The organism is Mesorhizobium sp. M0037, from assembly GCF_040323635.1.
Lineage (GTDB): Bacteria > Pseudomonadota > Alphaproteobacteria > Rhizobiales > Rhizobiaceae > Mesorhizobium.
Map to the genome: position 1 here is coordinate 1 of NZ_JAMYVB010000007.1, position 57,671 is coordinate 57,671.

The 57,671-nt window shown below is 61.7% G+C and carries 50 protein-coding genes (1 of these 50 running past the window's edge); 26 read left to right on the top strand and 24 right to left on the bottom strand.

Annotated elements, in window-relative coordinates; genetic code table 11:
• Positions 1-6,409 (bottom strand): beta strand repeat-containing protein (locus NKJ78_RS12875; protein WP_352562470.1); only part of this gene is annotated, 6,409 nt, incomplete at its 3' end.
• A 322-nt stretch (positions 6,410-6,731) separates the two neighbouring features.
• Between NKJ78_RS12875 and NKJ78_RS12880 the strand changes: the two genes are divergently transcribed.
• A complete protein-coding gene (locus tag NKJ78_RS12880) occupies positions 6,732-7,676 on the top strand; it encodes a transglutaminase-like cysteine peptidase (protein ID WP_352460198.1) in 945 nt (314 codons plus the stop codon).
• Positions 7,677-7,761: 85 nt separating this feature from the next.
• Here NKJ78_RS12880 and NKJ78_RS12885 read toward each other — a convergent pair whose 3' ends face one another.
• From NKJ78_RS12885 to NKJ78_RS12900, 4 genes are read right to left on the bottom strand one after another with little or no spacing between them, the layout of a single operon-like run.
• Positions 7,762-8,403 carry a ribbon-helix-helix domain-containing protein gene (locus NKJ78_RS12885; protein WP_023712249.1) on the bottom strand — a complete coding sequence of 214 codons (642 nt, stop codon included), beginning with the start codon at positions 8,401-8,403 and terminating at the stop codon, positions 7,762-7,764.
• On the bottom strand, positions 8,393-9,682 hold the full coding sequence (locus NKJ78_RS12890; protein WP_023738302.1) for an HlyD family type I secretion periplasmic adaptor subunit: 1,290 nt from the start codon (positions 9,680-9,682) through the stop codon (positions 8,393-8,395). The genes NKJ78_RS12885 and NKJ78_RS12890 overlap by 11 nt, the downstream gene beginning before the upstream one ends.
• A 43-nt stretch (positions 9,683-9,725) precedes the next feature.
• The gene (locus NKJ78_RS12895; RefSeq protein ID WP_023738303.1) at positions 9,726-11,858 is read right to left on the bottom strand and encodes a type I secretion system permease/ATPase; all 2,133 of its coding nucleotides are present in this window, start codon (positions 11,856-11,858) and stop codon (positions 9,726-9,728) included.
• A 37-nt stretch (positions 11,859-11,895) separates the two neighbouring features.
• Positions 11,896-13,344 (bottom strand): TolC family protein, encoded by a 1,449-nt coding sequence (locus tag NKJ78_RS12900; RefSeq protein ID WP_023738304.1) that lies wholly within the window; start codon positions 13,342-13,344, stop codon positions 11,896-11,898.
• A gap of 1,695 nt (positions 13,345-15,039) precedes the next feature.
• Here NKJ78_RS12900 and NKJ78_RS12905 point away from each other — a divergent pair.
• The 8 genes from NKJ78_RS12905 (at position 15,040) to NKJ78_RS12940 (ending at position 23,579) form a co-directional block, all read left to right on the top strand.
• Positions 15,040-16,062 carry a LacI family DNA-binding transcriptional regulator gene (locus NKJ78_RS12905; protein ID WP_023686868.1) on the top strand — a complete coding sequence of 341 codons (1,023 nt, stop codon included), beginning with the start codon at positions 15,040-15,042 and terminating at the stop codon, positions 16,060-16,062.
• A gap of 173 nt (positions 16,063-16,235) precedes the next feature.
• Positions 16,236-17,249, top strand: a complete 1,014-nt coding sequence (locus tag NKJ78_RS12910; RefSeq protein WP_023738306.1) for an SIS domain-containing protein — start codon at positions 16,236-16,238, stop codon at positions 17,247-17,249.
• A gap of 28 nt (positions 17,250-17,277) precedes the next feature.
• Positions 17,278-18,600 carry an ABC transporter substrate-binding protein gene (locus NKJ78_RS12915; protein WP_023738307.1) on the top strand — a complete coding sequence of 441 codons (1,323 nt, stop codon included), beginning with the start codon at positions 17,278-17,280 and terminating at the stop codon, positions 18,598-18,600.
• Between the two features lie 11 nt (positions 18,601-18,611).
• The gene (locus tag NKJ78_RS12920) at positions 18,612-19,571 is read left to right on the top strand and encodes a carbohydrate ABC transporter permease (protein WP_023738308.1); all 960 of its coding nucleotides are present in this window, start codon (positions 18,612-18,614) and stop codon (positions 19,569-19,571) included.
• Entirely contained in the window at positions 19,568-20,428 is an 861-nt protein-coding gene (locus tag NKJ78_RS12925) for a carbohydrate ABC transporter permease (RefSeq protein ID WP_023667749.1), read from the top strand. Before NKJ78_RS12920 ends, NKJ78_RS12925 begins: the two co-directional genes overlap by 4 nt.
• Before the next feature lie 21 nt (positions 20,429-20,449).
• Complete coding sequence (locus NKJ78_RS12930) at positions 20,450-21,304, top strand: sugar phosphate isomerase/epimerase family protein (protein WP_352460197.1); 855 nt, start codon at positions 20,450-20,452, stop codon at positions 21,302-21,304.
• Positions 21,301-22,164, top strand: coding sequence for a PfkB family carbohydrate kinase (locus tag NKJ78_RS12935; protein ID WP_023738310.1), 864 nt, complete (start codon positions 21,301-21,303; stop codon positions 22,162-22,164). The genes NKJ78_RS12930 and NKJ78_RS12935 overlap by 4 nt, the downstream gene beginning before the upstream one ends.
• Positions 22,161-23,579, top strand: a complete 1,419-nt coding sequence (locus NKJ78_RS12940) for an NAD(P)/FAD-dependent oxidoreductase (protein WP_023738311.1) — start codon at positions 22,161-22,163, stop codon at positions 23,577-23,579. Before NKJ78_RS12935 ends, NKJ78_RS12940 begins: the two co-directional genes overlap by 4 nt.
• Positions 23,580-23,756: 177 nt before the next feature.
• Here NKJ78_RS12940 and NKJ78_RS12945 read toward each other — a convergent pair whose 3' ends face one another.
• A complete protein-coding gene (locus NKJ78_RS12945; RefSeq protein ID WP_023667753.1) occupies positions 23,757-24,851 on the bottom strand; it encodes a LacI family DNA-binding transcriptional regulator in 1,095 nt (364 codons plus the stop codon).
• A gap of 213 nt (positions 24,852-25,064) precedes the next feature.
• Here NKJ78_RS12945 and NKJ78_RS12950 point away from each other — a divergent pair, with 213 nt between their 5' ends.
• The 10 genes from NKJ78_RS12950 to NKJ78_RS12995 all read left to right on the top strand — a co-directional run bounded on the left by NKJ78_RS12950 (position 25,065) and on the right by NKJ78_RS12995 (position 32,867).
• Positions 25,065-25,907, top strand: coding sequence for an ABC transporter substrate-binding protein (locus NKJ78_RS12950; protein ID WP_023738312.1), 843 nt, complete (start codon positions 25,065-25,067; stop codon positions 25,905-25,907).
• 94 nt (positions 25,908-26,001) lie between these two features.
• Entirely contained in the window at positions 26,002-27,543 is a 1,542-nt protein-coding gene (locus NKJ78_RS12955; RefSeq protein ID WP_023695154.1) for an amino acid ABC transporter permease/ATP-binding protein, read from the top strand.
• Between the two features lie 60 nt (positions 27,544-27,603).
• The gene (locus NKJ78_RS12960) at positions 27,604-28,731 is read left to right on the top strand and encodes an NAD(P)/FAD-dependent oxidoreductase (protein WP_023695155.1); all 1,128 of its coding nucleotides are present in this window, start codon (positions 27,604-27,606) and stop codon (positions 28,729-28,731) included.
• 187 nt (positions 28,732-28,918) lie between these two features.
• The gene (locus tag NKJ78_RS12965; RefSeq protein ID WP_023667757.1) at positions 28,919-29,134 is read left to right on the top strand and encodes a hypothetical protein; all 216 of its coding nucleotides are present in this window, start codon (positions 28,919-28,921) and stop codon (positions 29,132-29,134) included.
• A 13-nt stretch (positions 29,135-29,147) separates the two neighbouring features.
• A complete protein-coding gene (locus tag NKJ78_RS12970) occupies positions 29,148-29,393 on the top strand; it encodes a hypothetical protein (RefSeq protein WP_023738313.1) in 246 nt (81 codons plus the stop codon).
• 174 nt (positions 29,394-29,567) lie between these two features.
• Positions 29,568-29,756, top strand: coding sequence for a hypothetical protein (locus NKJ78_RS12975; RefSeq protein ID WP_023707234.1), 189 nt, complete (start codon positions 29,568-29,570; stop codon positions 29,754-29,756).
• Between the two features lie 114 nt (positions 29,757-29,870).
• On the top strand, positions 29,871-30,032 hold the full coding sequence (locus NKJ78_RS12980; protein ID WP_023751093.1) for a hypothetical protein: 162 nt from the start codon (positions 29,871-29,873) through the stop codon (positions 30,030-30,032).
• Between the two features lie 9 nt (positions 30,033-30,041).
• Positions 30,042-31,808: a thiamine pyrophosphate-dependent enzyme gene (locus tag NKJ78_RS12985; protein WP_023738315.1), complete on the top strand. Its 1,767-nt coding sequence runs from the start codon at positions 30,042-30,044 to the stop codon at positions 31,806-31,808.
• A 23-nt stretch (positions 31,809-31,831) separates the two neighbouring features.
• Positions 31,832-31,996: a hypothetical protein gene (locus NKJ78_RS12990; RefSeq protein WP_023695159.1), complete on the top strand. Its 165-nt coding sequence runs from the start codon at positions 31,832-31,834 to the stop codon at positions 31,994-31,996.
• A gap of 1 nt (position 31,997) precedes the next feature.
• Positions 31,998-32,867, top strand: coding sequence for an SDR family oxidoreductase (locus tag NKJ78_RS12995; protein ID WP_023726223.1), 870 nt, complete (start codon positions 31,998-32,000; stop codon positions 32,865-32,867).
• Positions 32,868-33,172: 305 nt separating this feature from the next.
• On the opposite strand, the gene NKJ78_RS13000 is transcribed toward NKJ78_RS12995, so the two are convergent.
• Both NKJ78_RS13000 and NKJ78_RS13005 read right to left on the bottom strand, forming a co-directional pair.
• Positions 33,173-33,685: an OmpA family protein gene (locus tag NKJ78_RS13000; protein WP_023667764.1), complete on the bottom strand. Its 513-nt coding sequence runs from the start codon at positions 33,683-33,685 to the stop codon at positions 33,173-33,175.
• Between the two features lie 10 nt (positions 33,686-33,695).
• On the bottom strand, positions 33,696-34,355 hold the full coding sequence (locus NKJ78_RS13005) for a L,D-transpeptidase (protein WP_023682764.1): 660 nt from the start codon (positions 34,353-34,355) through the stop codon (positions 33,696-33,698).
• 995 nt (positions 34,356-35,350) lie between these two features.
• Between NKJ78_RS13005 and NKJ78_RS13010 the strand changes: the two genes are divergently transcribed.
• A complete protein-coding gene (locus NKJ78_RS13010; RefSeq protein ID WP_348524243.1) occupies positions 35,351-35,515 on the top strand; it encodes a hypothetical protein in 165 nt (54 codons plus the stop codon).
• 213 nt (positions 35,516-35,728) lie between these two features.
• Here NKJ78_RS13010 and NKJ78_RS13015 read toward each other — a convergent pair whose 3' ends face one another.
• Entirely contained in the window at positions 35,729-36,328 is a 600-nt protein-coding gene (locus NKJ78_RS13015; RefSeq protein WP_023738317.1) for an EF-hand domain-containing protein, read from the bottom strand.
• A 463-nt stretch (positions 36,329-36,791) separates the two neighbouring features.
• Between NKJ78_RS13015 and NKJ78_RS13020 the strand changes: the two genes are divergently transcribed.
• Complete coding sequence (locus NKJ78_RS13020) at positions 36,792-37,211, top strand: hypothetical protein (RefSeq protein WP_245260389.1); 420 nt, start codon at positions 36,792-36,794, stop codon at positions 37,209-37,211.
• A gap of 272 nt (positions 37,212-37,483) precedes the next feature.
• On the opposite strand, the gene NKJ78_RS13025 is transcribed toward NKJ78_RS13020, so the two are convergent.
• Positions 37,484-37,741: a hypothetical protein gene (locus NKJ78_RS13025; RefSeq protein ID WP_245260390.1), complete on the bottom strand. Its 258-nt coding sequence runs from the start codon at positions 37,739-37,741 to the stop codon at positions 37,484-37,486.
• 973 nt (positions 37,742-38,714) lie between these two features.
• Here NKJ78_RS13025 and NKJ78_RS13030 point away from each other — a divergent pair.
• A complete protein-coding gene (locus tag NKJ78_RS13030; RefSeq protein WP_156929751.1) occupies positions 38,715-38,939 on the top strand; it encodes a hypothetical protein in 225 nt (74 codons plus the stop codon).
• A gap of 253 nt (positions 38,940-39,192) precedes the next feature.
• On the opposite strand, the gene NKJ78_RS13035 is transcribed toward NKJ78_RS13030, so the two are convergent.
• The 3 genes from NKJ78_RS13035 to NKJ78_RS13045 all read right to left on the bottom strand — a co-directional run bounded on the left by NKJ78_RS13035 (position 39,193) and on the right by NKJ78_RS13045 (position 42,077).
• Positions 39,193-39,741: a hypothetical protein gene (locus NKJ78_RS13035; RefSeq protein ID WP_023710080.1), complete on the bottom strand. Its 549-nt coding sequence runs from the start codon at positions 39,739-39,741 to the stop codon at positions 39,193-39,195.
• Positions 39,742-39,751: 10 nt separating this feature from the next.
• Positions 39,752-40,927 (bottom strand): zinc-dependent alcohol dehydrogenase, encoded by a 1,176-nt coding sequence (locus NKJ78_RS13040; protein WP_023738322.1) that lies wholly within the window; start codon positions 40,925-40,927, stop codon positions 39,752-39,754.
• 520 nt (positions 40,928-41,447) lie between these two features.
• On the bottom strand, positions 41,448-42,077 hold the full coding sequence (locus NKJ78_RS13045; protein ID WP_023738323.1) for a TetR/AcrR family transcriptional regulator: 630 nt from the start codon (positions 42,075-42,077) through the stop codon (positions 41,448-41,450).
• 129 nt (positions 42,078-42,206) lie between these two features.
• On the opposite strand from NKJ78_RS13045, the gene NKJ78_RS13050 reads away from it, so the two are divergent.
• Complete coding sequence (locus NKJ78_RS13050; RefSeq protein WP_352460195.1) at positions 42,207-43,103, top strand: NAD(P)/FAD-dependent oxidoreductase; 897 nt, start codon at positions 42,207-42,209, stop codon at positions 43,101-43,103.
• A 323-nt stretch (positions 43,104-43,426) separates the two neighbouring features.
• Here NKJ78_RS13050 and NKJ78_RS13055 read toward each other — a convergent pair whose 3' ends face one another.
• Genes NKJ78_RS13055 through NKJ78_RS13065 form a run of 3 tightly spaced genes read right to left on the bottom strand, consistent with a single transcriptional unit; the run spans position 43,427 to position 46,984 of the window.
• The gene (locus NKJ78_RS13055; RefSeq protein WP_023738325.1) at positions 43,427-44,254 is read right to left on the bottom strand and encodes an alpha/beta hydrolase; all 828 of its coding nucleotides are present in this window, start codon (positions 44,252-44,254) and stop codon (positions 43,427-43,429) included.
• Positions 44,251-45,699, bottom strand: a complete 1,449-nt coding sequence (locus tag NKJ78_RS13060) for an NAD-dependent succinate-semialdehyde dehydrogenase (protein WP_245260408.1) — start codon at positions 45,697-45,699, stop codon at positions 44,251-44,253. The genes NKJ78_RS13055 and NKJ78_RS13060 overlap by 4 nt, the downstream gene beginning before the upstream one ends.
• Positions 45,700-45,757: 58 nt before the next feature.
• Positions 45,758-46,984, bottom strand: coding sequence for an iron-containing alcohol dehydrogenase (locus NKJ78_RS13065; RefSeq protein WP_023738327.1), 1,227 nt, complete (start codon positions 46,982-46,984; stop codon positions 45,758-45,760).
• 172 nt (positions 46,985-47,156) lie between these two features.
• Between NKJ78_RS13065 and NKJ78_RS13070 the strand changes: the two genes are divergently transcribed.
• Together NKJ78_RS13070 and NKJ78_RS13075 are read left to right on the top strand one after the other, a co-directional pair.
• Complete coding sequence (locus NKJ78_RS13070) at positions 47,157-47,855, top strand: GntR family transcriptional regulator (protein WP_023667782.1); 699 nt, start codon at positions 47,157-47,159, stop codon at positions 47,853-47,855.
• 161 nt (positions 47,856-48,016) lie between these two features.
• Entirely contained in the window at positions 48,017-48,610 is a 594-nt protein-coding gene (locus tag NKJ78_RS13075; RefSeq protein WP_023667783.1) for a DJ-1/PfpI family protein, read from the top strand.
• Between the two features lie 268 nt (positions 48,611-48,878).
• On the opposite strand, the gene NKJ78_RS13080 is transcribed toward NKJ78_RS13075, so the two are convergent.
• From NKJ78_RS13080 to NKJ78_RS13095, 4 genes are all read right to left on the bottom strand, one after another.
• The gene (locus tag NKJ78_RS13080) at positions 48,879-49,511 is read right to left on the bottom strand and encodes a class I SAM-dependent methyltransferase (RefSeq protein WP_352460194.1); all 633 of its coding nucleotides are present in this window, start codon (positions 49,509-49,511) and stop codon (positions 48,879-48,881) included.
• 136 nt (positions 49,512-49,647) lie between these two features.
• A complete protein-coding gene (locus tag NKJ78_RS13085) occupies positions 49,648-50,247 on the bottom strand; it encodes an NADPH-dependent F420 reductase (RefSeq protein WP_023738329.1) in 600 nt (199 codons plus the stop codon).
• Positions 50,248-50,279: 32 nt separating this feature from the next.
• Complete coding sequence (locus NKJ78_RS13090) at positions 50,280-51,032, bottom strand: SDR family NAD(P)-dependent oxidoreductase (protein ID WP_352460193.1); 753 nt, start codon at positions 51,030-51,032, stop codon at positions 50,280-50,282.
• A gap of 50 nt (positions 51,033-51,082) precedes the next feature.
• Complete coding sequence (locus NKJ78_RS13095) at positions 51,083-51,817, bottom strand: SDR family NAD(P)-dependent oxidoreductase (RefSeq protein WP_023699875.1); 735 nt, start codon at positions 51,815-51,817, stop codon at positions 51,083-51,085.
• 229 nt (positions 51,818-52,046) lie between these two features.
• Here NKJ78_RS13095 and NKJ78_RS13100 point away from each other — a divergent pair, with 229 nt between their 5' ends.
• On the top strand, positions 52,047-52,943 hold the full coding sequence (locus NKJ78_RS13100; protein ID WP_023699874.1) for a LysR family transcriptional regulator: 897 nt from the start codon (positions 52,047-52,049) through the stop codon (positions 52,941-52,943).
• 133 nt (positions 52,944-53,076) lie between these two features.
• Here NKJ78_RS13100 and NKJ78_RS13105 read toward each other — a convergent pair whose 3' ends face one another.
• The 4 genes in view from NKJ78_RS13105 to NKJ78_RS13120 are tightly spaced (at most 44 nt apart) and all read right to left on the bottom strand, a layout consistent with a single transcriptional unit that may run on beyond the window.
• On the bottom strand, positions 53,077-54,669 hold the full coding sequence (locus NKJ78_RS13105; protein ID WP_023699873.1) for an indolepyruvate oxidoreductase subunit beta family protein: 1,593 nt from the start codon (positions 54,667-54,669) through the stop codon (positions 53,077-53,079).
• A complete protein-coding gene (locus tag NKJ78_RS13110; protein ID WP_023699872.1) occupies positions 54,662-56,815 on the bottom strand; it encodes a thiamine pyrophosphate-dependent enzyme in 2,154 nt (717 codons plus the stop codon). The genes NKJ78_RS13105 and NKJ78_RS13110 overlap by 8 nt, the downstream gene beginning before the upstream one ends.
• 44 nt (positions 56,816-56,859) lie before the next feature.
• Positions 56,860-57,342 carry a MarR family winged helix-turn-helix transcriptional regulator gene (locus tag NKJ78_RS13115; protein ID WP_023667791.1) on the bottom strand — a complete coding sequence of 161 codons (483 nt, stop codon included), beginning with the start codon at positions 57,340-57,342 and terminating at the stop codon, positions 56,860-56,862.
• Positions 57,342-57,671, bottom strand: the 3' portion of a protein-coding gene (locus NKJ78_RS13120) for a phytoene desaturase family protein (RefSeq protein WP_023699870.1). It continues 1,242 nt past the right edge of the window; only the last 330 of its 1,572 coding nucleotides appear in the window; its start codon lies off the right edge, out of view; it ends in the stop codon at positions 57,342-57,344. The genes NKJ78_RS13115 and NKJ78_RS13120 overlap by 1 nt, the downstream gene beginning before the upstream one ends.

Genomic DNA, 57,671 nt, shown 5'->3' on the forward strand with positions numbered 1-57,671 from the left:
GCGAGGTGGTGCCAACCGCGCTCAGCACATTGCCGGTCTCGGCGGTGAACTGGTTGGACGCAACACTGTCGGTATCGGCGTGTGCGGTCGGCACGTCGTCGACGATGGTGATGACGAGATTGCCGGCTGGAGCGCTGTCGCCGTCGGCGTCGGTGACGACGACCGCGAAGCTGGTGCTCGACGGATCGGTCAGCGTGTTGTCGATCAGCGTATAGGCGTAGCTGATGGTGCCGATGCCGGTGGTTGCATTGTAGACATAGCTGGCCGTCAGCGATCCTGTGGTGCCGTCGGCAAAAGTCTGGGCCGAGCCGGTCAGCACATGGCCACCCAGCGAGACGGTGGTCAGGCCGTCGGGCGAGGTGAAGCCGATGGTGCCCGAAGTGGTCTCGGTGGTTGCAGGCTCGTTGGAGCCGGCCGGTTCGCCGGCGCGTGCCGGCAGGCTGGCTTCATAGACGGTGGTGGTGGCGCCGCCGGCAGCCGGAATGGCGTCGGTCGGGGTTGAATCGCCGATGGCGATGGTCAGCGTGGTGTGCGAGGTGTCGCCGTCGCCGTCCTTGATGGTGTAGGTGAAGACATCGCTGACGCCGCCCTGCGTGCCGGCATCGCGAACATAGGAGTAGGAGCCGTCGGCGTTGAGCGTCAGCTTGCCGTAGCTGCCCTGGACCTGGGTGCCGAGCGTTGCGGCATTGTCGACATCGAGATTGGTGTTGCCGGCGGCAACGCCGACCACGGCAGCGCCATCGGCGCCCTTGACGTCGATGCCGGTGACCGGCGAGGTGGTGCCAACCGCGCTCAGCACATTGCCGGTCTCGGCGGTGAACTGGTTGGACGCAACACTGTCGGTATCGGCGTGTGCAACGGGACCATCATCATTGATGGCAATCGATAGTGTGCTGCTCGAAGAACTCGTATCCTCATCGGTGACGACAACAGCATAGTTCGCAAACAGCTGATCGGCCGCTCCGACCACTCCCGTGCCCGGATGATCGACATTATCGGTGAGCGTGAAGCTGTAGCTCACTGTGCCACCGGCGTTTGTTCCGCTGAAGCCGGTGATCGTCAGCGTGCCGTAGACCGGGCCGCCCGCAATGACGATGGGAACCGCGCCCGAGTTCGAGAGCTGGGCATAGCTGATGCTGGTGGTGCCCACCTGCAGCGACCCCAGGCCGTCCGGAGAGGTGAAAGCGAACGTGCCGCCATTCGTCTCCGAATGATCGGAGTTGTTGGTTGGATTGGCGTCCTGGAGTTCGCCGGAGCCAGCCGGCTCGGATCCGCGAGGTGGAAGCCCTTTTTCGTCAACGACTGTATCGCCGCCGTCCGTTTGTGGCGTTAGCCCCGAAATGGTGACGATATCATCGGCGCCATTGACCGTTATGGTTAGCGAAGCCGGCGCGGTGTCGCCGTCACCATCCGTGAGCGTATAGTCGAAGGTTTCAGACAGGCTCTCGCCGACCGAAAGCGCCTGCACTGCGGCATATGCGGTCGGATTCTGTGCCTGCGTATAGAGCGCATAGCTATAGCTGCCGTCAGCGCCCACCGTCAGCTCGCCGTAGGTTCCTGCTACATGATGATCGGCATCGGCGCCGTCCCAGGTGATCGAGCCCAAGCCGTCGGTGCCGAGGTGATCCGCGTGGCCGTCGGTTGCGTTTGCGTCGGCGCCGCCTACGCCCGTGATCACATTGCCATCTGCCGTGAGCGGCCCTTCTTCTGTGACCGAGTCCTGATCATCTACCGCGACCGGACCGTCATCCTGGAATTCGATGCTCAAGGCGACATGGGATACGGCGGTGCTGGTATCGCCGTCGAAATCGGTGATGGTGGCTTTGACGTGCAGGTCGGCGGCGACGGTCGCGATGTCGTCAAATGCTGCGGTGCTTGAACCGTCGACATTGTGAGCGATCGGTTGATACTGCCCGATCCAGACCGCGCCGGTCGGATCGACATAAACCTTGAACACGTCGATGCCGTTGGCAGAACCGACGAGAACGCCGTCCGCATTTGTCGAGAGCATGATTGCCAGGCCGTCGAGTGTCTTCAGGCCCGAATCGATGTTTGCCAGCGGGTTGCCGTTCGCATCCGTCACCGCAAAGGAGAACGTCGCGTCGTCGTCCGCGCCAACCGACGCATTGAACAGGCCGAGTGCACTGGCTGAAGATTTTGCGTAACCTAGTGCGTCTGGTTCGGTGACCAGGGCAGGCGGGGGAAGCGCGGTGTCGTTGGCCGGATTGGGATCCGCGGCATTGTTGACGCCGGCGGATTCGTCGTGGCTGACCCGGAAGACTTCGGTCTGTGTGGTGACGGTCGTGATCTTGGCTTCGATGCCGAAGATCTTGAACGGGTTGCCGCCAGTCAAGGTCGCATCGGTCCCGCCAGCGTTGGAATCGAAGGTAAAATCGTTGTAGTTGCCCACCTTGAGCTGGTCGAACGGGGTGCTGCCAATGACCTCGACCGTCGCACCATCCGGCACGTCGGCGAAGGCATAGCCCACCTGCACGCCGCCTTCGAAGACAGCCGTGCCGGCGGTCAGCACACCGTTGATGCTCACGGTGAACGGTTCGAATGTGCCACCGTCCTTGGCGCCGATGAACATCACGGCGGCTTCGACACCCTGGGCTTCCGCAACATCGATCGTGAACTTGACCGAGGCGACATCGTACGAGCCGCTGTCGCTGACGCTTGGCGGATTCGGACCGTTGGGTGTGATCACAAGATCATTGACGAAGTCCATCGTCACGATTTCGGGGCCGGTCAAATGCGGATGGGTTTCGTATCCGTCGATGATCTGGCCGTCGCCGACGCCGATCTTGGTACCCGTGGTGTTGACGGAATTGTCGCCTTCGTTGATGTCGATGCCGGTGAGCTTGATGTCGTGATTGCCGGCGCCATCCATGCCGCGAACATCGGTGTTGCCGGCCTGCAGCGTATAGACGATCGTTTCGGTGGTGGTTGTGGTTGTCGTGCCGGCGTCCCGGGCGAGGATCTGCGGAACGTCGTCGAGCACCTGGACCTTGAACGTACCAGCCGCCAGTCCGATGGTGTCGCCGTCGCCATCCTTGGCGACGACGAATGCCGAGAGATCGATCCCGCCATTGGCAAGCGTGTTTTCGGTGCTGTCGCCCGGCAGCGTCGGATGATCGATCTGGTCGATCAGGGTGAAGACATAGGAGCCGTCCGCACCGACGGTCAGGGTGAAAACGGGACGATCCGTGCCCGCCTGATAGCCGGCACCGGCGCCTACATCGACATAGCCGGTCAGGGTCGTGCCGTCGGAGACGATGAGGACGTTGCCGCCTTTCGAATCAAACCCCGAATCCGATGGGGTGGTTTGGGTGACAAGGCCGAAAGCGGAGGTCGCATTAGGGCCGTCAGAGCCGAAGTCGACGATTGCATTCAATGCGCCGGCAGCACCGATGGCAACCGCGGAGTTTGTTCCGGTCACTTCGCCGTCGAGCTGAGGATTGTCGGCATTTCCGGTGGACTGGCTGTTGTGCAGACCATCTTCGTCGACATTCGCGGTGACCTGGGCGGCGCCAATAACCTTCGGCCCGTCATCGTCGAAGGAGAATGCGGAGCCTTGGCCGTTGATCAGGTCGACGGTCGCATTCTCTGTGATGGTGTCGCCGTCGCCGTCCTGGCGCGTCACCTCATACTGCAGCTGAACCTGGCCGCCATTGGTCAGCGCAAGGTTGAGCTCGGAATCGAACTTGTTGCCGTCAGCGCCATGGTTGAGCGCTTCGTAGAGCGTGGTCTGCAGCTGCTCGGCGCCGGGCGCGCCGGTGATCGCGATGGTCAGAACCTGATTGTTCTGCGTGTCGCGGCCGACAATGACGCTGCCTTCGAGGAAGAGCGTAATGGCCCCGCCGTCCGTGGCAATGAGATTCGTGGCAAGGCCACCGGCCGGAATGCCGGTGAAGCTCAAAGCGCCGGTGACGGTTCCAGGACCGTCCGAACCATAGCTGCCGCCGATCGCGAACAGATTGGTCAGTCCGCCCGATACTGCCGTGTTGACCTGTGCCAGGCCGACGCCATCATCGGTGTTGGCGTTGCCGCCAGCGTCTTCAGTCTCGCCGCCATTGTAGCGGTCCGTGCCAACCGTCTCGTCGAGCTCGACGGAAAGCAGCCCAGCGGCTCCATCGTGGGCGCCGACCGTTAGGCTTGGTCCATCGTCGTCGAAGGAGAATGCCGAGCCTTGGCCGTCGATCAGGTCGACGGTCGCCTTCTCTGTGATGGTGTCGCCGTCGCCGTCCTGGCGCGTCACCTCATATTGCAGCTGAACCTGGCCACCATCGGTCAGCGCAAGGTCAAGCTCGGAATCGAACTTGTTGCCGTCGGCGCCATGGTTGAGCGCTTCATAGAGCGTGGTCTGCAGCTGCTCGGCGCCCGGCGCGCCGGTGATCGCAATGGTCAGAACCTGATTGTTCTGCGTGTCGCGGCCGACGATAACGCCGCCCTCGAGGAACAGTGTGATGGCGCCGCCATCGGTGGCAGTGAGATTCGTGGCAAGGCCACCGGCCGGAATGCCGGTGAAGCTCAAAGTTCCGGTGACGGTTCCAGGACCGTCCGAACCATAGCTGCCGCCGATCGTGAACAGATTGGTCAGTCCGCCCGATACTGCCGTGTTGACCTGTGCCAGGCCCGGACCAGCATCATCCGTGTTGGCGTTGCCGTCGGCGTCTTCGGTCTCGCCGATAGCGCCATTGTAGCGGTCCGCGCCAACCGTCTCGTCGAGCTCGACCGAAAGCAGGCCAGCGGCTCCATCGTGGGCGCCAACCGTAAGGCTTGGCCCGTCATCGTCGAAGGAGAATGCCGAGCCGTTGCCGTCGATCAGATCGACGGTAGCCTTCTCGATGACGGTGTCGCCGTCGCCGTCCTGGCGCGTCACCTCATATTGCAGCTGAACCTGGCCGCCATTGGTCAGCGCAAGGTTGAGCTCGGAATCGAACTTGTTGCCGTCGGCGCCATGGTTGAGAGCTTCATAGAGCGTGGTCTGCAGCTGCTCGGCGCCCGGCGCACCGGTGATCGCAATGGTCAGAACCTGATTGTTCTGCGTGTCGCGGCCGACAATCACTCCTCCTTCGAGGAAGAGCGTAACGGCGCCGCCGTCGGTGGCAGTGAGATTCGTGGCAAGGCCACCGACTGGAATGCCGGTGAATGCCAACTGCCCGGTCGTGCTGCCCGGTCCGTCTGCACCGTAGACGCCGCCAACGGCGAACAGCGAAGAAAGGCCACCCGCCAGGCCGGTCGTCACCTGGGCCAGGCCAACGCCGTCATCGGTGTTGGCGTTGCCGCCGGCATCTTCAGTCTCGCCGCTATTGTAGCGGTCGCCGCCGACCGTCTCGTCGAGCTCGACTGAAAGCAACTGTCCCGCTTGCACAGTTGCCTGGACGGAAAGCGTTGGGCCGTCATCCAGCACACCGATATTGAGGGTCGCGGTGGCCGGCTCATTGTCTGTGTCTGTAACCACGACGGCAAAGCTGTCGGAAACCCCCTCGGTCGTTCCGGTCGATAACTTGTCGTGATGATCAAGAGTGTTGTCGGCAAGGGTATAAACCCAGCTATAGCCGTTCGTCGGATTGCCGGTGACCACGAGCGTGCCGTATTGCCCGGCAACGCTGCCGCCGTTGGTCACGTCCACACCGTCAATGACAAGCGTCCCGATGCCATCACCCGAGACGATGTTGAAGGTCCCTGAAACCTGCTCGGCGGTGCTGGCCGGATCCGTCCCGTCGGAAAGCGCGGCCTCGTTGACGACAAATCCGGAGCCAATGTCGATTGTCGGCGTCGTATCTTCTTCCCTGACCCCGATCGTCAGCTCACGCGGCTCCAGCCGTCCAAATTGCAGGTCCGTCGGCGGCAACAATGCGGAAATATCGAAGCCGTCGCCGATACCACCTGGGGGAATGGTGAAGTCGCCGCCGGCACTGCCTGGGGCGCCTCCGGGGCCGGCCGATATCGAACCATCAGCACCGAAGGCGACATCGACGTGGCTCGCTTCAAGAGCGGCCAGCAAGGCCACGCGCGGAACTTCGACATCACCGATGATGAAGGTCGGCACGTTGAGCGCGCCATCCTTGATGAGGATGACTGAACCGTCGGCCTGTTCCAGCAACAGATTGTGGCCGTCGACCTTGATGTTGTCGATGGAGACGTCCGCCGGAAGTTTCACGATGTTGCTGGCGTCGGCCACGTATTCATGCGGCGCGGCTGCCGCCGGCGCTTTCGCCTCCGCGGGTGCTGCCGGCTGAACGGGTGCGCCACTGCCGACATCGACCGGTACCGGCTCGGCAGGCGCCGCCTGAGCGGCCTGCGCTACCTGGATGCCTGCCTGCGATGGCGGGCCGCCATGTTCATGTGAAGAGTGCTCGTCCCAAGAATTCGAGACGGTATCCAAATCGTTACTCGTCGTCATCGCCAAACCCCTCCGGCATTTCCCGGATAGAGACAGTGACGACTTCTGCTTTGCAACTGTCCCGCACTCAATTTCATATATCCTGTTATGCAAGTCTCGGCATTTTTCACGTAAGGTAAACCCGGAAGATATAATCTGATATGCATTGGGCGCGCCGCGCCTCGTTTGATATCCGCCGGCTGAGCTGGATTGGTGAAAGAAGTATAAAATTGAATAAAGTTTTACGCAAAATAGATCTTCCCGATTGAAGGAAACTTATCCACCTTCCTTTCCAGTAATTTGAGACAAGATTGGTACCGTCCACAGTCAAGAGGTGGGCGTTATGAAAAAAGAAAAATCTGCCCTGGGAATAACCGGGCTCAGGCTCCTCCTGCTGGCAATGGCGATCACAAGCCTGCCGCAGCCATCATCCGCGAAAGCAATTACCGTGAATGCCGGCGCTGCCGCTGGAGTTCTGGCGGCGGTCGAAACCCCTTCCAGTCTCGGCGGCGTTTCGCTGGCTCGGCCGCAGCCATGGCAGCCGGTTTCAGCCTACCGGATCGGCATGATTTTCAGCAGCTATGGTCCTGTTGCCGTTGATGAAAAGCGTGGTTCTTCGATCGCGCCGCCCGCCGCCGGGATCGACCTGATCCAGACGGCGGCGATCATTCCCGGCGTGTTCGGTTCTGTTGCCCTGTCGATGCGCAATTTCCCGGTTTCGGCGCGCTGGGCGCCGGTCTACAAGGCAATTGTCGACTGTACCGCGAGCAGCGCGTGCGAACGCAATAACAGCGCCTTTGCCGAGATAGTCAAGGCAGCCGGGAACAAGCGCTTCATCGATAAGTTGTTCTTCGTCAACTCAAGTATAAATCGCGCCATCGCCTACAAGAAGGACAGCGTGGTTTACGGCAAGCTCGACTACTGGGCCAAGCCCCGGGAAATCCTTGAGCGGCGGGCAGGGGACTGCGAGGATTTCGCCATCCTCAAGATGGCTGCGCTGCTGCATGCAGGCATCCCGGCGCAGAGCATGTCGCTGGTCGTCTTGCAGGATCGCAAGCGCGGTTTCTTTCATGCCGTGCTGTCGGTCAGCACCGGCAGCGGCGTCTTCATTCTCGACAGTTTGAGCAATGTAGTTTCCCGCGATACAGACCTGCCGACCTACGTGCCGCTGTATTCGTTCAGCACCGATCGCGCGTGGATCCATGGCGCGAAGACCGGTTCTGCTCAAATAGCCGATATCAAGGGCGGCCTTTCGACGGTCGCGCCTGGTGAAGGTGTGCAGCCGTAAGCTCTCATCAGAGAGTCTTGAGCGCTCTATCTCTTGTTTGACGCAATTTTCCACGGAAACCGCTCACACTTTTCCCGGAATTGCTCTAGCCGCCGAAGACGAACGCCATCAGCAGTTCCGGCTCGACCACCGGCGCCCGCACCGCGCTCAGTTGACCGCGGTAGCGGCGGTCGCCGGCGCCTATGACGAAACCGGTCGCGACCGGCGTCTCGCCATTGGCGTCCAGCCTGGCGAATATGTCGGCGACATTGAGGTCCAGCGCCAGCTTGAGATCCTGGCGCGCGTCCTCGTTCGGCGCCACCGGCAATTGCCGCCGCACCAGCTGCTGGAACGGCGCATTGAAGGTCAGGATCTTCTTCGACGATGCCAGGGCAAAGGCCGGCGAGGGACAGGCGACGAGAATGGCGTTGATGGTCTTGATCGACGCGAGCCTCTGCAAGGTGACGTTCTGGTCGGCCAGTCCACGCATGCAGGCTACGCGGATTGCCGATGTCAGGTTTCCGGCGTTGGCGTGGCTCTCTGCAATTTCCTCGATCAGTGTGCCGATCGTGCATTTGCGGCTTTCCGCCATCTGCTTCAGCGAAGTCCAGAACGCCCTCTCCAGACGAATGCCGCGGCGCGTGCCGCCACGCGCCACAACCCGGAACTCGAGACCGAAATCCTCACTCGCCAGCGGTGGCAGCAGCCGGTCGCGATCGACCGGGCGGGAGATCGCACTATCGCTCACTCATTGCCTCCTCCCGCGCCTTGTTGATTGGTTTCAGAAGGTAGGTGAGAATCGTCTTGCGTCCGGTCTTGATGTCGACCGAACAGATCATGCCGGGGATGATCGAATAGGTCTTGCCGTCGCGTGTCAGGGTCGATTTGTCGGTGGCGACACGCACCTGATAGTACGGTTCGCCGGTCTTCTGGTCGACAAGGCTGTCGGCAGTGATGTTCGACACCTTGCCTTCGATGCCGCCGAAGATCGAGAAGTCATAGGCGGTCACCTTGATCAGGGCATCCTGGCCCGGCCGGATGAAGGCGACGTCCCGCGGTGAGACCCGGGCTTCGACCAGCAGGGTCTCGGACGTCGGCACGATACCCGCGACGACCGCGCCGGGCTGGACGAAGGCGCCGACCGTGTTGATGTCAAGCGTGTTGACGATACCATCGACAGGCGAACGGATATCGGTACGCGCCACCTTGTCGGTGGCACCGCGTATCGTCTCGTCCACCACCGAGAGATCGGCCAGCGCCTGCGTCAGATCGCTGAGCGCTTCCTGTTGCAGCTGGAGGCCAAGTTCGTCGACCTGAAGCTTGGCTTCCGTGATGGCAGACCTGGCTTTCTTGATGGTCTCTCCGGCAAGCGTCAGCTGACCATTGAGCTCGGTCTGCTCGCGCTCGACGCGGAGCTGCTCGGTTCGCGCCATCAGGCCTTTCTTGACCATCGCTTCGACCAGCTTCGCCTCCTGGTCGCTGACAGCCAGGTTCTTGGTGAGGCGATCGGCATTGGCGTTGGCTTCGTCGAGTTCCTTCTCACGCTGATCGAGGCGCGACTTGAGAACCGACAGTTTGACTTCGAAGTTGTCGCGCCGCGCGATTAGCAGCTTCTGCTCGTTGTCGCAGATTTCCGGCGCCACCTTCTGAATCTCGGGCGGGCACGGAAACGCGCCCTCTAGACTTCCGGTCTGTTCGAATTTGAGCCGTGCAATGCGCGTCTGCAATGCCCGCGCCTTGGCCTGCTGCTCGCCAAGGCTGGAAGTGTTGAAGGTGTTGTCGAGACGAATGATGAGGTCATTCTTCTTGACGACCTGACCGATCGTCACGGCGATTTCCTGAACCACGCCCGGCTCGCTGGCCTGGATGATCTGGGTCTTCGACGCCGGTATGATCTTGCCGTCGCCGCGTGCGATTTCATCGACCTCGGCAAAGGACGCCCAGGCTACCGAACTCGCAAAGAGCGCTCCGATAATGAATATCGAAGCCGATGCAAAAAGCGGCGGACGGTCTTCCCTGGCTAGCATTTACCACGTCCCGACGTGCTGTATTCACGCATAATTCTGTTCGTCAGGCGCTTGTTTTCTGCAGCGCCTGTATCACTTGGTCTTTCGGTCCATCGGCAACGATCTTGCCCTGCTCGATGACAATCAGGCGGTCGGCCAGCTCGAGCATGCTGAAGCGGTGCGTCGAAACGATCAGCGTCGTGTTGCGATCGAAAGCCACTTTGAGCTGCTTGATCAGCTGGCGTTCGGAAGCCAGATCCATCGAGCCGGACGGCTCGTCCAGGAACACGATCTTCGGTTTGGTCAGCAACAGGCGGGCAATTGCCATTGTCTGCCTCTGACCGCCCGAGAGATTGGTGCCGCGCTCGCCGACATTCATGTCGTAGCCTCGCGGATGGCGGGAGACGAAGTCGTCGACGCCGGCAGCCTTGGCCGCGTCGACGATCTGCTCATCGGTCGCCTCCGGGCACGCCATCAGGAGATTTTCCTTGATGGTGCCGGAAAACAGATCGTTGGCTTGCGCGACGATCCCGACCGCGGCGCGAACCTCCGATGGGTGATATTGACGGATGTCGATCCCGTCCAGCAGCAGCTCGCCGGAGGTCGGCAGGAAAAGCCTGCCGATCAGCCGCCCCATGGTCGTCTTTCCCGAGCCTATGCGGCCGATGATGCCGATCCGCTCACCGGGCTTCACCGAGAAATTCAGGCCGGTCAGCACTTCGTTTTCGGAACCCGGGTAGACAAAGCCGACATTCCTGAATGCCATTGCACCGTTGCGAATGGGGCGGTTGACGAAACCAACCGTGTCCGGCCGATCCTCAGGCTGCGCCATGATCGAATTCACCATTCGCAGGGACAGCATCGCCTGGCGAAGTCTGGACAAGGTGATCGCAATCTGCCCAAGCGGGGCGACCGCCCGGCCTGCCAGCATGACGGTGCCGATGATGGCGCCGGTCGAGACATGCCCTTCCGAAAAGGCATAGGCGCCGGCCACGATCAAAGCGACGGTGACCATCTGCTGGATGGCTTGGGTTATGTTGCCGGCGGCAGCCGAAAGCTGTTTGATCCTCTCGGACGTGTTGGATGCGTTCTTGGAATGCTCCGCCCATTTTCGCAGAAGGTACGCCTCTGCCCGGAGCGATTTGATCGTTTCCAGCGTGGAGATGGATTCCACCAGCAGGGCCTGGCGCTGCGAAGCCTCGTTCATGGAAGCGGCAACGCGTTTGCCGATGCGCCGTTGCGTGATCAGCCCGACGATCACCGAGGCGACAAAGGCAATGGCCGGTATGACCACCAGCCAACCGCCTATCGCATAGATGACAACAAGAAAGACGAAGACGAAGGCCGTGTCGATGAAGATGCTGATGGTGTTCGACGTGAAAAACTCGCGCACGAACTCGTACTGCGTCACCCGATTTGCATATTCGCCGGTTGAGCCGGGCCGTGCCGACAAGGACGAGTTCAGAACCTTCTCGAACAGCATATAGGAGATGCGAAGATCGGCCTTGCGGCCGGCATAGTCGATCAGCGACGCTCTGGCGGTCTTCAAGAGCAGGTCGAACAGAATGACCGCGCCGATCCCGATCGACAGCACCCAGAGCGTCGATATCGCCTTGTTCGGCAAGATCCTGTCGTAGACATTCATGGTGAAGATCGGTGAGGCAAGAGCCAACAAATTGATGAATACCGCTGACAGGATGACCTTGGAATAGGTGCGCCAGAACGGCCCCATTGTGCCGGTCAGCCAATGTCGCCGCTCGATCTTGGCCGCAGAACCGACGCTCATCGCCTCGACCGCGTTGGCATAGGTTATCGAGAACGAAACGCCGCCACTGATATAACTTCCGGAAAACTCGGATTTGCTGATTGTCGTGCGGCCGTCTTCCTGGGGAGCGGTCGTAAATCCACCGTCCTCGGTCTGGGCAAGCAGCGCTACAGGCAACTGGCTGACGCGAAACAGAATGGCGGGAAGGTCGATGCGTCCGCGAAGAAAGTCGCGATGGCTGAATTCCGTGATTTCAAGACCGATGCGTTCGGCAAGATGCCGGATGGCGTCGATATCGATGCGGGTGTCTGACAGCGGCACGCCGGCAAACAGCACGGTCTCGGAACTCGGCCTGCCGAGGTACCCAGCAACAGCGGAGAAGCAGGCCTTGAACGCCTCTTTTGGGGAGAGGATTTTGGGTTGTGGGTTCACGATTGGCCCGCAGGACTATCGTTCGTCCTTGACCTTCCTACTTCTTTCTTACCGGTGCGAGGATGTCGAAAGGCAGATCGTTCGTCTGCTCCGACGGCGTGCGCGCATAGGTTTCGGTGTCGGCCGTTTCAGGCGCATTGAACTCGGCCTTGGCATAGGCGGTGGCCTGTTTTGCCGGCTGAAGATTCATGGTCTTCAGCAACTGCCCGGTTGCCGCCAGCAGCCGGTACTGCGCGAAAAGCGACGCGTAGGATGCGGTGTCGGCAAGCGTAGCTGTGTTGAATCGCGTGTTCTGCGCGTCGAGCACGTCGAGCAGCGAGCGCTGTCCGACCTTGAACTGCTCGCGATAGGACGCCACCAGCCTTTCGTTGGCGGCAGCCTGAAGCTTCAATGTCTTTGCCAGATCGGCCTGCCGGAAGCGGCGATCCCATGATGTACGGACGGCTTCCTCGATCTCGCGCAGGACCTGGTGCAGCACAAGGCGCTGCTCGCTGGTGCGGCGGACCTGCTCTTGCTCGTTGGCTTTGTCGATGCCGCCGCGATAGAGGTTCCAGCGCAGCACCAGCCGCGCCTGCAGGTCGCTGGCGTCGCCATCGTCGCCGTCGATGTCATAGCCGCCGCGGGCGCGGCCTTCGGCGATGACGGAGGGCCCGAATTTCGCCCGCGCCGCATCCACCAGGGAGGCGGCGGCGTCGATATCGCTGTTGGCCATGTGGACGCGCGGATTGTTCTGTCGCGCCAGCCCTAGCGCGTCGTCGAGCGACCTTGGCAGCGCGCTCGAGACATCGCTTGGCCTTGACGCGTTGGTCAGCGGCTTACCGACCGTCTTGAAGAACCGTATCTTGGAAGCCTCCAGTTCTTCGGTCGCCTCCTGCATACGTGCCTTGGCAGCGAACAGCCGCTCCTCGGCCTGCTGGCGATCAGCCTCGTTCAACGCGCCGCCTGCAATACCTTGCCGGATGTCGCCGAGGATTGCCTGGTGAAAGCCCAGATTCTTCTTCGCTTCTGAAACGATCGAAGCCTGCAGCATGTATTCGAGATAGTCCTGGACGACAGACAGTCCAATGAATTCAGACCGTTCCAGCACCCGGAACGATGCGCCGTCGACCCGCGACGCCTGACGATTCAGTTCCGCCCGCCTTGCGCCGCTGTCATAAAGCGTCTGCGTGACAACGACATCGGCTTCCGCCGGATAGAGCGCGTCATCCTCTATGGACAGCGAACGCCGGGAGGAATTGTCGAGACGACGAACCCCCGCCGACGCCTCGACATCGACGCTGGGAAGATAAAGTCCCTTCGCTTGGCGTAGCTCGAATTCGATTGCTTCGCGGTTTTCGATCGCTTGGCCAATTTCGGGGTTGGACTCCACCGCAACCGCCATCGCCTCCTGGAGAGTGAGCGCGTGAGCATTCCCACAGCTCAATATGGCGACCGTCGTCAGCAGGCCAAGGCGCTTGCCAATGGCCGGCATAACTATTGTTTTCATTTTGCCCATCCCAACGTTTCCCCGCGCCCTTATCCCCGGGCGCTACAACTCAAGCGTGATTGTTCACAAATTTACAAAATATGTGAGCGCTTATTGATTTAGTGACCGGTAAAACGCTGAGTTCAAGCCATAAATCTAAAGAATGTAGCAAAAATAGCACATAAAGATACTCAGGTGCGGTTTCTGGCAACAGCCATCCGGGTTCGCGCAGGCAAAGGAGAATGCTCCCCGGGGAAGGGACCGCAGTGGCAACTTACAACCAATCTGCTCAGATAGCCTGACTATTTCTGGGGCGCATATTCATCTGCGAGCCCACATGGCAATTGGTTGGCAACAGGATGAACTTCGAGGCAAGTGAGCCCGTCCTAATCCGGCGCGTCGACTCGTAAATCCGTTCCACGGATTACAACTGCCTGCAAGCTGCCGCATGTTCGTACTTCCCAAGTCTCATCGGCCATATCGAGACGCTAGACCGTCAGCTGGTCGCGCGGCTGTTGCCACAGCTGCCGATCTGCAACCGGCCCCAATTTCCGACGTTCTGGACCTGGTCTCCCAAGGTTTGGAAAACGAGGTCAGCTATGGTCGGCAGTTCGGGGTCGCGGGAGCATACGGGAAGCTTTCAGATTTTGGCCCACGAAGAACTCAACAAAATCAACGATTTTCATTCGCCCTCCGGGCCCACCATAGCCATTGATTTTGAAACGCGCAAATGCACCTGGAGCAGTGACGGTAATTTCGAAAAGTGTTGGGCGCGGCTGTCGAACGCCACAAACTGCAAAAAATCGTCCGATTGATCCCGATAGTTGGTGAAACCTCAAAATATTTTTTGCGCCGATTTTTCCTTTAAATCAAAAGGGTAATTTTTTGACGGTTCTGGTGGCGGACTTTTTTGCTGTGATGGAAAATACTGACAGTCGTTCAATGGGTTATAGGCTGTATAAACAATCGAGTGGGAATGATTCAGGCCCACTCAAACGCCGCCGAAAATACGCCAATCTGACGTAACGCGCTGAAATAAAAACAAATCCTTTCAGGATGATCAGCGACAATCGGTGCTTAGAGATTGCCTTTGACGGACCGCCTGACGGACCTTCCGCATATTCCGCGGCTATCGCAAGAGTGCCGGGCGTTTTTGCGTACTGGCCGAGGTCCCTTGCTTGGCAAGTTCCTCCGCGACAAGGATCTGCTCGACAGCATTTTCGTCGCTATTGCCCATGCGGAGCCCCGGAGGATCAAAACCGGTTAGCAGCATGATGCCGACGGTTCAGAGCAAGCGACTCAGATTCCCGATTTGCTCAGAGTCTCCCAGCCTATGGCTCTCCGTGCAGCGGGCCTTGAGCGTCTGGCTCGACCTTTTTGAAAGCTCGCCTCCAATCGCTGGACGAGTTTGGCGGCAAGGCTAGTCGTCTCCATCGGTGTTATGATCGATGCCAGGGAGGCCGCCTGGACCATGGCGTGAACTCATTGCCGTATGCTGGCAGTGCAAGGCAATGAACTGACTGCACAACATGTAGGTGCATTCGTGGATCAAATTTCCAGATAGCCAAACAGCGCGCGTATCTCGATTAGGTGGCAAGGAGTTGCGAAAGCTATGTTCGCAGTTTGAGAATCGTCCGATATGCCGCACAACGATGCCGGCAAGACGAGCCGAGGATGATCTGACGCAATGTTCAGATCCAAGAAGGACGGTTACCTGTGGCCCAGAAAGGAATCACACTAAAGGACGTTGCCGCAGCGGCTAAGGTGTCGCGCGCCACGGCCGCCCGGGCGCTCAACAGCTATGGTTACGTTGGCGACGAGACGGCGCTCCGCGTGGTTGAGGCAGCCGAAAGGCTGGGCTATCGGGCCAACCTCGTCGCGCAGGCGCTGCGCAGCGGACAATTGCCGATCATAGGCTTCGTGCCCGGCGATATCCAGAATCCGTTCTTCGCCCGAATCGCGCACGACATAGAGGTGGAACTGCGCAAGCACCGCCACAATCTTCTGATTGCCAGCAGCGAGGAGAATGTAGAACAGGAGAAAGAACTGCTTGAGAGCCTTCGCTCGCTCAGCATTCGCGGCTTCATCCTTGCCCCAACGTCTGCAACCGACAGCCAGCATATCGTGCAACTGGCTCGCGAAGGCGCACCGATCGTGCTCATCGACCGCGTGGTAAAGGACCTGCAATGCGACAGCGTCGTCGTCGACAACGAGGGCGGGGCACGCGAGGCAGTGGACTATCTGGTTGGCAACGGTCACCACCGGATCGGTCTTTTGCGCGACGAGTCACGCATCTTTACGGCACAGGAACGCTTGGCTGGCTACCAAAACTCGCTCCACTCGCATGGGATCGCAATCGATGAAGCGCTCATCGGCGTATCGCGCTCGACCGTCGAGCACGCCATCGAAGCCACGATCCGCCTGTTCAGCCGGCGCAATCGCCCGACCGCACTGTTCACGGTGGACAGCCTCATGACGCAAGGCGCGCTTCTTGGCCTGCGTTCAATGGGGCTCTCGATTCCGCATGATGTGTCGGTGGTTGGCTTCGATGACTTCAACCTCGCCACGTTCACCGATCCGCAGATAACGGTCGTGGCGCAACCCATCTCCGAGATCGGACCGCTCGCCGCCAGATACCTGCTGGAGCGGCTTGCCGGCAAAAAGGTTGCACCGCGCCGTACCCGATTTCAGACCCGCTTGATCGTACGCGGATCGGTTGCCCGGCGCGCTGTGCGCTAAAGAGCAAACCCCTCGATTTCGGAGAATTTCGTCTAAAGGACTTGCCATTGGCGAAATTGCGTGCCCATTATTGCTTGTGAGATCGATCTCACATCGGGAAAACGAGCTAGACGGCCCACCGACGCCTAAGGCGGGCTAGACGCCTGTAACATGCGAAATACAAGGAAAACGTCATGCTGAACTTCGATAGGGACCGCTTCGTGAAGATCCAAAGCGGGGCCGTCGCCGTCGCAGGTGAGGTTCGCTCACTGATGCGCACACTGCTGGCAGATGGCGTCGAGCGGCTGTTTTTCATGGGCACCGGCGGCGTGCAGCTTCTAACCTTGCCCGCGATCGAGTTGGCGCAGCGCTGTTCCACCTTCCCGGTGAGCGGTGCCTATCCGGCGCAGGTCGTGATCGATCCGCCCGCCGGTCTCGACAGCAAGGCCGTGGTGGTCATCCCGTCCTTGTCGGGCACGACCAAGGAAGGCGTCGAGCTCATGGTCTTTCTGAAAAAACGTGGTGTGCGCACGATTTCGCTCACCGGCCATTCGGATACGCCAATCGCACGGGAGGCTGACCACAATTTCACGAACTTCGCCGAAGACGACACCTCGTCGGAATCCTTCTACCTGCAGACGCTGCTGATCGTCCTGGCCCTGCTGGAAGAGCGCGGCGAATATGATGATTTTGATGGCACTGTCGCCGAACTCAAACTGCTGCCGGATCTGCTTGCCGACGCCAAGGCTGCCTTTGAGGACAGGGCGGCCGAACTGGCCCAGACAATCAAGGACGATACCTATCACATCTTCACCGGCGCCGGCTCGGTGTGGCCGGAGGCACACTATTACGGCATGTGCATCCTCGAAGAGATGCAGTGGATTCGCACCCGCCCGGTGCACGCCGCCGACTTCTTCCACGGTACGCTCGAGTTGGTCGAGCCGGGCGTCAGCGTTTTCGTGTTCAAGGGCGAAGATGCCCTTCGGCCCCTGGCCGACCGGGTCGAGAACTTCGCCAAGCGCTACACGGACCGCGTTCGCACGCTGGACGCGGCCTCGGTCAAGTTGCCGGGCATCTCCGCAAAGGTCCGCGGCATGATCTCGCCGGTTCTGCTCGCCACCTTGCTCGAGCGGCTGAGCGCCCATCTCGAGGTGCTGCGCAACCACCCGCTGACCACCCGTCGCTACTACAAACGCGTGGAATATTGATCCCCTCTCACCTCTGAAGGAGCTATCCATGAAACGTTCGCTGCAAATCGTGGCGGTCACGGTGGCCGCGGTATCATCATTGGGGTTGTCGATAAGCGGCAGTTCCGCCGCTTCGCCGGCTGTCACGGCCGACCCAAACGCCAAGGTGGAATACACCGGCACGCTTTCGGTCCTGACGAAGTTCGGGCTGCAACAGCTGTCGCCCTATTTCGTCAACCTGGCACAGGCCTATGAGAAGCTCCATCCGGATGTGAAGGTCGAACTTATCCAGGAGAGCGACGACAGCGTGAAGGGCAAGACCAAGACGCTGGTCGCTTCCAACTCGCTGCCCGATATCTATTTCTCCTGGACAGGCAGCTGGGGTGGCAATTTCGTGCGCGGCAATCGCGCCGTTGATCTCACGCCCGTCATTGCTGCCGATACCGAGTGGGGCAAGTCGCTGTCTCCAGCCGCCGTCAAGGCGTTCCAGTACAACGGCAAGTTCTATGGCATTCCGCTTTACCAGGATGCCAAGTTCATGGGCTACAACAAGCAGATCTTCGCCAAGCTCAGCCTCAAGGCACCCGGCACTTTCGAGGAATTGCTGACCAGCTGCGACGCCATCCGCAAATCCGGCGTGACACCGATCTCCTTCGGCAACAAGGAGGCCTGGCCGGCAATCCACTTTGCAGGCCAGCTGCTCGCCTACAACGTGCCGCAGGCAACGCTGGAACGCGACTTCGATCCGGCCACCGCCCAATACACCGACCCAGGCTATATCGCAGCACTCAAGCAGTTCAGCCAGCTTGTCGAGCGCTGCACCGATGGCGCCGGCGTCAACGGCACATCCTATGCCTCGGCTCTCCAGGCCTTCACCAACGCCCAGTCGGCCATGTACTACCAGGAGATCATCGAGTTCGATCAGGCCGCCACGCCGGAGTCGGCGTTAAAGCCCGCCGATTTCGGATTCTTCCGGCTGCCGGTGCCCGCCGGCGCCAAGGGTGACGCCAAGTCGATCGAGGGCGCGCCGGAGGGCTACATGATCAATGCGGCATCGAAGAACATCCCGCTGGCGATCGATTTCATGAAGTTCGTGACTTCGAAGGAAAATGCGCAGGTGCTGTCTGCGCCACCCTATGGCCAGCCGAGCGCCACCATCGGCGGCGCCTCGGAATCGAACATGAGCGCGGCTGTGGTCGATGGCCTCAAGGATATCAACGCCGCCTCATACCTCATGCCCTGGCTGGATACGGCCAACCCACCGCGCGTCGCCGCCGTCTGGCTGTCCAGCCTGCAGGCGCTGGCGGGCGGCTCGATGACGCCCGAGCAAGTGATGGACGAGGTGCGCAAAGCCGCATCCGCGGCCAAATAAAGCAGGCGAGCATGGCAAGGGCCTCGGACACAGTGGACAGCGGCGCCGACATCGGCGTCGCCAGGCCGCAACGGCCAAAGAGCCGGCGGGCCTGCTTCGCCAACCTGTTGTCGTTGCGATGGGCGGCGATCGCGCTCATCCTCATCGGCTGGTTCGTCTATTATCCGATCGTCGACAATTTCATCGTCAGCACCACCGACCAGGACATCTACACCGGCGAGGTCACCAATGTCGGCCTCGCCAACTACGACCGGCTGCTGCATGACCCGGTCGTGCTGCTGGCGCTGTGGAACAACTGCCTCTACGCTCTCATCTCCGTCATCTTCCAGGTCTTCGGCGCGTTCCTGCTGGCGGCCATTATCGAGGACCTGAAAAGCGAAAGCTGGCGCCGGCTGTGGCGCGCCGTCTATTTCGTGCCGTCGGCAATCTCGATCACAGTGACCGGCCTGCTGTTTTATTTCATCTACCAGCCGCAGATCGGCTTGCTGGATGCCGCGCTCAGCCGTGTTGGACTGAGCCAGCTCGTCATGCCTTGGCTCGGCAATGAGCACACCGCCATCTATGCCATCATCGCCATGAGCCAATGGCAGGGTTTTGGCTATTCGACGCTGCTGTTCGCCATTGCCATCCAGAAGATCCCGCGCGACCTCTACGATGCCGCAACGATCGACGGCGCGGATCCGCTTCGCCGCCTGTGGAGCATCACCTTTCCGCTCACCCGGGAAATGACGGGGTTGATGATCATCGTCACCATCACGGGCGCGTTCCAAGTGTTCAACGAGGTTATGGTGATGACCGCGGGCGGGCCCAACAACAGCAGCCAGGTGCTGGGCACGTGGCTCTACCAGAAGGCCTTCATCGAGGACAATTTCGGCTATGGCGCGGCGATTGCCGCCGTCATCTTCATGTTGACCATGCTCACAGGCGCGGCACAGCTCTGGTACACCAAGCGCCGCCGGGTGCAGCTATGAGTGCGATGGTCGCAGCCGGTCGCAGCCGGCACGTCAATGTGTGGTCGGTCATAGCCAGGACATTGCTCTATTCGTTCCTGGTCTGCCTCGGTGTCGTCGTCATCTATCCGCTGATCTGGATGGCGCTGAGCGGCTTCAAGGACAATGCACAGATCTTCGGCGATCCCTTCGCCCTGCCCACCCGTTGGTCGTGGAACAATTACCTGCAAGCGTGGAACCAGGGCGTGCGTGGCTACGTGACAGTCTCGGTGCTGGTGACCGTCGCTTCGGCTATATGCACCGTGCTGATCAGCGCCTGGACGGCCTTCGGCCTGACCCGCACCAAGATGCCGGCAAAGCCGCTGGTTGTTGCCATCGTTCTGGGCGGCTTGATGCTGAGCCCCACCGTGGCGATCATTCCACTGGTGAAGATGTTGCAGGCGCTCGGTCTCTACAACACCTACTGGGCACTGATCATTCTCTACACGGCGTTCCGTGTGCCGTTCACCACCTTCCTCATCCGCGCCTACATGCTGGATCTGCCTGAAGACATCGACGAGGCGGCGACGATGGATGGCGCCAGCGAGGGTCAGATATTCTGGCGCATCACCTTGCCGCTGTGCCGGCCGATCATCATTTCCTGCGTCATCCTGCACGTCCTGTTCGCCTGGAACGAATATCTCTTCGCCATGATCTTCACGAGCGGCTCGGATGTGCAGACGCTGCCGGTCGGACTGACGTCGATCATGGCAACCCACGGGACCAACTATGCCGTGGTGTTCGCGGCCATGACGATCTCGGCGCTGCCTATCGTGATCGTGTTCTTTGCCGCACAACGCTACTTCATCCGTGGCTTGGCCGAAGGCATCGGCAAATAACAATTCCCGAAAGGAGCCTTCATGCCGCAGCTCGCTGCTCATCAGCTGATCGGAGCCAATTTCAGCTTCCAGCACTTCCCCTTCGATGAGGTCGCCAGGACGATCCGAGGCTTTGGCCTGCGCGAGATCGAACTGTGGGGGATTGCCCAGCATCTGGACCTGTTCCACGCCACGGACGCGCGTGTCGAATCCGTTCGCCGGGTACTCGCCGGCAACGAGCTGTCGGCCTGGTGCTTTACGCCTGAGCAGGTGTTGTATCCAATCAACATTGCCTCCGGCGACGCCGCACTGCGCCAGGACAGCATCGAGCGGTTTTGCCGTGCAGCCGACATCTGCGCGGCGCTTGGCGCCCGCTATCTCTTCCTGACGCCCGGCCGGGGCTACGAGAGCGAACCCCGGCAACCGGCATGGGACCGCGCGGTCGGTTCGATCGGCGAGATCGCCCGGCGCGCCGCCGCAAACGGGGTGCGCTGCCTGCTCGAGCCGTTGCAGCGGTTCGAGAGCAACCTCGTCAATGATGCGGCAGGCCTGCGCCAAATGCTGGACGAGGTGGGCGCTGAAAACATCGACGTCGTGCTGGACACTGTCGCCATGGCCACGGCCGGCGACACCGTGGCCGGCTATGTCGACCTGTTCGGCTCGCGGCTGGCGCATGTCCATCTGGTCGACGGCACACCAGGCGGGCATCTGGTGTGGGGGGATGGTACGCTGCCGCTCGGCCACTATGTCAGCGAGCTCGCGCGCCTGGGCTATGCCGGAAAGTTCACCTTCGAGCCGTTCGGCAACGGCTCCTACGCGCTCGATCCGGTAAAAGCCTGGACACGCTGCCTTGGCGCCATCGCGCCATACCTCAATTGCGCAACGGTGCCGGCATGACGTCGAAGAAGCTTATCGCGGTCGGGGACAATTGCCTTGATGCCTATTTGACCAACAACTTGATGACGGTGGGCGGCAACGCCTTGAATGTCGCGGCGCAATGGCGGCGCAACGGCTGGTCCGCGCGCTATTTCGGCGCCGTCGGGAACGATCCCGAAGGCGACGTGGTGCTTGCTGAGCTGGCAGGTGCCGGCCTATCCCCCGACGACGTCGAACGGCGTCGCGGCGATACGGCCGTCACCTTGCTGCGCGATGAATCCGGCGACCGGAAGTTCCTGCACGAATCCTTCGGTGTGGGCGAAAACTACATGCCGGCGCCCGCGCATTATGCGGTCATCGCCGCGGCCGACTGGGTGCATCTCGGCACCAACGCCAACAAGCACCTTGTCCAACGATTGGTGGCGGACCATGTGCCTTTCAGCATCGATCTATCGACCGCCCATATGGCGCTGGCGCTCGACGGTGTCCCGCTTTTGTTTGCGTCCGGACCGGACGATGTCGATGTTCCCATCGAGCCGTCGCTGGGCGCGCTCAGGAAGGCCGGCGCAAGGCAGGTGGTTTTGACCTGTGGTCGACGCGGCTCCTACTTCGACGATGGCACGAATGTCGTGCATGCGCCGGCGACGCTTGTCGATGTCGTGGATACGTGTGGCGCCGGCGACAGTTTTATTGCCACCTTCCTCGCCGGCTTCCATTTCGGCGGCCTTGGCGCCCTGGAGGCATTGCACAGGGCGTCGATCGCGGCGGCACAGACCTGCACCCATCTCGGCGGGTTTCCCCAGAGACCGCGTCCGATACCCGATTGGCTGCGAGCCAAATATGCCAGCTTCATTGTCGATGCGCAGGGAGCCCAAGCGTGAGTACACTTCGTTTGCGGCAGCCTGCGGTCGCGCTTGCATCTGACCGGTCGTTTTGGCTGCAGGACATTACCGCCGCCCCTGCGACCGAGCCATTGCGAGGCGACGAGCGCGCCGACGTGGTGATCGTCGGTGGCGGCTATACCGGTCTGTGGACCGCGCTGCGGATCCTTGAACTGGCGCCGCAAACGCGGGTGGTCATCCTTGAAGCCGATCTGTGCGGATCGGGGGCCTCGGGGCGCAACGGCGGTCAGGTCCATTCATGGTTCGCCGAAATCGACCAGATCAGTGCGGTCGTCGGTCTCGAGGAAGCGCGCCTGCTGTGCGCCGACACGGTGGCATCGATCGCGGAGCTGAAGGCGCTGCAGCAAAACGGCACCATAGACATGGACCTGAGGCTGGACGGATGGTTGTGGACCGCAAGCTCCATTGCGCAGGAAGGCGCCTGGGAGACCGCCGTGGCCTTGACGGCGGCTGTTGGAGAAAACCGTTTCAGCCCGCTGACGGCCGAGGACATTCAACGCCGCACCGGTTCATCGGCCTCCTATGTCGGCGTCGTCGAGACCACCGCCGGCACGGTCCATCCCGCCAAACTTGCCATCGGATTGCGCAAGCTGGCACTGGCACGCGGCGTCATCATCCACGAGCGCAGCCCGGTCCTCGCCATCGAACCCGGCATGACATGCACGGTGCGCACGGGGCATGGCGCGGTACGGGCTGACAAAATCGTGCTTGCCGCCAACGCCTGGCTTTCGGCGCTGCCGGAACTGCGGCGGCATCTTTATGTGGTCGGCAGCGAGGTGATTGCCACTGCCGCCATTCCCGAACTGCTCGACAGCATCGGCTGGCGCGACGGTGCCTCGATCTGCGATTCCCAGGCCCAGGTGCTCTACTACCAGCGCACCATCGGGGGCAGGGTGGTCTTCGGTCGTGGCAGCGGCAACGTCGCCTTCAGTGGAAATTTCGGCGCCAGCTTCAACCGCAGCCCGGAGCACGGCCGCGACAATATGCGAGAGCTGCATCGGGTCTACCCGTCGCTGCGCGGTGTGGCGATCGAATATGACTGGTCGGGGCCGATCGACTGCGTGCCTGAACACGTTCCTGTCTTCGACCACCTGCGCGATCATCCCAATATCTTCTACGGCATGGGATTTAACGGCACCGGCATCGCGCAGACGCCGATAGCCGGACGCATTCTGGCGAGCCTGGTGCTCGAGCGAAAGGATCGCTGGAGCGAAAGCGGTCTGGTCGGCATCGAGCGGCGCATGTCGCTGCCGCCCGAGCCGTTGCGTTATCTCGGCGCCAGGCTTGTCCGCGCCGCGGTGCGCCGCAAGAACGAGGCCGAGATCCGCAACCGAAACGCCGGCAGGATCACCAGTCTTCTGGCGGCCCTGAAGCCAGGCAGGCGCAAGAAGTAGCCGGGCATCTCGCTCATCGTCACGCTCTTCAAACCATGAGCCGGCACGTGCCGTCCCGATGACGGTGGACGCGGCATTGCGATCAGGGTGCTTGCTGGGTTGATCGACGTACATTCTTAAAGCGGAGTGCGTCGACCTTGTTCTAACGTATTCATGTGGGCCGTACCGCCGTCAGGCCTATGCTTGGCGCACTTGCGGCTTTCCATCCGAGGGCGGGCCAACGGATCCGCGTGCAATGATGGCGGTCGGCAAAACGAGCCTTTCCGCCGGGCGGGAATCTCCCTTCAATCGCCGGATGAGCAATTCCGCGACGCTCTTGCCAAGCGCGTAGACGGGCTGGTCGATAACGGTGATGGGCGGCGTGGTGACGCTCGTCCAGTCCGCATCATGGAAAGTGATGAGCGAAATGTCGTCGGGAACCCGCAGGCCGCGCTCGCGGGTCACCTTGAAGATCTCCAGCGCAATGACGCTGTCGGAGGCGAGGATCGCCGTCGGCCGATCCGGCGCCGACAGCATCTCGCCGGCAACCCTGCGCGTTTCGGTGGGGCTTGTCGCGCCAAGGCGAACAAAGCGTTCTGGCCGATCAAGTCCGGCCTCTCGGCACACGGTGAGGAAACCGTCGATGCGCTCACGGACCGACGAGGTGTAGATCTGCCCGAGATCGCGGTACTCGTGCCCTTCGGCGTCGACCGCGGTCACATAGGCGATGTTGCGGTGGCCGGCATCGGCTAGAAAGCGGGTCGCCAGCATGGCGATGCCGCGATCGTCGGTCGTGACCGTATCGACATCCAGATCTGCCAGCGCCCTATCCAGCAGGGCAAGCGGTCGGCCCGAGCGGTGGATATCGCGCAGGTGCGCGATGTCGCGCGATTCCGACGGCGTGACGATCAGCCCGTCGACGCGCTTGCCGATGAGCAGTTTCACGGCCGCCTTTTCCGCCTCGATCTTCTCGCCGGAATTGGCCAGGATGACGTTGAACCCGGCTGCCTTTGCCGCGTCGCTGATGCCGCGTACCGCGAGGCTGAAGAACGGGTTCTCGATGTCGCCGACAACCACGCCGATGATGCCGGAGCGGCCGGTCGTCATGCTGCGGGCGAGCTCGTTCGCACGATAGTCCAAGGCCTTGGCCGCGGCCATGACTTCCGCGCGGATCATGTCGCTGACGACGCCGTATCCGCCGAGCACGCGCGCGGCTGTCGCTTTCGAAACGTTGGCCGCGCGGGCGACGTCGCTGACCGTTATCGACGGGGTCTTGGGGGCGGTTCTTTTCATCGGATGACGACTACAAGAGTTGTTGACGGGAGGTCAACGTGGCGATAACGATTAACAAAGAGACCGGTCTCACGCAATATGAGACCGGTCTCTTTAAAAGGAGTGGAGCCGAGAGGCGTGACGGACCGTGATTTCGGCAAGGGCATGTCGGCGCGCCAGATGGCGGCTCGACGGAAATACCAAGAAGAACAGACCTTCAGAGTGGAGAAAGACATGAGCAGGAAAGAAATTCTCAAGTCGTTGATGTGCCCGGTCAGAACCGGCGCAATGGCTCTTATGGCGATGTGCGTCGGCGCTGGGCTGGTTTCAGGAGCGGCCGCCGCGGATGACAATCCCTATGGCCTCATTGATGCGAAGGTCATCAGCGTCGGAACCATGGGCGATGCCAAACCCTACGCTTTCACCCAGGCCGATGGGTCGTTCACCGGCTTCGACATCGAATTGTTCCGCAACGTCGCGAGCCGCCTTGGCTTCAAGCCCGACCAGGTGATCTTCACCGGCCAGGAATTCTCGGCGCTGATGCCTTCCGTTGCAAACGAGCGCTTCGATGTCGCGGTCGCGGCAATCGGCACGACGGAAGCACGCAAAAAGACCGTCGACTTTTCCGACGGGTATATCGCAGGCTATCTCTCCGTGCTTACCGCCGACAAGGCGATCACGGCGGCGGACGGGCTCAAGGGCAAACGTCTCGGCGTCGTACAAGGCACGCTCCAGGAAATCTACGCGGCGAAGAATTTTGTCGGAACCGATCTCGTCAAATTCCCCGACAACAACTCCGCCGTTTCGGCGCTTAACAACGGAACCGTGGATGCCCACTTCCTCGATTACGAGGCCGCCAAGGACTATGGCCTTCGCTACCCGAACCTGAAGATCGCGGTCAATATTCCTTCCTTTGACGCGCCGGCCGGCTTTGTCCTGCGCAAGGGCAACGACAAGCTCCGCAATGCGCTGAACACCGCCCTTCACGCGGCCATGCAGGACGGCACCTGGAAGACGCTTTATGAAAAGTGGTTCCCCGGCTCGCCGATGCCCGACCAGTATCTTCCCAAGAAGTAGACCGTACCCGGCCGCTGGCTTTCATGCCGGCGGCCGGATTACGCCGCCGTCCTTGATGCGGACGATGTAAATAGCGCAACCAAAAGGGGGGCGAATGAACTGGCTCGAAAACCTGCGGCGCAGTTTCCTCGACTGGCAGGCAATGGCGGACGTGCTGCCCAGCATGATCACCATCGGATTGAAGAACACCTTGATCCTCGCCGCCGCGTCGACGGTACTGGGAGTCATCCTCGGCATGATCCTGGCGGTCATGGGCATCTCGCAATCGCGCTGGCTGCGCATTCCGGCGCGGGTCTACACGGATATTTTCCGTGGCCTGCCGGCGATCGTCACCATCCTGCTGATCGGCCAGGGCTTTGCCCGCATCGGCCGTGAAATCTTCGGGCCTTCGCCCTTTCCGCTCGGCATTCTTGCGCTGAGCCTGATCGCCGGCGCCTATATCGGCGAAATCTTCCGCTCGGGCATCCAGAGCGTCGAGCGCGGGCAGATGGAGGCCTGCAGGGCGCTCAGCATGAGCTACGGCCAAGGCATGCGCCTGATCGTGATCCCGCAAGGCATCCGCCGCGTCTTGCCGGCCCTCGTCAACCAGTTCATCGGCAACGTCAAGGATTCAAGCCTTGTCTACTTCCTCGGTCTGCTCGCCTCGGAGCGCGAGATCTTCCGTGTCGGTCAGGACCAGGCAGTGGTCACCGGAAATCTCTCGCCATTGCTTCTGGCCGGCGTGTTCTATCTCGTCATCACCGTGCCGTTGACCCATGTGGTCAACTACATCGACAACTCGCTGCGGGTCGGAAAGCAAAAGGCAGGCCTCGTCATCAGCGGCCTGGCCGAAGTGAGCGAACTGGAGGGCGCCACCGGCAGTGCACTTTCGGAGGCCGGCTCTGATGCCCGCTCAGCGCTGCCCCGCTTCAAGGGCGGCAGTCTCGCCATTACCGATCTCGACATGGCCTATGGCGACCTCGATGTTCTCAAAGGCGTCAGCCTGGCAGTCAAGCCTGGCACGGTCACATGCGTGATCGGCCCATCAGGTTCGGGCAAGTCGACCCTGCTGCGCTGCCTCAACCGCCTGGTCGAGCCCAAGGGCGGTGAGGTGTTGCTCGATGGTGCGAGCATCCTGGCGATGAAGCCTGAAAAACTGCGCCGGCGTGTCGGCATGGTTTTCCAGCAGTTCAATCTGTTTCCCGACCACACCGCGCTCGAAAACGTCATGCTGTCGCTGACCAAGGTAAAGGGCCTCCCTGTACAGGAAGCTGAGCGCATCGCCGAGGCGCGCCTTGCCGACGTCGGGCTTGCGACCCGCAAACACCATCGTCCAGGGAGCCTTTCCGGTGGCCAGCAGCAGCGTGTGGCAATCGCTCGTGCATTGGCGATGGACCCGGAGGTCATCTTGTTCGATGAGGTAACGAGCGCACTCGATCCAGAACTGGTGAAGGGTGTGCTCAACCTCATGGCGGATCTCGGCCGGCGCGGCATGACAATGGTCGTGGTGACGCATGAAATGGGCTTCGCCCGCAAGGTCGCCGATCAGGTCGTCTTCATGGATGAAGGCCGCATCATCGAGGCCGGCACGCCTGCCGCGATTTTCGACACGCCGAAAAGCCCGCGTCTGAAGCACTTCCTTGCCGAAGTGCTTTGATCACGCATGAGCCCTTCAAGACGGCCGCCCAAACCAACCTCCACCAGTGAAAGATATCTCATGGCTGCATCACATCAGGTTTCCAAGGTCGTTGTTGTCGGCGGCGGCATTTTTGGCGTCTCCTCGGCCGTTCATCTTGCAAGGCTCGGCATCGAGACCGTGCTGGTCAATGATGGACCGCTCGCCAAGGGAGCTTCCGGCCGCTCGCTCGCCTGGATCAATTCGGCGCGCAGGCGCTCGGCTGAATATCATCGCCTGCGCATGATCGGTATCGACCGCTACCGCAGTTTGTCGGCGCGATGCCCGGATGCCGCCTGGCTGCGTTTCGACGGTGGCCTGACGTGGGATGCGGACGATGCCTCAAACGAGATCGCCGATGTCTTCGCTCACGAAAAACGTCTCGGCTATGATGCGCAGCATCTGTCCGCGGACGCCATAAGGTTGGTCACGCCGGGTGTCTGCGCAAGCGCTGTCACGCCTCAAGGCGCGATCTTCAACGCGGGCGAGGGCTGGGTCGACCTGCCGTCGCTGATCGAAATATTGATCGCGGAATTCGTGGAGCGGGGCGGCCAGGTGGTCACCGAGGCCGGAAGCGCTACCGTCACCGTCGCCAACGGCCGCGCCACCGGCGTCACCACCACCAGCGGGATCAGCTTCGCCGCCAACGCGGTGCTTCTGGCGACCGGTGCGGATGTGCCGCGAATGGTCGCCGTGGCCGGTCAGCGTATTGCCGATGGGACACCAATCGCGCTGCTGGTCAGGACCAAGCCAGTCGACTTGCCTCTACGCGCCGTGCTCAACACGCCGCGCGTCGCCATCCGGCCGACGCCTGATGGCGCCCTCGCGCTCGATTCTGCCTGGTCGGAAGAAGAGGTGGTAGTCAATCCGGACGGGACTTATCGCGTAAAAGCATCGACCATCCAGGGGCTTCTCGACGAAGCGTCGAATGTTCTCGACGGTCATCCGAAATTGGAATTGGAGAGCTACGGTGTCGGGCCCAAGCCGATCCCCGGAGACGGCGAGCCGGTCTTCGGCCAGTTGCGGGAGATCGAGGGGTATTACGTCGCCTTCAGCCACAGCGGCGCAACACTTGGCTTGATTGCCGGCGAACTGCTTGCAACCGAGATCGCCACCGGAACAGAGCACCCACTCCTTGCAAGCTTTCGACCGTCTCGATTTTCACTTTAGCCTGCCAATTCGCCTCGGAATGGGATGTAATGTGGCATGCTTGGAGTTTCGCTAGCCGAGACGGCGGCCGCATGGCCGCTTACGCGCACCTGACAAGCGAATATGTTCCGGAACATTTTCTCCACGTTGAAGTTGGACAGCGCCAAGACCGTCGTTCGTCCAAGCTCAACCAGCGCTGAGAAATTCCATGACCAACCAACACCCCAAGACTAAACAGCCCACGGACAAGGATCTGCGAGACAACCCGGGAATCGGCACCTCGAAGGGCGCGGTCAAGGGCGGCGATATGCTCGACGAGAACGATGCTCTCGATGGGGACAATACGTTCGAAGGCGATGTCGAGAACGACGTCACGCCTCAGGGCGGCATCAATCCTGACCAGACCGGACGCACGAACAAGTAGGAGGCGCCTTGCCATGGCCGGCCGGAAGACCCACGAGCAGCAGCTGCGCATCATCGAAAAGCGCGAGAACACCAGAAATGCCGGCGACGATTTCAATGCCGAGGATGAGCTGAAGAGAACCAAGCAGGAGCGCGAGGCGCGGCAAGACGGCGCCAATCTGCGCGACGAGGGCGTGGAATTGACCGACAAGGACGATCGCCAGATGATCCGCGGCGAAAACCAGGAGAGCGAGCACCACAAGCGCAGGCAGGACGACTAAGCCTGCCGTCTTTTTAAGGCTATCGAGGAGCCATCCCAGACTACCGGCACGCCAGGCACCGCATGGTCGAGGCGCACATCGCCCGCCGCGGTGTGCGCGACGAACGAGTCCTTTCGCCACTGAGGCGGAATCCCGCGCGAGAAATCGTCGACGAGGGGTGCGAGGAGTTCGCCTATGGGGACGGTCCGGGCGGCGTTGCGCTCTGGCTATAGGGACCTGCGAAGACGCGACCTGAACATCGGCCAGCTCTGCCGCGAGAGCTTTTGGCGATCAGACAGCCTCGGCCACTACATGCAATCCTCGGCCTCGCAGCAGTTCGATGCCTTCGTCTGTTCGATCGCACCTCGCCTGTTCAGCCGCTGACTGCCGAACAGCGCCTCATCGGGTGGTACTGACACCTTTGCCTTCGGCACCTGAATAGGCGGCCTTGCCTTCGGGCACGGAACATCTCACCGACTTTCTGGTTAGGCAGGCCGGATGAAGGGAGCTTTGCGCATGGCCACTAATTTGGAAGACGGCAAGACCGCTCAATCTTCCGACGACTTGCATGGCGGCAATCGCGGCGGCGACAAAGACCAGCGTAAGACTGACAAGACCGCGAACAAGAGCAGCCAGGCGGCGGGATCCGCATCGCGGTAGGACTGAGACATGCCGACCGCCGCGGACATCCTCATCGAGACGCTGATCGACTGGAACGTCGATATCATCTTTGGCCTGCCGGGCGACGGCATCAATGGCATCATGGAGGCGCTGCGCAGACGGCAGGACCGTATCCGCTTCATTCAGGTGCGACACGAGGAATCCGCAGCGTTCATGGCGTGCGCCTACTCAAAATGGACAGGCAAGCTCGGTGTCTGCCTCGCAACTTCCGGCCCTGGCGGCACACACCTCCTGACGGGACTCTACGATGCCAAGCTCGACCAAGCGCCGGTGCTCGCCATTACCGGCATGCAGTTCCACGACCTCATCGAGACCTTCACCCAGCAGGATGTCGACTTGACGCGCGTCTTCAGCGATGTCGCCGTCTTCAACGCGCAGGTCTCCGACGCGGCGCATATGGAAAGCCTGGCCGGTCTCGCCTGCAGGTCGGCGCTGGCACGTCGCGGCGTTGCGCATCTGTCGATCGCCAGCGATGTGCAGGAGCACACGCTCGACCAGGCCAAGCGCTCGAAGCGCAACAAACCGTCGCATACGCCGGATCGTTGGTTCGAAGGAAGCAGGCTTCCCGACGAAGAACAACTTGCGAAAGCCGCCGAGATCCTGAACGGGGCGACGAAGGCCGCGATCCTCGCCGGTCGGGGCGCGCTTGGTGCCAGGCACGAGTTGGAAGAGACGGCGGAGCTGGTTGGTGCCCCCGTCGCAAAGGCCTTGCTCGGTAAGGCTGCCTTGCCCGACGATCACCCGCTGACGACTGGCGGCATCGGAATTCTCGGCACGCTGCCGTCGCAGGAAATCATGGAGGAATGTGACGCGCTGCTCGTCGTCGGCTCGAGCTTTCCCTACATCGAATACTACCCGAAGCCGGGACAGGCGCGCGGGGTGCAGATCGAGCGCGACCCGCAGCGCATCGGCCTGCGCTATCCCGTTGAGGCCGGCCTTGCCGGCGATGCCGCCGTGACGCTGCGACTGCTGAACAAGCGCCTGAAGCGCAAGGATGATCGCAGCTTCCTCGAGAAGGCGCAGGCGGGCATGCGACGCTGGCGCGAGATGATGGCGCAGTCGGAGCAAAAGGCCGCCACTTCGCTCAAGCCCCAGGTGGTCACACGCGCATTTGGGAAACGATTGCCCGATGATGCGATCCTGGTTGCCGATTCCGGCCAGAACACCGAGATGGCGGCCCGCCATATCGAGCTGCGTGACGGGCAGGCCTTCGGCGTCTCGGGCGCGCTGGCCTCGATGGCATGCGGACTGCCCTATGCGATCGCCGCGGGCCTGGCCTTTCCCGGCCGGCCGGTCTTCGCGGTCGTCGGCGACGGCGGTCTCGCGATGCAACTCGGCGAGTTCTCGACGGCAGTTCGGTACCGGGTCCCACTCAAGGTGCTCGTGCTCAAGAACGGCATGCTCAATCAGATCGCCTGGGAGCAGATGATGTTCCTCGGTAACCCGCAATTCGCCTGCGAACTCCAGCCCATCGACTTCGCCATGGCCGCCGAAGCCATGGGCGGCATTGGTTACAGCGTCTCTCGCGCCGAGGAGGTGGAAGGTGTTCTCGACGCTGCCCTGGCTGCTGAGGGTCCGGTGGTCATCGAGGCCGTGGTCGACCCGTACGAACCGATGATGCCACCGAAGATGCCACCGGATTATGCGAAAAATTTCCGCAAGGCGCTATCGGACACTCCCGGACGCGCGGAAATCGAGGCGAATGTGGCGCAAGAGCCGCTGAGGTCGATGATTACCGCCGGCGAGAAAGACTGACGACACGCAAGAAGGAGCACGAGTTGAACAAGACCGACAGCGGCACCGCAAATCGCAGTTCGCCGGACCTCATGGGCGGCGACCAAGCGTGCAAGGCCGAGGAATGGGGCGGTGGCTCGAAAGCCGCCAAGGGACCGATCACGGAACCGGATCGACACAACCGCAACTCCAGCCAAAAAAGGAGCTGACATGCAGGATGCCCAGCAGAAATATCCTCAGCCGCCGCTTCCCGAACAGCAGCAGGACATGCCCGGCTACACCGACGAGATGGATCCACGGCCCGACCACGGAGAGGAGAGCTATCGCGGCAGCGGTAAGCTGATGGACCGCGTCGCGCTGATCACCGGCGCGGACTCGGGCATCGGCCGGGCGGTGGCTATCGCGTTTGCACGCGAAGGCGCCGACGTCATGATCTCCTATCTTGAAGAGGACGAAGATGCGCAGGAGACGGCGCGCTTGGTCGAGGAAGCGGGGCGCAAGGCGGTGCTCGCACGCGGCGACATCTCGGACGAAATCTTCGCGCGGTCGCTTGTGCAGCGAGCTATCGATGAATGCGGGCGCCTGGACATCCTCGTCAACAATGCAGCCCACCAGGCGTCGTTCGAGAAGCTGGAGGACATCAGCGCGGAGGAATGGGATCTCACCTTTCGCACCAATGTCTATGCGATGTTCTATCTGTCCCAGGAAGCAGTGAAGCACATGGAACCCGGCTCGACCATCATCAACACATCCTCAATCAACGCGACCAGTCCCTCGCCGGCACTGCTTGCCTACGCCACTACCAAAGGAGCGATCGCCAACTTCACCGCCGGACTTGCAGGACTGGTAGCTGAACGCGGCATTCGGGTAAACGCGGTCGCTCCCGGGCCGATTTGGACGCCGCTGATCCCGTCGACAATGCCCTCTGAGAAGGTCAAGGAGTTCGGGAAGAACACACCGCTCAAGCGTCCCGGGCAACCGGCAGAGCTTGCAGCGACCTATGTGCTGCTTGCCTCGGAAGGGTCGAGCTACACCACCGGCGCACTCTACGAGGTCACCGGTGGACGGCCGATGCTTTGAGCGAGCGTACCTGCCAGCTCCACGGCGCCAACTCCCGGTAGCACACTGACATCTGGCGAGGCTCATGCGCGATCAGGATCGCGGACAACTGCCACGTCCGCAAACTGGTCGAGGCGCATGCCGAAGCCACCCACCAGACCCTGAACCGGAGGTTGGTAGACGCGAGGCTGACTTCATTCCGGGTTCACCGGAGCGTCAGCTTTCGGGGAGGGGCAAACGCTGGGTGAATGTCCCCGATAGGCGCATTGCAGCCATGCCGCCGTCGCGTTGTGAGACTGATTTGGCGACCAGCAAAACAGCAGCCTCTACGACTCGTCCCTCTCATCGCGCAAATTAGACACAACGCGGCGGTTCTGCGACCTGCAGGCGGAGTCGGGGCAGTCGCGGACGAGCCTGTCCTTGCCGTAGCCCTTGGCCCACATGCGGTTCCGGTCTATGCCGCCGGCGGCGAGGTAGTCCATCACCGCATCGGCGCGCTGCTGTGACAGCGCCGTTTCACTTGCGCCGGGATCGTCGGCGAAACCCTGCAGCTTGAGCAGCCAGCGCGGATGCTTTGTCAACCAGGCGATCTGGGTGTCGAGGGTGGCCTTGGCGACAGAATCGAGCGCGGCCGAACCTTTCGTGAAGTAGGTGCGGCGGCCGACATTGAGGATAAAATCCTCCTCGCTGCCCGGCTGCACGTTCTGGAAGCCGGCAATCTCGGCGTTGGTGACGTCGGGCGTCGACGGGGCCAGCGTGTTGCTGGTCGAGCAGGATGTGGCCACAACCAGCAGGCCGGCGGCGAGCAGCCGGCGCGTGTTTTCAATCATGCGGTTCATGATGCGCCAATCATTCGACAGTGGTGGAAGCGGGCGCCTGGTCGGCGATGTGCGGCAGGACCTCCACCGCGGTGCCGATCGGGCACCGCTGGTAGAGGTCGATGATGTCTTCGGGGAACATGCGGATGCAGCCGCTGGAAGCGTCGGTGCCGATGCTCCATGGCTCCAGCGTGCCATGCAAGCGGTAGCCGATGTCGGCGCCGTCGCGGTACAGATAGAGCGCGCGCGGCCCGAGCGGATTGTTGGACGCGCCGCCTGCGATCATGGGCGGTAAGTCCGGTTTGCGCTCACGCATTTCGGGGGGCGGGACCCATTGCGGCCACAGCGCGCGGCGATCGATCGTCGCGCGGCCGTACCATTTGAAGCCTTCCTTGCCGACGCCGACGCCGTAGCGGATGGCAGTCTTGTTTTCCATGATGAGGTAGAGGAAGTGGTGGCGGGTATCGACCACGACGGTGCCGACCGGCTCGCTGCTGAAATACTTGACGATCTGGCGATGCCATCTCTTGTCGATCTTGGCGAAGTTGGTCTTGCGATAGACGAAATCGTTATCGCTGGCGGTACCGGCGAAAAAGGATTTTGCCCCCGCGGCTTGAACAATATTGCTGGTTCCACCGACCGCGACCAGCGCCAGACCGCCGAGCACGACACCCCTGCGTGATAAAACCATCGGCAATCCCCCATGCCTTAAGCCTGGCGAACCATAGTTGAGAATGATTTCGGCTCAAAGTGGAAAATGCTGCAGTGGGTGGGCCGCAAGCGGTCTGTCCGCTTGACGGCAAAATAGCGGCTGCCCGCCGGCTCACGCCGGCGGGCGTTTTTGTGCGGACGGGAACATCCTCGCTCCAAGGGTGTTTTGTCACACCCGGCTCGTTCTTCATCGGTCGTGCCGGTGACCAAGATGTCCCCTCATTCATCATGGTCGGCCCGCGCAGCCTTGACCGCACGCGCGGGCCATCCCATCACAAGGCCCGCTGGCTCACGCTGGCGGGTTTTTCCGCGTCCAGGCGCCGAAACTCATCTTGGCATGCCTGTTACAACGAACCAGGCGGATTCCGCGCTCGGTCTCCGCACGCGGTGAGGAGGACTTGCGACATGCCTCGCTGCGGGATTTCGCGATGAGTCTACCTGGCTCCCGCTGAACGCCACCGCCTGACCACCGGGACCCGTTGGACGACCTTCAAGTCGAAAGCCCCCGGCAATCGCACCTTAGGCGAAGACGCTTTGCTTGTTGATGCAGTTGTCATCGCATCATCATGGGTAGCAACGCGGTGTTGCGTGTTGTTGGAGAGATGGGGTTTCCCGAAAAGAATGAACATGCGCAGATAAAAGAAGCGAGCAGGATGGCCGTGAGTACATCTGCGAATACCTATTACTCTCATATGTGCTCGCTCCTCGGAAGGCGATCCCGCCACCCTCTCGACAGTGAAGATGGCGGGATCTCAACCGGCGACAAGGGACTTCGATCAACGGCTTCCGGCTGGGTGTTCCGCCGTTCGGGCTTCTTCCAACCGCCATCAGACGCAAGTCCTATCCCATAAGACTGATGGCCAAATTCGGAACATCCGCTGAAGCATTGCGTTCGGCAGCGTGAAACCCCAAGGCAAAGGACGACTAATCATGTCGAATTGCGAGACTGCAAAATCACATTCGTTAGGAAATCGCGTGGCTGATCTCACAGCCAAGATGCGTGAAGCGCAGATTGACGCGGGTGAAATGATGGCCTTCCACAAGGTTGCAACCATGTTGGAGGACAGCCAAGGACGTATCAATGGCGACGACTTGATCGCCGCATCCTTCGTTCTGCTGGAGGACCGGGCGTCCGAGTGACCCTGCGTTGGTCGGCTTCGATCGTTCCTTGATCAGCACTGCGCAGCCGTTTTTTTTTGTCACGGCTGGCGTCTCACGGGACTGCGGGAATAGCGCAAGGCTGGAGGGTGCTGTTAGGGCCGCCGCGCCTAACAGCCAAGAGACACCGCTTCGAATTCGACCGCCAGGCGCTCGCCCGCTTTGTCCTAGGGAGAGCATTCACTTTGAAGACAGCTACGGCGTGTCCTCGCTATCAGTGCCATGCATGCTGGAGCCATGCATGAAGGACTGGATCTCGTCCGCATCGATCTTGCCGTCACCATTCTCGTCAATGCTACTGAACATCCTGCCCACCGCGCGTTGAACCTCGTCCTCGGACACCGATCCGTCGCCATCGGTGTCCAACAGCCCGAACATCAGTCGCATGCCGGCACCGCGCATCAGCTGATGATGCCAGCGTCCAGCCATTCTGTGTCCACGATCGCGGCCACCGTGGTTCTGCCAACGGCCGCCATCTTCATCGTGGCGGTCAGCACCCTCGTTGCGATCGCCTTGATAGTTGCGACTGTCTTCCTCGCGGAAACCTTCTTCGGAACCGCGATCCTGCTGCATTCTCTCCCGGACAGCTTGCTCAACCATCTGGCGGATCATTTCGCGTGTTGGTGCATCCGCTTGTCCGGCCGCATCCGGCAACTGTCCGGCGGCCGGCGGTTCGGTTGCCGGAGCGGGTGCAGGTGTCGAGGGTGATGGTGTTCCGCTTGTCTGGGCGAGCGCGGGGGAGGTCAGGGCAATGAAAACGGCGGTCGCGGCCGTCGTGCTGTGTGGAAATCTCATGGCATGCTCCATCAATGCTTTCGCTTGGAAGGCCAAACTTGAGCTCGATCTGATTGTTCCCCGAAGGGGATCAGGTCACGGCGAAGTTACAGGGCCTGCCCCCCGTCTGAGGTAGATCAGGGTCTTCGTCAGGGAATAATTTCGGCTCTTCTTCCCTAGGCACAAGAGGAAGCCGGCGCCCATTTTTGCGGGCAATGAACGTTGGACATTCGGCCTCGCCAATTTTCTGCCAGTCGATCATACCGACGCACCAATTCCCTCTGCGTCCTCTCCTTTCGTGGGACGGAAGCCGTTTCGACCGCACGCCGTCAATAGCGAATTCCGCGTCCGTATGCTGCGCGGCCATAATGCATATTTTTATGTCACGGACCTCTGTCCGTCTGGACACCATGTTAGCCAGCGCTAAATCAGAGCAATGCGACGCCTACTGCTCGGACTTACAGTTTTTCTCTTTTGGACCACGTTGCTTCAGGCCGAGGCGTGGCAGCCCTTCGGCGTCCGACAGCTTGGCTTTAGTTTCGATATTCCTCCGAATTTCGTCCTGACCCAGAATTCGGAGCAGGGCGCGGCTTTTCAGGGCCCAAGAGACGCGTTTCTGGTCGTTTGGGGCGCGCGACTGGGCAAAGCAAGTTTTCGCGCCGAGATTGAACATCGCATGATCGAGGACGAAAAGGCCGGTTGGCGACTGACCTATCGGCGCCTAGCCCCGAAATGGGCCAGCTACTCCGGGGTCAAGAATGGTGAGATTCGCTATGTCCGTGCAATTATGGTCTGCAACGAGCGTGCCGCGCTTTTCACAATGAATTATCGGAAATCCGAAAAGAAACCGTATGACCCTGTTGTTGTGCGCATGGTCCGGTCCCTGAGAGCGGAAGGATGTTAGCCAGCAAAGAGCGAGGTTGCCGTACTGTGCTTCCCTCGGCTAAGGCCCAGTGGTCAACCCGGCTCCCCGATAGCCCCGCCCAGTCACATGAAAGCAGGCACCGGCAGGTATGCGGCCGAACGCTCTCACGCTGGCTCAACCGCTCAAAGCCGCTCACCGAAAAGCTGCTTGGTGCGGTCGCGCGCTAGACCTAGCACCGAGCCATTCCCGCTGCGGCTGGTTAGCGCCTAGCTCCGTGCGCCCATGAACGGGTGGGGCGAACGTCCTGATAGCTACGGCTGTAGAAGCGCGCCGCCAAACTGCGCCCACAAGCGCTCGCACTCTCTCGCCCTTAGGCTCGGGGTACCGGGCGCGCCATAGAAGACCATGGCGCCGCGAATGTCGTATCCAAGCACCGAGGCGTTGGCCACGAACTGGATGGCTCTTCCCAAGCTGGTGATGCCGATGTCGACCTCAGCTTTGTTGGTGAGGTCGACCACGCCGACTATTTCCGCATTGGCGCTCCTGCCCGCCAAAACGGCCGTCGACATCGCATCATGCACGGCAAGAAGCATTTCGGTGAGTTGCCCGGTGGAAGGGCTCTACAAACGCTTAAACGTCAGGTTTGTTCCCAACTGGCCTTGGCGGCTTTCCGACGACCAAGTCTGGGTCACGCGGCCTCTCATGTGCGCGTAGTTGACATCGTCTGCTGGACCGAACGGTCAGGCCGACGAGCCCAGTTCCTCTCGGCATCGAGCAGTTCATTCTGCCCAATCAAGCCGTTCATAAACAGCCTGAGTATATGCGCAGCTATGCGCTCTCCGTTCTGCGAAGCAAGAGGTAGGGCGCGCTCTTTGCAGACCGTGTGACAAACCTGGGCGAGCATCTCAATGTCGCTTGGCCCCAAAAACCGACCCGGATACAACATACCGTTTTCCTGTTGGAGAGTTGGAATGGCTATCCATTACGCAGGGTCACCGGTAGCCACAATCAACTATGATAGTGAGATGTCGAGTCCGGTGGAAAAAACAGCGAGGTCACAAGTGGTCGCGCTTGTCTCCGATTGACAGATGCCTCGACGACCAGCGCTACCCGCACCCGCTTCATCGACGCGGCTTTGCAAAGGCCTATGACCAGTTCGCTACCAGCTGCCGGACCGCCCAGGCGAGCATGCCGCCGGCCCTCCCGAAGCGCGATGTCGTGGATGAGGCAGCCTTTTCCCTATACATCCAGCTGTTACGCTGCGCATCTGCTTCGGTTCGAAAACTCGCCGCGAGCCTGGCGTGCTCGCGTGTCCGGGCCGAAACAGCCCACATGTTGATAACGACATCGATGAGGCTGCCGCCGACTCGTTGGCATAGGATGCTTCCCGGCATGGGCATCGACCAATGCCCCGGGCCGACCAGCACGAACCTGCGGGGGCTTTCCCGGAACAAAGCGTCGACGATCCGGTTCGGCAGGAAGCGGCCAAATTCATGCCATCGGAGATGCCGAGGCAGATGACAGATGAAAGGGAAGCTGAAGATGACGAAGTCTGGCGACCGCACCGTTCCCGGCGACGGCAAGATCGAAACCGGCCCGAACACATCTCCGCAACAGGATCCGGCAGAGGGGTCGCGCGAGACAATCGATCGCGAACTCGAGCGGACAGACGACGATAATAATTCCGACGAAGCGGAACGCTCGCGCCGAGACCTGCGGAAAGGGGTGGCGGAAGAGACCAAGCTTCCCGAACGCGGCTCGGCCTGAGGATCGCCGGAACCTGGCCAAGGTAAGAGACATGGAAGGCTAGACGCCTGGTCGCATCGCTGCTTGCCTCCTGCCTTTAACGCCGGCCACACAACCCATGCGCGGCGGTGACCCAGGAGACGCGAGAACGGCCGCGCGACGGTCCACTCTGTTCCAGCAAACTCGGCTCGCCGAGAGCTACCACCTCTGGCGTTAGGGCCTGACGAGATGCCACCTGTCCAGGTCGCATGCCGCCAGGGTTCCGCAATCTCTATCAGGCTGCGCCGGCCTTCTGGCTGCGCTGCGAGCGGGCACGGTCGCGGGCTGCGGCAGTGCCTCCGGGAAAGCCGCTTCGATCGCTGTAGTCGCGTGGCTTGGTCCCCCTCCGAGAGTGGCGCGCGGTCACGCTTTTCGCACCGATGATGTCGAGCAATGTGATGCCGGCGACCATCGCAAGCGCAAGGCCCACATTATCGCGCTTTGGGTTGCCATGCCGATACGCTGTCAGCAATGTCGCGATATCCAGGCCGTCGCCGGCCACCCGGCTCCACAGCCCCGCTTGCTTGTCCACTGAAAGCGAGAGTATGCCGCTGCTTATTTCCCGCGCCCCATAAGCGCGGATCAGATCTTCCTTGCCGCGCATGCCGAGCGCGCCGGCAATCCGCTCGGCGCCAACCAGCTCGGCGACGCCAAGCGCGATGCTGAACCAGCCGAGCTTGCGGGCAAGGCCATCGGAGGCCGCGACCGCACTCTGCCCAGTCTTCAGCACTTTGGGATCGCCAGGCGATCGGGTGATGTTGGTAAGTTTGGCAATCACGTTCATGACGATTTCCCTACGGTTTCAGTACAACCTTGATGCAGCTGTCCTGCTTGTCGCGAAACACCTTGTACATCTCGGGTCCCTGCTCGAGCCCCACGGTATGTGTGATGACGAAGGATGGGTCGATCTGGCCATCTTCGATGCGGCGCAACAGATCCTCGGTCCAACGGTTGACATGGGTCTGCCCCATTCGGAAGGTGAGCCCCTTGTTCATTGCCTGTCCCATCGGAATCTTGTCGACCAGCCCGCTGTAGACGCCGGGGATCGAGATCACGCCGGCCGGCCGGCAGACATAGATCATCTCACGCAAAACGTGCGGTCGATCATTTTCTATCAGCATCAACTGCTTTGCGCGATCGTAGACGGTATCGGGCTGGGCCAGCGAGACGTGGCTTTCCATGCCGACGCAATCGATGCACTTCTCCGGGCCCTTTCCGCCGGTGAGTTCCCGCAGTCGTTCGACGACACTTTCCTCGGCGAAATTGATGGCGATGGCGCCGCAGGCCGCGGCCATGGAAAGCCGCTCCGGCAGGCAATCGATCGCCACCACCTGTTTCGCGCCGAGCAGCAGGGCGCTGCGTATGGCCATCTGCCCGACTGGGCCACAGCCCCACACCGCAACCGTATCGGTGGGCTCAATGTCGCACTGTGCCGCCGCCTGCCATCCGGTAGGAAAAATATCGCCGAGGAAGAGAACCTGCTCGTCGGTAAGGCTGTCAGGCACCTTTACGTGCGTGGCATCGGCGAACGGCACACGCATGTATTCCGCCTGTCCCCCAGGATAGCCGCCGGTCAAATGAGTGTAGCCGAACAGACCCGCGGTGGTGTGCCCGAACACCTTGTCACCGAGATTCTTCTTGCGGTTTGTGCGTTCGCAAACCGAAAAGTTCTGTCGCTTGCACTGGTCGCACTCACCGCAGATTATGGTGAACGGCACGACGATGCGGTCTCCCTTCTTCAGAGCGCCGTTGACGCCCTTGCCGACCTCAACGACCTCTCCCATCATCTCGTGGCCCATGATGTCGCCGGGCAGCATGGCTGGCACATAGTTGTGGTAGAGGTGAAGGTCGGAGCCGCATATGGCACAACTCGTCACCTTGATGATCGCGTCACGTTCATCCTCAATTTCCGGGTCCGAAACCTGATCGCAGCGTATGTCTTCCTTGCCGTGCCAGACCAACGCTCGCATAGCTTGCTCCTATTTTCGCAAGATCTGTGGGTAGGGACCTCGCGCCTGTCCTAAGCGGGCCGATGCCTGGTTGGATCGACTGTGCCGCTGCTTGTCGAACCACAGGGGCGGACCGATGTTCCGGGAGCTCGAGAGAATTTTTGGGCCATTCCAGACCCGCACCTTGGAAGCGTCGCGGGCACCAGCGGCCTCCCCGGGGCGCGTCGGGCACGAGCCGCTGGGCCCCGACCCACGAATGGACGTACTCAAGTGTACCAAAAACGTTCCGTCCGCAGGTGTCCTTCGCGGCGGCTGACACGTCATCTGCTCGATTCTGGCGTCCGTAACCGGCATTCTCTTCCTCGCCCGCACAGGGTCGGCCGAAGCAGCGCTGTGACCGGGGCAGGTAGGAGATGCCGCTCACGGGCGGGCGCGCAGTCCGACCCGACGCGATCGACACGAGGTGGATGGGCGCCATCGCGACGGCGGCTCTAGCGGAGTATTTCGCAGAAATACAATGATTAGCGGGCAGGGCAGAGTGCTAGCCGTGCGCAGCGATGAACATGGCGACGGCCGACCGGCAATAGGATTCGACTTCGTTGTCGTCCGCCGCTCTCGCCTGATCGAAGCGTGCGATAATCAAAAGATCGGATCCTTTGAAAAGCGCGGCAAACAAGCGGGCGGACCGGAGAGGATCGGGCACGTTCAGAACCGCCTTCGCGTGCAACTGACGCAACAGGACCTCGATTTGGGCGATGACATGGGCGGGGCCGGCTTCGAAATGGAGCTTGCTTAACGACCTTGGATTCGTCTGGTCGGCCATTACCATGGCTTCGACACTGCGGACATCTGATCTCAACAGCGTGCGAAGCAGGGATGATCCCACCGCCATGAGATGATCCTCGACCGAACCGTCGATGCCTTCAAGAAGGGCCTGTGGTGCAAACAATTGATGGCAGCCGGACGCGATGGCCGCGCTGAACAGCGCCTCCTTGTTCTCGAAGTGCCGATAGATGCTGAGCTTGGATATCTTCGCCCGCTGGGCGACCTTGTCCAATGTCGTCGCTTGAAACCCCAATTCGACAAAGAGTTCGGACGCAGCGTCGAGTATCGTTTGGCCAAGCGCCTCGTTGGCGGGCCGGCCGCGCCGGCCCTGGCTATTTTCGGTCACGACAATTCCAGTCCTTGACAGTATCCTAATTCTTGGATTACGATACCATGTAGTTTCTGAAATGCGCAAGCCGATGGGTAGGTTTCAACCAGGTCCAACCGGCCCCTCATCCACAACACGGAGCCCATCATGGATGACGTCATTATCATCGGCGGCAGCTTTGCCGGTCTCGCCGGCGCCCTGCAACTCGGCCGTGCCCGCCGCAAGGTCACCGTTCTTGATACCGGCCTGCCGCGCAACCGCTTCGCCGGCCACTCGCATGGCCTGCTCGGCCACGATCACAAGCCGCCGCTGGACATCCTGGCCGAGGCGCGGCGGCAGCTGGCGCGCTATCCCACGATCAAGCTGGTCAATGCCCGGGCCGACAGCCTGTCCGGGGCCATCGACGATTTCTCCGTGCTCACTGGCGATGGCGGAAGCCTGGGCGCGCGCCGGCTGATCCTGAGCTATGGCGTCGTCGACCAGATGCCTGATGTTCCGGGCTTTGCCGAAAGCTGGGGCACGTCCATCGTGCCCTGCCCCTATTGCGACGGCTTTGAAGTCGCCGGCCAGCATTGGGGCCTCGTCTGGTCCGGCCCACAGTCGATGAATCAGGTCAGGCTGTTCCACGATTGGACCGACAGGTTGACGGTCTTTGCCGATGGTCACGACATTCCGCCCGATATCCGGGCCGGTCTGGCGCGCCGCAACATACCTGTCGTCGACGGCCGGATCATCGAGATCGCCCATCACGGGGGGCATAACGCCACCGTCAAGCTCGATACCGGCCCCAATGTCGCGGTCGACATCCTGTTCGCGCATCCGCGCAACAAGCCATCCGCAGGCCTGAATGAATCACTGGGCCTCGCCACGGTCGATACGCCCCTCGGCGTAATCCTCAAGGTCGACGAGCGCCGCGAAACCAGCATGCCCGGCATCTACGCCGCGGGCGACCTCGCCAACCCCCTCACGCCGCCATCGGTCACCCTGGCAATATCGCACGGCGCGACGGCGGGCATCTTCGCCCAGCAGTCGATGCTGGTTTGAGAGCGCAGATTCCCTTCTCCGGGTGCCGCGGGCTATCATATTCTGAAGGCGAGGTTACGGAACGCCGGCCCGCTCTCCCCTGAGGGGCATCTTTGGCCGGTTGGCTTTGGGAACTCAACTGCGCTGCCGGCATGACGGCGATCGCCGACATCGGTTATCAAGCTCAATCACGCTGGAAAGCATGAACCACGTCGACGTCGACATCGACGGCGGGCTTACGGTATGGGGACCGGTGGCGGGAGATTCGCCACCGCTGTCGGTACCCGATGCTGCGACGCTACTTTGCAGAACGGTCGCGTCCAGCAGCGCTTCTGGCGGAAGTCTCAGGCGGCCACGACGCGGGCCAGCAGTGACGCGGCCTCGGTACCAGCCAAGCCAAGGTCACGGACGCTGCTCATGTGATTGGCCCCACCAAGGGTGGTGCGCGAAACAGTCAGTCCCTGTGTGTCAAGGTGGTCCGTGAAGAGTGCGGCCTGGCTGTGGAACGGCGGCGTTTCATCGGCGCCGACCAAGATATCTACGTCCACGGATGGATCGAAACTGTGATCGATCGGCGAGAATCGGCGGGCCTCCTCGTCGGTGATCGCGATCTCGGCGGCAAGGAACGACATCTGCAATGGCTTCAGGTCGTAGAGGCCGCCAAGCAGCAGCGCAGCTTTGATGCCGGAAGGCCGCTCGTCACCGTCGAAAAGCATTGTTGCCAGATGCGCACCGGCGGAATGACCGCTAACGGTCAGCAGGCCGGGATCGCCGCCATGGTGTGCGACATTGTCAAATACCCATCGCTTGGCGCGGCGCACCTGGTCGACGATCCTGGCCATCCTGACGGTCGGCATCAGCGCGTAGTCGACAATGACCGCGATCGCACCTGCGTTCGTAACGGTCTCGGCGACGTAGGAATAGTCGCGCTTGGAGAACATGCGCCAATAGCCCCCGTGGATGAACATGTGCACCGGCAGGCGGTCCCGTTTGCCCTCGGGAAAGAACAGATCCACGGTTTCGGTGGCGTCAGCCCCGTAGGCGACATCGGCGACCATGGGAACATTCGCCCTGGTGTCCTCGCTTCTGCGAACGATCTCGGCGACCATGTCGTCGAACTCGACCACATGATCGCGAATGCGAAACGGATCTTTGGCGTGATGTCCGCTCACAGGGTCACGGCGATGTACTTGGCCTCCATGAACTCGGCAACGCCATGCTTCTGGCCGCCTTCTCGCCCCAACCCGCTTTGCTTGACTCCGCCGAAGGGCGCCGCCGGATCCGACATCAGGCCGCGGTTGAGCGCGATCATGCCGGACTCGATCTTCGATGCCACGCGCATCCCCCGGCCCAGGTCGCGCGTATAGATGTAGGCAGCGAGACCGTATTCGGTGTCATTGGCTTTGGAGATGACATCCGCCTCGCTTTCGAAGCGACTGATCGGCGCCACGGGACCGAAGATCTCCTCGTGAGCCATGGCAACGTCGGCCGGCACGTCCTTGAGCACCGTTGGCGGATAGAAAAAGCCTCTGCCTTCAGATACGCCGCCACCACACAGGATTTTGGCGCCGCGGGCAACGGCGTCCTGCACAAGCCGGTCGATCTTGTGCACAGCCTTCCTGGTGATCATCGGCCCGCATTCTGTGTCTGAGTCTGTGCCCGGGCCCACGTTGAGTGCCGCCATGCGTTTGCTCAAGCCTTCCGCGAAAGCATCATGGATGCCGGCCTGGACGTAAAGCCGGTTGGCGGCCGTGCAGGCTTCGCCGGCGTTGCGCATCTTGGCAACCATCGCACCGTCGAGGGCGGCTTCCAGGTCGGCGTCGTCGAAGACGATGAAGGGTGCGTTGCCGCCAAGCTCCATGGAACAGGAAATGACGTGCTTTGCGGCTTCGGCCAGCAGCACGCGCCCGACGCCGGTCGAGCCGGTGAAGGACAGCTTTCGCACGCGCGGATCGGCCAGCATGGCCGCCGTCACCGGTCCGGGGGTCGAGGTCGTCAGGACGTTGACGACGCCGGGCGGCACGCCGGCTTCCTCGTAGAGCGCCGCAAGCGCATAGGCCGTCAGCGGCGTCTCGCTGGCGGGCTTCAGGATCACCGTGCAGCCGGCCGCGAGCGCCGGAGCGATTTTGCGTGTCGCCATGGCGGCTGGGAAATTCCATGGCGTGATGAGCACGCAAATGCCGATGGGCTGGTAGTCGACAATGATCCGGTTCGCGCCCGAGGGTGCAAGGCCGAACTCGCCGCTGATGCGGACCGCCTCCTCGGCGTTCCAGCGGAAAAACTCAGCGGCGTAGGCGACTTCACCGCGCGCATCGCGCAGCGCCTTGCCGTTCTCCAGCGAGATCAGCGCAGCCAACGTCTCCATCCGGTCGGTCATCAGTTCGAAGCAGCGCCGCAGGATTTCCGATCGCCTGCGTGGCGGGGTCTCGCGCCAGCCGGCGGCCGCCTTCGCGGCAGCGTCGACGGCGGCGGCGGCATCAGTGAGCGTTGCATCGGGAACCGCAGCGATCACGGCTTCGGTCGAGGGATCGACCACTTCGATCACGCGGCCCTCCGATGAGGGCCGCCAGCGTCCGCCAATGTAGAGACCGTGCGAGACCGTGGCGTAGTCGAACATATCTTGATCCTCGTCGGATATGCCTGCGGCAATGTTCATTGGATGAACTCCTGGTCGATCACATCATGGCGGCGGACATGTCGCCGTCATAGGCAGCCCTGACCAGCTGTCGCATCGCGGCGAGGTCGAACGGGCGCGGATTGTTCTTGATCAACCGGTCGATGCCCAGCGCCTGCTCAGCCGTCCAGTCGATCTTGTCTTCGGGAAGACCCAGTTCGGCCAATGTCGGTGTGATGCCGATGGCGCCAAACAGCCGGCTCACCTCACGGATGGTGGCGTGCGCCAAGGCATCGGCGCCGCCGCCCTGATGGGAAAGGCCAAGAGCAGTGCCGACTTCCGCAATCTCCGCGGCTGCTGCGGCCAGATTGTAGGTCATCACATAGGGCAGCATCGTGGCCACCCCCAGGCCATGCGGGGTGTGGGTAAGCGCGCCAACGGGATACTGCACCGCATGGGCGGCGGCCGTTCCCGCCGTACCGAAGGCGCAACCGGCGGCCAGCGCTCCGATCATCACGTCGGCGCGCGCATCCTCGTCCGATCCGTCGCGATATGCCTTTTCCAGACTGCGGCCGAGCAGCCTGATGGCCAAAAGCGCGAAATGGTCGGTCAGAGCGCTCTTGCCGATGAACACATGCTGTTGCGGCAAATGAGGGTCCGCGCCGCGTTTGGCCGCTGTGAAGGCCTCGATTGCGTGCGTCAGCGCGTCGGCGCCGGCGATCGCCGTCAAGGATGGTGGACAGGTCACCGTCAGATCCGGATCGCAAAGCGCCACTGCTGCGATGAGATGCGGACTGGCGATACCCACTTTCAGCGTCCGATCCGGGTCGGAGATCACGGCGACGGGGGTCACCTCGGAGCCTGTTCCAGCCGTCGTCGGCACTGCGATCACCGGAAGGGTAGGGCCGGGTACCTTGAACTCGCCATAGTAGTCCTCGAGCCTGCCGCCGTGGCTGAGCAGAAGTGCAGCGCATTTGGCCATGTCGAGGCAGCTGCCGCCCCCGATGCCGATCACCATGTCCGGCTTGAAATCTTTCGCTTGCGCAATGCAGGCGGCGACGCTGTCGCGCGGCACATCCGGCAGCGTTCGGTCGAAGACCAACGTCTCGATCGCCGCGTTGTGCAAGCCAGCGAGGATCTCGGCGAACTGCGACGTCGCCGCGAATCGCTCATCGGTACAGACGAACGCGCGGCGCCCATATTTGGCGGCAATGGCAGGCAGGACATGGCGCTGGCCTTTGCCGAACAGAATCTCGCTCGGCAGGCGCGCCGCTGCAAACAAGCTCATGCACAAGATCCTGCGAAGACGGATTGGAAGCCGACAGGCTTGGCTTCGTGCCGGAGGCCGACCTCGGCGCTGCAGGTCGTGATCATGCGATACCCTCATAAAATCGTATATGATATAGGATTGAGTTTCGCGGAGCATCATGTTAGTGGATGGTTCTGTCAAGAGGCAAACGATGCAGAACACGGACCTGACGGTTGACAATGAAGCTCGTGCGACCGGTCGTATTCAGCGCGCCAACAGTCTGGCTGGCGACGTTTACGAAGCAATCTTCGCGCAGCTCATGTCTTTGAGGATTGCTCCGGGATCGCGCATCACCGTCGACAATCTCGTCAAGGAATTCAACGTCTCGCATACCCCCATTCGTGAAGCGCTTGGCAGGTTGGAGGGGGAAGGGCTGGTTCTGAAAACCCACCTGATCGGCTATCGCGCCGCCCCACAAATCACCCGCCGGCGCTTCGACGAGCTTTACGAGCTGCGTCTATTGCTTGAACCTGCCGCCGCGGCCAAAGCCACCGCAACAATGGACGGCGAGCGCCTTGCCGCGCTGCAGGAGGCGGCCGGCGTCATGGCTCGGCGGGTGGGGAAAGACGAACGCCTGCGCTATTCGAACTTCGCCCGTCAGGATGCGATCTTCCACGACAAGATCGTCGAGTTTGCCCAAAACGAACTCATTCGCGAGACACTGAATCACCAGCATACCCACTTCCATATCTTCCGCCTGATGTATCACTCCAGGGTGACCGAAGAGGCGCTCGACGAGCACGAGGCTATTCTCGCTGCCTTTGCCGCGGGCGATCCGGACGCCGCCGAAAAAGCCATGCGCGCGCACATCGAAAATTCGCGGGACAGGCTCCTGCCTGCGTTCGAGTAGCCTGGCGATGTTGCTTGTCAGAGGCACCCTCAAGCGCGGCGCGCCGCTGTCCGCCCAGCCTGCCGCCTACGAATTCTATTCCCCGTTCTGAGCCGATTTCGATCCCGGGAAGCGAGGCGCGCAGTGCACCTCGCCCCTGAAACAAGCCGAGAGGAAAAGACATGCCAGCCAAAAAAATCCTGATGCTGACCGGTGATTTCACCGAGGAGTATGAAATCTTCGTCTATCAGCAGGCGATGGAAGCGGTGGGACACACCGTACATGTCGTGTGCCCCGACAAAAGCGCCGGAGACATGATCAAGACATCGCTGCACGATTTCGAGGGCGATCAGACCTACACCGAAAAGCCCGGCCATAACGCGCTGATCAACAAGACCTTCGCCGACGCCGAGAAGCAGCTGAGCCAGTACGACGCTGTCTATTGCGCCGGCGGTCGTGGCCCCGAATACATCCGCACCGACAAGCGGATACAGGCAATGGTGCGCCATTTTCACGAGGCCAAGAAGCCGATCTTCACGATCTGCCATGGCGTCCAGATTCTGATCGCGGTCGACGGCGTCGTGCGCGGCAAGAAGGTGGCGGCGCTCGCCGCCTGCGAGCCGGAGGTGACGCTTGCCGGCGGCACCTACATCGATCTGTCTCCCACCGACGCCTATGTCGATGGGACCATGGTTTCAGCCAAAGGCTGGACCGCGCTTGCGGCGTTCATCCGTGAATGCCTGAAGGTGCTGGGAACGGAAATCCACCATTCTTGAACCGTTGAGCCGGCGCATCCCCTGAAGGATGCGCCGGCTCCCTCAACGGCGCGGCGACTTCCGTCATTTCATCAAGTTCAGATCAGGAACCTGCGGCAGGTGTGCTCCAGAACCTTGTGCCATCATCACCTCGGACGCCTTCAAGGCGCTGCCGCATCGCGTGCGTGCACAGCGCGCTATCCTCGTTGACCTTTCCCAGCTTGGCGGGTGCGAACCCGAGTTGATTGGCCCATTGGGGAACTGGACATGAAGTCGGCGCCGGGAGCTATCAGGGCTTCACGAACCGAAACGCGAAGCGATCGGTCTCGCCCTTGATCGCGGGATCGAACACCTTGATCGAGTGCGGGTCATCCCTGTTCAAGAGCACGGTGCTTTCCGCGTCCAGCACGAAGCCGGCCGCCTCCACCTCCTCGCGGACGGATGCAGGGTCGATCCGATGCAGCGACCGTTTGTCGCTCGTGCCTGACCCAGCGGCGGCGGCGTGGTCGACGATGACGTAGGACCCACCGGGTTTCAGCCGGTTGTAGACAGCTCGATTGAAGTCGGCGGCCGTCGCACCCTTCTTCTGGACCAGGGCGGTGTGAAGATCGTGGTAAAACAGGTGCAGCCATAGGACATCCGCTGGCGGCGTGACCTCCGGCATCGCGACGAGATCCGCCGAGGCGGCTTCGACGTTCTCTCGGCCCGGCTCCTTCGCGAGCGTCCGCATGAGGCCGACCGGATCGTTCTTGAAGTGGGCGACTTCGGCCGGCACGAAGCTGTAGACCCGCCCCTCTGATCCGACGATGTCGGAGAAGAGGCGCGTCCAGTCTCCGTCGCCAGGGTAGACGTCGATCACGGTGGAGCCCGCCTCGATTCGTGCGAACCGGATTAATTCGGACACCTTGGATTGGTCGTACATCGAAATCTCCTTAGGAGTGGATATTCTTCTCGGTGCTCATAATGATTTCTCCATTTGCTCGGATCGGATCGCGCTTGATCCGATCCGAGTTCCGATCGCCTGCGTTGTCTCTTTACCGGTGTGGACGTCGTGCTCGTCAGTCGAACTTGACCAAGTCCTTAAAGATGAGACGACCCCAGCTGTCTCCGCGCGCCTGGACCAGCAGGCCACCTTCCGACACCCCGCCAAGCTTGATCGGCGCGAAACCGAGATTTTCCGCAAGCTCCCCAATCTGTGTTGCGGCAGCGTCATCGTCGCTTGCCAGGAACACGACCCTCCGGCCACCATGTACGGCCGGATCCTGATCAAGCACCGGGGCGACCAAATGGTTAAAGCCCTTGACCAGTTTTGCGCCAGAGAAGGCCTGCGCGATGAACTTGGAAGAAGGTTGTCCTCCCAGTTCCTCAGGGGGCACGCCATAGGCATTGGTCACATCGATGATCGTCTTCCCCTGCCATGTGGGGAGCGCCTTCGCGACATTCGGGTGCGCCTCGAAGCGGACAGCCAAAAAGATGATGTCCGCCTTGATGGCTTCCGCCAGTTTTTTGGGGATGATGGTGGGTCCGATCGCGGCCGCATCGGCGGCAAAGCTTTCCGGGTCGCGTGTGGTTGCAACGGAAACTTCGATGCCGTTTCGGGCAAACGCCTTGGCAAGGGCCCGTCCGATATTGCCGAATCCTACGATTGCATAGTTCATAGTACTTCTCCGATCTGGTGCTAATGCCGGGGTCAGACTTGCGCCATGCCTCCGTCGACGGCGAGATCCACGCCGGTGACGAAAGAACTTTCATCGGAGGCGAGGAACGTTACGGCAGCCGCGATTTCCTCTGGTTTGCCCCTGCGACCCATTGGGATCTGTGACGCAAACTGGGCGGCCGCTTGCTCGGCTTGCTCAGGGGTAAGGCCAGTCGTTGTCTCCAAGGCCGGCGTCTCGATTGGTCCCGGACTCATTGCATTGACGCGGATTTTGCGGTCTTTGAATTCCAGTGTCCAAGCGCGCGCGAAGTTGCGTACAGCCGCCTTGCTCGTGGCGTAGGTACTAAACCCTGGAAGCCCCAACACGTTCGACACTGAAGAATTCAGGATGATCGAACCGCCGTCTTTGAACAGGGGAAGGGCCTTCTGCACCGTAAAGAACAGACCCTTCACGTTCACATCGAAGGTCTGATCAAAATGTGCCTCGGTAGCGACGGCGAGCGGTGCGATCGTCCCCGCGCCGGCGTTGGCGAAGAGAATGTCGATATGACCATGTTTCACCTTCACGACGGCATAGAGGCGATCCAGATCTTCCAGGAGCGACACGTCACCCACGACCGTCGTAACGTTTTTCATGATGAAGGCTGCGGCCTCCTTCAACTCCTTCTCTCTTCGCCCGGTAATCACGACGTGCGCTCCTTCTTCTACGAAGCGCTTGGCTGTGGCCAATCCGATCCCGCTGCTTCCGCCCGTGATGACTGCGATCTTGCCTTCGAGTTTTTTCATAATTCTTTGTCTTTCGTTGCGCACAGGCCAGGTACGGACCGCGCTGGGGGTCAGAGTTGAGCCAGGCCGCCGTCGACGGCGACCTCGCTGGCAGTCATGAAGCTGCTGTCCGGCGACGCGAGAAAGGCGGCCACGGCCCCGATCTCCGCCGGATCGGCCATGCGCTGGAGCGGAGTCATCGCGCCGTAGGCCTTCTGGCCTTCCTCGCCCAACGCCTCCTTCGCGAGTTCGGTCGCCGTCGCCCCGGGCGACAACACGTTTACCCGGATGCCGGTGCCCTTCAGGTCCTCCGCCCAGGTCCGCGCCAGGTTGCGCACTGCCGCCTTGCTCGCGCTATAGGCAGTGAACCCCGGAGCGCCCGTGGTGCCGGCGCTCGACCCGGTCAGGATGATCGAACCGCCCTGGCTCATCAGCGGCAGCGCCTTCTGGACCGTGAAGATCGTACCCTTCACATTGGTGTCGAAGGTTTCGTCAATGTGCCTGGCGGTGATCTGGCCGAGCGGAAGCGGGCTTCCCGCCCCGGCATTGGCGAAGACGATGTCGAGGCTTCCGCGCTCGGCCTTCACCGCAGCGTAGAGTCGGTCGAGGTCGGCCTCATCCGAGACCGAGCCCATAACCGCGCGGGCATTAGGCCCAAGGTCAGCCACGGCGGCGTCGAGCGCTTCCTGCCGGCGGCCGAAGATGAAGACGAAGGCGCCCTCCTCGATAAAGCGCTTGGCTGCGGCGCGGCCGATGCCCGTAGCGCCGCCGGTTATCACAGCGGTCTTTCCATTCAGTCTGTTCATGTCATGCATCCTTCGTTTCGCCGTCTCGTGTCTTTGGCTATACGGGAAAGTCCCGCGAGAGCCTCAAGATGGGTTCGCCGAAGTCGGGCGGTGAGTGCGCAATCGCGCACATCGCTGGTGCGAAAACGATCCAATAGATGATTGAACGCCACGATGACCGCACGAACTTACGGCTGATCGTGTTAGTATGGGCTTTTGCAAGCCGCACTGCGCTGCGCAGGAATGCACCATGATCGACTGGGATGACGTCCGCTACTTTCTTGCCGCCGCGCGCGGCGGCTCGGTGCGTGCTGCCGCCGCGCACCTCGGTGTGAACCACTCGACCGTGCTGCGACGCATCGCTCAGCTCGAGGAACGCCTCGGGGCGCAGATGTTCGAAAAGCTGCCTTCCGGCTACCGCCTGACGGCTGCGGGCGAAGAGGTCCTCGATCTCGCGACCCAGATGGAAGCGTCGTCGCACCAGCTGGAGACGCGCGTCTTCGGTCGTGACCAGAGCGCGCGCGGACTTTTGCGGGTGACGCTTCCACCGTTCCTCGCCACACACCTGCTCATGTCGGATCTCGCCGACTTCGCGCGTTTGCATCGCGACATCGAGATGGAAATCTTGTCGTCCGGTGAGCTGGCAAATCTGACCAACCGAGAGGCCGACGTCGCGATCCGCATTGTCGCCGACCGCAAGACCCTGCCGCTCAATCTTCACGGCCTGAAGGGACCGGAGCTGTTCAGCGGCGTCTACATGTCTCGCGATCGACTAGCCGCGTGGCGTGCGGGCACGCTTGATCCCATCCGATGGATAGGCATAGACAATCATGGAATTCCGGACTGGGCGCGCGAGGGAGAAGTTCACGTCACGGGAGTACCGTTCAGGACACCTGACGCCGAGACGCAGATCATCGCGGCGCACCAGGGGATTGGGATAACGAAACTGCCGTGCTTCGTCGGAGATACCGACCCCCTGCTGGTGAGGGTGCCGGGGATCGACGTGCCCATGCATGGGACACTCTGGCTTCTCACGCAAGGCGAGACACGCAAGACGAAGCGGGTGCGGCTCTTCACAGAGTTCGTATCCCGCAGGCTCGCCGCGTACGCTCCGCTTCTCTCGGGGCTGTCCATATCGCGCGACTGACGCCCGGCAGATCCGCCGGCAACGCTTCCCGCAATCCGGGTGGAAGCCGAGCTGCGATCGCTTGAAGCGGCGTGTTCAATCCGCGAATCCAGTGGGAGTAGGGAAACGGCGGCAGTAGCGTAGAGGTACCAGCCTAAGCTCGACCTCTTCCCACACCATGATCAGACAACGATGCCACCGTCTTCAGCGCGCCATCGAGCATGTCGCCTTTCTCGTCTTTCAGCGCAGCTTCGCGCAACCGCCTGATCCAGTCGGCAGCGTCATCGCGGCTCCTGACCAGATCGAGCGCCGACAGCACGCGATCGAATTTGGACTGGGCGCGGAGGTGGGTGTCGCTGTAGCCCTTGATCAGCCGGCGGCAGTTCAAGATTTCGACGGCGAGCGCGTAGTCCTGAGGCGCGTGGCTGAGCGCCAGCGCATACCAGCGCTCCAGATGCGCCGTCTCGACCTTGTGGCGCAACAGGCGCCGCCGCCAGCGGCGCAGGCCGCCAATCAACCAGAGGACCGCAAAGCCGGCAAAGCTGTCGGTGCGGATGCGCCGGCCGCGATTGATGCGCCGGTCGAGAAAGCCGGCAAGTTTCGGCCGGTTCTCGATGTAGCTGCCAAACCCCGCCGGCAAGGTGCCGCAGAACTCCTCGATGCGCGGATGGAAATATTCGGTCACTTGCAGGATGGAGCCGTCCTTGACGCCCACCTCCTTGCGCACCCGCCGGTCACGCGTCGAACGTGTCTTGAGATCGGCGACGCGGATCATGTCGTCGTAGCACAGCGCGTTGGCCAGATGCTTGGCGGCAGCGATGGACAATGCATGGGCATGTTCAGCGCTATCCAGCGCGACCGCCTGGTCGAGCCGGTCGAGATACTCGCCGCCATAGGAGATGTCCTGGTAGTCGACGACCTTTCTCAGGCCCCGGAGCGCCATGTCGCGCACCGCCGCGGGCATCAGGTCGATGCGGGCGGCCAGCGCCTGCCAACCCTGCAGCAGGTTCGGCGGACCGCTCACACGCCCTGAACCCGGAGCGGGGTCGACCGTGGCCGGTTCTGCCGGCTGTGGCGCGGGGGCCGTCGTACCGCGCGCGCGGTCGTAGGCGACGGCGAAGGCAGCAAGGCTGGCTTTCGCACCCCGGCCGCCGGCGCCGATCGCTTGCTCATAGCTTTCACGCGTGAACGGCAATGCGTCGGAGCCGGCCAGCGCGCCAAGCAGACTGGCCGAGATCATTGAGCCATTGTCCGCGGCGATCTTTTCCATGTCGAAGGCGATGAAGCGTTTCGATGCAGCTTCCGCCGTCGCGCGTACCTTGGAAGACGAGGCCCGGCCGTCACCCGGCTCGATCTTTTCCGACACCGCGGCGATACGGTGCGAGGAGGTGATCAGCGTGGTGCGATCGGGCGTGACGAAGCCCCTGATGATGGCGCGGCCGGCTTCCATCAGCTCGGCGGCGATCAATATGTCGACATCGCCTTGCGAAGGCGAAAGGGCAAAGACCGGCAGCCGGCCGGTGTCGCGGGCCATCTCGACGTAATAGATCGTAGCGCCGGTGCGCTGGGCGACGCCGGCGACCGAGGTCGATTGCGCGACATAGGAATTGCGCTCGGCGACATCGGTGATCCAGTCGGCGAGCACGCCGCCGCCCTGGCCGCCGACCGCGAGCAAAGCGAGTTTGATCACCGGCTCGGTATCGGCGGCATCGGATTTCGGGCGCAAGGGCGAAGCCTGGTCAAGCATCGGCGAACGTCAACCTGCGGCTTTCACGGCGCCGCTGCAGCAGGCCGATCACGGCGCGGCGCGTGCCTTCCAGAAAACGATCCCAGCGGCGGGGATTGTGCACGACATCGGCGCGGTAGAAGGAAGGGCACAGCACCGCTGCATCCGCCACTTCACCGCAATTGCCGCAGCCGACGCAGCTCTGGTCGATCGATGCCACCGGATCGTCGCGCAACGGATCGTCGAGCGACTTTACCGACAGCGACGGGCAGCCGGACAGCCGCATACAGGCATGGTCGCCGGTGCAGATATCCTCATCGACGCCGAACTTCGGCTTGACGACGCGAGTCCCACCCTTGATCGCCTTGTCGACCAGCGGCTTTTCGCGGCGCTGGCGATTGAGCATGCATTCAGACGAGGCAACGATGACCTTGGGACCCTTTTCGTCCGTCGTCAGCGCCTCACGTAACGTGTCCTGCATCTTGGTGATGTCATAGGTGCGGTCGACATGGCGCAGCCATTTGACGCCCATGCCCTTCACCGCCTCGGTGATCGGATGCTTGGTCGACTTGGTCTTGTTGCCCGCACGCGACGACAGGATGTCCTGCCCACCGGTGGCGGCGGAGTAAAAATTGTCGACGATGACGATGACGCCGTCGTTCTTGTTGAAGACCGCGTTGCCGATCGAGGAGGTCAGGCCATTGTGCCAGAAGCCGCCATCGCCGACGAAAGAGATCGACCGCCGTTTGGCGTCGGGCGAATTGAACGCCGATGCCGATGCCGGCCCCAGCCCGTAGCCCATGGTGGTGGCGCCGAGCTCGAAAGGCGGCATGATCGAGAACAAATGGCAGCCGATGTCGGATGCGATGTGGTGGTTCCCGAGTTCCTGCTCGACCAGCTTTGTCGCGGCAAAAATCGGCCGCTCCGGGCAACCGATGCAGAAGCCTGGCGGACGTCCCGGCACGACGTTGATCAGGTCCGCGGCGTCAACGCCGTCGCCGACCTTGTTGGGCGCGCGCACCTCACCCGGCAAGAGATGCGGGGCCTCGGCGCGCAGGAAGGCGCCGATGCCGTCCAGCATGACCTGGCCGGTATATTCGCCGGCCATCGGCAGATACTCCTTGCCGACCAGCCTGGTGCCGCGCCCGGCCTTGTGCAGCATGGCGGCAAAGGCCTGCTCGATGTAGTTGGGCTGGCCCTCCTCGACCACGAGCACCGTCTGCTTGCCTTCGCAGAAGGTGAGGAACTCGTCATCGATCAGGGGATAGACGGCGTTGAGAACGTAGAGCGGCACATCCGTCTCGCCATAGGTGTCGGCAAGGCCGAGCCGCTGCAAGGCGCGGATGACCGAATTGTACATGCCGCCCTGCATGACGATGCCGACCGAGCCATGGTCCGAACCGAAGAATTCGTTGATCTTGTTCTTGGCGATGAACTCCACCGCCGCCGGCCAGCGCTTCTGCACCTTCTCCTTCTCGTGCAGGAAGGAGGCGGGCGGCAACACGATGCGGCCGGTGTCGCGGCGCGGCGCGTCGAGCGCATCGGCCACCGTCATCGGCGGGCGCTTGTTGTCCTTGGCGATGAAATGGCCATGCACATGGCAGCAGCGGATGCGCACCTGCAGCATCACCGGCGTGTTGGATGCCTCGGACAGCTCGAAACCATCCTCCACCGCCTTGACGATCGACGGCAAATTGGGGCGCGGGTCGAGTAGCCAGACCTGGCTCTTCATGGCGAAGGCATGGCTGCGCTCCTGCATGATCGAGGAGCCTTCGCCATAGTCTTCGCCGACGATGATCAGCGCGCCGCCGGTGACGCCGCCGGAGGCGAGGTTGGCCAGTGCGTCGGACGCGACATTGGTGCCGACGGTCGACTTGAAGGTCGCCGCACCGCGAATGGGGTAATGCACCGAGGCCGCCAGCATGGCGGTGGCGGTGGCTTCCGAGGCGCTCGCCTCGAAATGCACCCCGAGTTCGCCCAGAATCTCCTGTGCGTCGGCCAGCACGTCCATCAGATGGCTGATCGGCGCGCCCTGGTATCCGCCGACATAGCCGACGCCGCATTGCAGCAGCGCCTTGGTGATGGCGAGAATGCCTTCGCCCGCAAATTCCTCGCCGGCGCCGAGCCTGAGTTTTTCGACTTCCTTGGCAAAAGAGCGTTCGGCCATTTTTCCAACCTTCCGTTGCCGGCGGTGCGGCCGGCGCCTAACGTCTAGATGTCGTGCTTGCGAATGTTCTTCAGCATCTTCTGCAATGTGGCGATCAGCGCCGCGTATTCGGCGTCGTCGACATCGTCGAACATCGCCTCGAACGCGTCATGCATTGCCGGCCAGGCGCGCGCGAACTCGGCGCGGCCGTCATCGGTCAGGAAGACATGGCGGATGCGGCTGTCTGTGACGCCTTGCTCGCGCCGCACGAAGCCTTGCCCTTCCAGCGTGTCGAGCGTGCGGCTCAAGGTCGACTGCTCGATGACGGTGTAGACCGAGAGGTCGTTGACGGTGACACCGTCGGTGACCGACAGCACGGCGAGCGTGCGGACCTGCGGAATGGTCAGGCCCTGCTTGCGGAAATCGTCGCGCAAGGTGGCGTTGTAGCGCCCCATGATGCGGTTCATCAGATAGGGCGCGAATTGCTGCAGGCCGATCTGGCCAAGCGTCGAAATGCGCTGGCGTTTTTCTGCGACCTTCTGCTCCATCACAGCCTGCCCGCCAGAAGAAAGCCGGAGCCGCCGCCGAGCCCTGCACCCGGATGGGTGGAGGCGCCGATGTGATAGAGGTTTTTGATGCCGGTCTGATGGTTGCGGCTGGTCTTGAACGGCCGCCACAGGAACGACTGGTCGATGGTGGACGACCCGCCATACGGGTCGCCGCCGACCAGATTGATGTTCATCGCTTCGAGATCGGCCGGTGAATAGGCGCGGCGCGCAATCACGCTGCCCTTGAAGCCATCGATGTGGCTGGCGAGAATGGTTTCGACGCGGTCGGCGTAGGCTTCACGCAGCGCCTCGGTCCATTGTCCGTCAGC

Coding starts and splice junctions, on each gene's coding strand:
- NKJ78_RS12880 (WP_352460198.1), top strand. CDS start 6,732: ATGAAAAAAGAAAAATCTGCCCTGGGAATAACCGGGCTCAGGCTCCTC.
- NKJ78_RS12890 (WP_023738302.1), bottom strand. CDS start 9,682: ATGCTAGCCAGGGAAGACCGTCCGCCGCTTTTTGCATCGGCTTCGATA.
- NKJ78_RS12900 (WP_023738304.1), bottom strand. CDS start 13,344: ATGAAAACAATAGTTATGCCGGCCATTGGCAAGCGCCTTGGCCTGCTG.
- NKJ78_RS12910 (WP_023738306.1), top strand. CDS start 16,236: ATGCTGAACTTCGATAGGGACCGCTTCGTGAAGATCCAAAGCGGGGCC.
- NKJ78_RS12915 (WP_023738307.1), top strand. CDS start 17,278: ATGAAACGTTCGCTGCAAATCGTGGCGGTCACGGTGGCCGCGGTATCA.
- NKJ78_RS12920 (WP_023738308.1), top strand. CDS start 18,612: ATGGCAAGGGCCTCGGACACAGTGGACAGCGGCGCCGACATCGGCGTC.
- NKJ78_RS12925 (WP_023667749.1), top strand. CDS start 19,568: ATGAGTGCGATGGTCGCAGCCGGTCGCAGCCGGCACGTCAATGTGTGG.
- NKJ78_RS12930 (WP_352460197.1), top strand. CDS start 20,450: ATGCCGCAGCTCGCTGCTCATCAGCTGATCGGAGCCAATTTCAGCTTC.
- NKJ78_RS12935 (WP_023738310.1), top strand. CDS start 21,301: ATGACGTCGAAGAAGCTTATCGCGGTCGGGGACAATTGCCTTGATGCC.
- NKJ78_RS12945 (WP_023667753.1), bottom strand. CDS start 24,851: ATGAAAAGAACCGCCCCCAAGACCCCGTCGATAACGGTCAGCGACGTC.
- NKJ78_RS12950 (WP_023738312.1), top strand. CDS start 25,065: ATGAGCAGGAAAGAAATTCTCAAGTCGTTGATGTGCCCGGTCAGAACC.
- NKJ78_RS12955 (WP_023695154.1), top strand. CDS start 26,002: ATGAACTGGCTCGAAAACCTGCGGCGCAGTTTCCTCGACTGGCAGGCA.
- NKJ78_RS12960 (WP_023695155.1), top strand. CDS start 27,604: ATGGCTGCATCACATCAGGTTTCCAAGGTCGTTGTTGTCGGCGGCGGC.
- NKJ78_RS12965 (WP_023667757.1), top strand. CDS start 28,919: ATGACCAACCAACACCCCAAGACTAAACAGCCCACGGACAAGGATCTG.
- NKJ78_RS12970 (WP_023738313.1), top strand. CDS start 29,148: ATGGCCGGCCGGAAGACCCACGAGCAGCAGCTGCGCATCATCGAAAAG.
- NKJ78_RS12975 (WP_023707234.1), top strand. CDS start 29,568: ATGGGGACGGTCCGGGCGGCGTTGCGCTCTGGCTATAGGGACCTGCGA.
- NKJ78_RS12980 (WP_023751093.1), top strand. CDS start 29,871: ATGAAGGGAGCTTTGCGCATGGCCACTAATTTGGAAGACGGCAAGACC.
- NKJ78_RS12985 (WP_023738315.1), top strand. CDS start 30,042: ATGCCGACCGCCGCGGACATCCTCATCGAGACGCTGATCGACTGGAAC.
- NKJ78_RS12995 (WP_023726223.1), top strand. CDS start 31,998: ATGCAGGATGCCCAGCAGAAATATCCTCAGCCGCCGCTTCCCGAACAG.
- NKJ78_RS13000 (WP_023667764.1), bottom strand. CDS start 33,685: ATGAACCGCATGATTGAAAACACGCGCCGGCTGCTCGCCGCCGGCCTG.
- NKJ78_RS13005 (WP_023682764.1), bottom strand. CDS start 34,355: ATGGTTTTATCACGCAGGGGTGTCGTGCTCGGCGGTCTGGCGCTGGTC.
- NKJ78_RS13015 (WP_023738317.1), bottom strand. CDS start 36,328: ATGAGATTTCCACACAGCACGACGGCCGCGACCGCCGTTTTCATTGCC.
- NKJ78_RS13025 (WP_245260390.1), bottom strand. CDS start 37,741: ATGTCGACGGCCGTTTTGGCGGGCAGGAGCGCCAATGCGGAAATAGTC.
- NKJ78_RS13030 (WP_156929751.1), top strand. CDS start 38,715: ATGACGAAGTCTGGCGACCGCACCGTTCCCGGCGACGGCAAGATCGAA.
- NKJ78_RS13035 (WP_023710080.1), bottom strand. CDS start 39,741: ATGAACGTGATTGCCAAACTTACCAACATCACCCGATCGCCTGGCGAT.
- NKJ78_RS13040 (WP_023738322.1), bottom strand. CDS start 40,927: ATGCGAGCGTTGGTCTGGCACGGCAAGGAAGACATACGCTGCGATCAG.
- NKJ78_RS13050 (WP_352460195.1), top strand. CDS start 42,207: ATGGATGACGTCATTATCATCGGCGGCAGCTTTGCCGGTCTCGCCGGC.
- NKJ78_RS13060 (WP_245260408.1), bottom strand. CDS start 45,699: ATGTTCGACTACGCCACGGTCTCGCACGGTCTCTACATTGGCGGACGC.
- NKJ78_RS13065 (WP_023738327.1), bottom strand. CDS start 46,984: ATGAGCTTGTTTGCAGCGGCGCGCCTGCCGAGCGAGATTCTGTTCGGC.
- NKJ78_RS13070 (WP_023667782.1), top strand. CDS start 47,157: ATGCAGAACACGGACCTGACGGTTGACAATGAAGCTCGTGCGACCGGT.
- NKJ78_RS13075 (WP_023667783.1), top strand. CDS start 48,017: ATGCCAGCCAAAAAAATCCTGATGCTGACCGGTGATTTCACCGAGGAG.
- NKJ78_RS13080 (WP_352460194.1), bottom strand. CDS start 49,511: ATGTACGACCAATCCAAGGTGTCCGAATTAATCCGGTTCGCACGAATC.
- NKJ78_RS13085 (WP_023738329.1), bottom strand. CDS start 50,247: ATGAACTATGCAATCGTAGGATTCGGCAATATCGGACGGGCCCTTGCC.
- NKJ78_RS13090 (WP_352460193.1), bottom strand. CDS start 51,032: ATGAAAAAACTCGAAGGCAAGATCGCAGTCATCACGGGCGGAAGCAGC.
- NKJ78_RS13095 (WP_023699875.1), bottom strand. CDS start 51,817: ATGAACAGACTGAATGGAAAGACCGCTGTGATAACCGGCGGCGCTACG.
- NKJ78_RS13100 (WP_023699874.1), top strand. CDS start 52,047: ATGATCGACTGGGATGACGTCCGCTACTTTCTTGCCGCCGCGCGCGGC.
- NKJ78_RS13105 (WP_023699873.1), bottom strand. CDS start 54,669: ATGCTTGACCAGGCTTCGCCCTTGCGCCCGAAATCCGATGCCGCCGAT.
- NKJ78_RS13110 (WP_023699872.1), bottom strand. CDS start 56,815: ATGGCCGAACGCTCTTTTGCCAAGGAAGTCGAAAAACTCAGGCTCGGC.
- NKJ78_RS13115 (WP_023667791.1), bottom strand. CDS start 57,342: ATGGAGCAGAAGGTCGCAGAAAAACGCCAGCGCATTTCGACGCTTGGC.